Origin of the sequence: Streptomyces sp. NPDC056224, from assembly GCF_042267665.1 — a bacterium.
Lineage (GTDB): Bacteria > Actinomycetota > Actinomycetes > Streptomycetales > Streptomycetaceae > Streptomyces.
The window spans coordinates 1-51,728 of the sequence record NZ_JBHJTK010000047.1 but is presented as its reverse complement, the minus strand read 5'-3'; the positions used below and the strand labels follow the sequence as shown (position 1 = coordinate 51,728).

The window sequence follows — 51,728 nt, the reverse complement described above, 5'->3', positions numbered from 1 at the left end:
ACCAGCCCACGACCGGGCATCAGTAAGTTCCCCACCCATGAACCGACCAACGACGGACCTGCCCAACCGTCACGGCAAACACCGTTGCAGTACTAACGGGCGGGAGTGAAACGCCTTCAAGGACTGCCTGGGCGGTGGATTCGGAGTGGCCCCGCCCTTCACCATGACCTGGCGCCGACTCCGAGGTCGCACGCCGCGCGCTGGCGGACGTCGTGGAGGCTCCGGAGGACGGATTTTCCTACTTCGAGGAGATCGTGCGGCTCCTGGAAGAGTGCGGCGTCACGGTCGTGCTCCAGTGAATCGCAGGCGCCCGAGCGAATACGAGTTCGGGACAGGCTGAGCGGGTTTCAGCGCCTGCTGTTGCCGGGCGCGAGCAGGCTGGTGACCTCGGCGATCGCCTCCGGGGATGGCTTGAAGTAGCGGCGGTCGTTCTCCGTCTTCTTGTGCCGTGACTTCGCCATGAGCATCAGCAGGCTGGCCCCGGCCTCGCCAAGGTGGGTCAGGCCGGAATGCCGGTATTCGTGCGGGTCCCAGCCGGTGCCCGGCCCGTGCACCGCAGTGTGTTCATCAAGCAGCGCACGGGTCTGCCCGTAGGAGAGGCGGGCGAGCCCGGTGTCCGGGCAGACGTCTCGCGGGCTGACCACCTTGCCGGGGCCTGGACGGCGGTGGGTGACGAACACGGGGCCGCGGGTGCGGCCCTTGAGCAGCCGGGGCAGCAGCCGGGCGGTGCCGGCGTCCCAGTACACCATTTCCAGCGCGTAGTCCTCCCGAGCGCCGCCACGGCGGAGGACCTTCGGCTGGGCGCCCTTCGCTTTCACCGGACAGGAGGCGGGACCGGAAAGCGAACAGGAACAGCGCATCGGCGACCACGCCCGCCGGGCCAGCCGCGTACTCGGCCTGAGCGCAACCGGCGACCAGAACGGGGCGAACCTCCTCCAGTAGCTGCTCTCTCACCCTCGCTCACGCCCGCCACTGATGCGGGTGGAGAGGAACTCGATGTCGCGGTAGGCGAGGATCCTGCGTGGTCTCCGGACTTTGAGGGCGCCGCGCCTTGTTCCGCGACGGCGCCGAAGCCGTATCCGATTCCGCAGATGCGCCCATCGGGTGGATCGGCCGGGTGGCCTGTCTGAGCCCATCGCCTGGCGGGGGACATATGGGGCGCGGAGCCACGGAACACAGCCGAGTGCATCCGTCCGCCCTGTCGACGCGAAACAGGCGGCAGACGCCACTTCACGACACGGAGGAACGAATGCAAGAAGTGTCGGCTGCGCGACATCTCACCCTCTCCGATACCTCGCCCGCAAGGCTCGCCGGCGCCCTGGCCGCAACAGTCGACGAAGACGTCGTCGCAGCTGTAAACCGCGAGTTGAAGATCCGCTGCGACGAGCTCATTGCGTTCGGCCATACCCTGGACCCCGTCTTCGCCACCGACATTGCCGAACGGCTGGCCGCCTACACGCTCAGCGGCGGCTCACGGATCCGCCCGCGGTTCCTTTGGTGGGCCCTGCGGGCATGTGGCGGATCGGACTACGAAACACCTGCGGCCCTGCGCATTGCGGCCGCTCTCGAACTCATCCAGAGCTGCGCCCTGATCCACGACGACGTCATGGACCACTCATCGGTGCGCCGAGGACGGCCCTCCTTCCACGCACAGCTCGCTCTGCAATACCCGGCCCCCACCCGCGAGGCTGTCACTGAGTCCTTCGCCCACTCCGCCTCCGTTCTGGCGGGCGACCTGGCTCTGTCCTGGGCGGATGACCTGGTCGCCACCACTGACCTCGAACCCGCGAAACGCGCCAGCGTTCGGCATCTCTGGCGTGCCATGAGAACCGAGATGGTCGCCGGCCAGTACCTCGATCTGCACGGCCAGGCCACCTCATCCCGCTCCGCGGCCCAGGCCATCCGCACCGTCTGCCTCAAGACCGCCCGCTACACAGTGGAACGGCCTCTGGCCCTCGGCGCGGTGCTGGCCGGAGCCGACGAGAGCACCTCCCGTGCCCTGGGTGCGGCGGGCCGGTGCGCTGGAATCGCCTTCCAGCTACGGGACGACCTTCTCGGCGTGTTCGGCGATCCCGTGGCGACCGGCAAGCCCTCCGGGGACGACATCCGCTCAGGCAAGTCGACCTACCTGATCGCGCTGGCCCACACCCGCGCCCAGGCAACCAAGGACACGTCCGTCACTGACCTTCTGGACTCCTGCCGGGGGGACTCCGAACTCTCCGAGCAGGCTCTGGCAGCCGTCCGTGACGCCTTGGTCTCCACCGGCGCTCCGGAGCGGGTCGAACGACGCATCGCGCGCCTGAGCCGCGCCGCCGAACACCACCTGCGCGCAGCACATCTGAGCGGGCCCGCCGCTGAGCACCTGACCGCGCTGCTGCGTCAGATTGCCGCACCGCGCGAGCAGCAAGCCACCAGCACAGCTGACCGCGGGAGCCTTTGATGAAGACGATCACCGGGCGCACCGACCACGTCGTCGTCATCGGCGCCGGCCTCGCGGGGCTGTCCGCAGCTCTCCATCTTCTCGGCTCCCATCGACGCGTGACCATCGTCGAACGTGACCTGCTCCCGGGCGGCCGAGCCGGACTCATCGAAGCCGATGGCTACCGTTTCGACAGCGGCCCGACCGTGCTCACCATGCCGCATCTACTCGAAGAGGCCTTCTCCGCCGCAGGCCAGTCGATGTCCGACCGGCTGACCCTGCACCCGCTGCACCCCGCCTACCGCGCCAGCTTCGCGGACGGCACCAGCCTCGACGTCCATACCGGGGCCAAGGCGATGGAAGCCGAGATCGAACGCTTCGCCGGAGGGCGGGAGGTCGCGGGATACCGCCTGCTGCGCCAGTGGCTGCACGACATCTACCAGGCGCAGATGAACCGGTTCATCGACAGCAACTTCGACTCGCCACTGTCCCTCCTGCACCCGGACCTGGCCCGGCTCGCCGCCCTGGGCGGTTTCGGCCGCCTCCAGTCGAAGATCGGCCGTTTCCTCACCGACGAGCGACTCCAGCGCGTCTTCTCCTTCCAAGCCCTCTACGCCGGCATCCCACCCGCCCGCGCCCTGGCCGCTTACGCCGTCATCGCCTACATGGACACCATCGCCGGCGTGTACTTCCCCCAGGGCGGCATGCACGCCGTACCCACTGCCATGTCCGCGGCCGCCGCGGACGCTGGCGCCAGCCTCCATTACGGTCAGACCGTCACCGCCCTGGAACGCACCGGCGAGCGGATCAGCGCCGTCATCACCGACCAGCAGCGCATCCCCTGCGACGCCGTTGTCCTCACCCCAGACCTACCCGCCGCCTACCGGCTGCTCGGCACCCGCCCGCGCCGCCCCCTCGCCCTGCGCCATTCCCCGTCGGCGGTGGTTCTGCACGCCGGGACGGACCGGACCTGGCCCGAACTGGCCCACCACACGATCTCCTTCGGCGCCGCCTGGAGGCAGACCTTCCAGGAACTCACCCGCACCGGGAACTTGATGAGCGATCCCTCCCTTCTCATCACCCGACCCACCGCGACCGACCCGAGCCTGGCTCCGCCCGGACGACACATCCACTACGTGCTCGCGCCCTGCCCCAACACCACCATCGGCCCCTCGGCCACCTCCTGGAAGGACCTGGGGCCCCGCTATCGCGACAGCCTGCTGCGCGAGCTGGAGCAGCGCGGCCTGACCGGTTTCGAGGACGCCATCAGCACCGAGGCCCTCATCACCCCCGCCGACTGGACGGCCCAGGGCCATGCCGCCGGCACACCCTTCTCCGTCGCCCACACGTTCCCGCAAACCGGGCCCTTCCGGCCCCGCAACCTCCCCAACGGCACCGCCAACGCCGTCCTCGCCGGCTGCGGCACCACCCCCGGCGTCGGCGTGCCCACCGTCCTGATCTCCGGCCGCCTCGCCGCCGCCCGCATCACCGGCCTCGCCCGGCCACGCCCCAAAAACTCATCCGCCCCGTCCACGATGCCCCAAGGCCACAGCGCATGACACGACGCGAACTCGACGCCGCCCGCATCACCGACCCCACCCAACGCGCCGCCTTCACCCAGTGCCGCCGCCTCAACGCCCGCCACGGCAAGACCTACTTCCTTGCCACCCGGCTCCTGCCACCCTCCCGCCGCCCCGCCGTCCATGCCCTCTACGGCTTCGCACGCCTCGCGGACGACATCGTCGACGACCTCCGCGCCCCCACCTCAACCGAACACCGGGCGCAGCAGCTCCAGAGACTTTCACAAGACGTACGCACGGCCATGGATGGCGGCCCCGGCCGCCATCCCGTCGTCAACGCGGTCGCCCACACAGCGCACCGCTACCACATCCCCCACCACTACTTCGATGACTTCCTCGCCTCCATGCGCGCCGACCTCACCGTCACCGACTACTCCACTTTTGATGCCCTGCGGAGCTACATGCACGGCTCCGCCGCCGTCATCGGCCTCCAGATGCTCCCGGTCCTCGGCCACGTCACCCCCCGCGAAGAAGCCGCCCCCCACGCAGCGGCCCTCGGCGAGGCGTTCCAACTGACCAACTTCGTCCGCGATGTCGGCGAGGACCTCGACCGCGACCGCGTCTACCTGCCCGCCGACCTCCTCGCCGCCTATGGCGTGGACCGCGACCTGCTGCAATGGAGCAGGCGCACCGGCCGACGCGACCCCCGCATCACCCGCGCCCTCCAGGCCGCCACCGAGCTCACCAGGACCGTCTACACGAAGGCGGCGCCCGGCATCGAGATGCTCGACCCCGTCTCCCGGCCTTGCGTGCGTACCGCCTGCGTGCTGTACGGGGAGATCCTCGACGCCGTCGCGCGCGACGGCTACGCCAGCGTCCATCACCGTTCCTCCGTCCGCCCGCTCCGCCGGGCGGCCGTTGCCGCCGCGGGACTCGCCGCGATCAGCAAAGCCCGTCTGACCGCCCCTGCGAACCGGCCCGACCTCGCCGGCCAAGCGTGCGAGGAGCCTCGATGAGCCCCCGTCCCTCCCACCGTCTGCCGATCAGCCTGCGCCGCGGCCCCCTGCCCTGGCATCGGCAGCAGCCGACGTGGCGCGCCGCCTCTCCCCAGATCATCGCGGCCGCCCTCAAACGGGCGCAGGCCCGCCCGGCAGGAAACTGGTACGTCCTGGGTCCCAGCACGGCCGTACTCTGCGAGGCCGGCTATGGCGCGACCATTGAAGGCACCGAGATCGTGGCGTGGCGGGACGGCGCCGGGACCCTGATCGCGGGGCCGGGTGCCTGTCCGCACCTGGGTGCCGCGCTGGCCGACGCTCCGATCCGCTGCGGCACGCTGGTCTGTCCCTGGCACGGACTGGCCCTCAACGGTGCCCCGTTCGCCGGCTGGCAGCCATTCCCGGCCCATGACGACGGCATTCTGGCCTGGGTCCGGCTCGACGACCACGGCGGCGATGACCCGCTGGAGACCCCCCTCATCCTGCCCCGACCGCCCTCCGGAACCTCGCTGGCCGCCGTCTACACCGGCACGGGGGTGTGCGAGCCCCAGGACATCATCGCCAACCGTCTCGATCCCTGGCACGGCTCATGGTTCCACCCCTACTCCTTCGCCGACCTCACCGTCCTCGACGACGGGGCCACCACCGACGTCATGACCGTGAAGGTCTCCTTCAAACTGGGCGGCCGTCTCGTCGTACCCGTGACTGCGGAGTTCACCGCCCCGGGCCCCCGCACCGTGGTCATGCGCATCACCGAAGGTGAGGGGGTCGGATCCGTCGTCGAAACCCATGCCACCCCGTTGGGCGCCGCCCGCGACGGCCGCCCCCGCACCCGCGTCACCGAAGCCGTCATCGCCACATCCCACAGGCCCGGCTTCACCGTCGCCCGCACCGCGGCCCCACTACTACGCCCTCTGATCCGGCGCGCGGCCGGACGTCTATGGAAGGACGACCTCGCCTACGCCGAACGCCGCTGGCAGCTGCGCAGCACCGGCCGCTACGCCGGCTGACCCCGCAGGGCTTGCGGGGCGCGGGCCTCCGCGCCTCGGATCACCGGCGTCTCAGGCCTGCCAGCGCCCGGCCGGCAGCCAGACGGCCCTTGAGGGGGACCGTCCACAGCGCCTCGCCGCGAACGCCCCACCCTTCCAGCAGGGCGTTCGCGGCGAGGAAACCACTGGTCGCAGCGCGCTCCATCAGGGCGACCGGCAACCCCGTGCGCACCAGATCCCCGGCCACCACCACCCGGGAATCAGTGGTACGCACAGTAGGCCGGTCCTGGTAGCCGCCCACGGTGAACAAGGGGCAGTCCGCGCGCCACTCGTGGCGGGCGTCGATGATCTTTGCGTCAACGGTTTCCGGATAGACCTCTCTCAGCCGGTTCACCAGCCCCTCCTCGACCCTCTCTCGTGACCCGGCAGGATCCACGGCGTAGGCGTGCAGTTCCACCACCGAGCCGCCGCTCGCCAGCGCCCAACGGTGTGCTTCGCCCTCCCACCGGTCCAGGACGCTCACGTTGTCCAGGCCGTCGTAGCCGCTGGTGCCCAGGAACCCGGGCCGCTCCCCGGCCACCGGCCGCGACAGCCACAGACGCGACACCAGGAACGGCGGAGCCGTCCGCAGAGCGCCGATCCGCGCCCGCCACGCGGCGCTCACCAGATCGGTCGAGGCAGCGGCCACCGCCTGCAGCCCGCCCGTGTCCAGGGCCAGCACCACCGCGTCGTACCCCTCGCCGCCCGCCTGCGCGACGACCGTCACCCCCTCCAGGCCGGCCGGTCGGACCTGGTTCACTGTCGTACCCGTGCGGATCTCCACGCCGAGCCCGTCCAGATGACGGGCCAGCGGGTCCCACAACGAGTGAGGGAACGGCTCGCGCGGCACGTCGAACAGCAGCCCCTCACTGGACCCCAGGAAGTAGATGTGGAACATCAACACCAGCTCGGCCGCCGACAGCTCCGCCGGGTCGGCGAAAAAGCTCCGCGAGAACACCTCGAATGCCAGATGATGCGCGGCCTCGGGGAAACGGATGGCCGCCAGGAACTCGGTGGCGCTCGTACCGTCCAACGCCTCGTACACCTGCGGCACCGCAACGTCCAGAAGCGGCAGGGCTGCCCGCGCATCCATCCGTCCCAGGTCGCGCCACGTGAAGGACGGACTCTGTGTGATGAACCCAAGAGCGCTCAGCGGCGGCGTACGCGGCACGCGCGCGAAGCTGTCCTGCCCTCCGTTCCGGTGGCGCAGCGGGTAGTCCGCGAGTCCGATCATGCCGTGCAGGCCCGGATCGGTCCGGCACAGCAGCGCCCGCAGGTTGTAGTACTGGCGGAAGAACGCGTGGAAGCCGCGGCTCATCGTGGCCTGTGAACCGTCGGCCAGCCGCGTCTGCCACCCAGCCAGCCTCCCCCCGAGCTGCGCGTCCCGCTCGTACAAGGTGACCCGCACCCCGCGTTCGGCCAGAACGATGGCCGCCGACAGCCCGGCGATCCCCCCGCCCACCACGGCCACCTGCCGCTCGCCCTGCTCCAGACGTGCCCGCCCACCCGGGGCCTCGACCCGGTGGGCCCGCCGGTCCCGCCCCGGATACGGTTGCCCCCTCACGCGGCGACCCCGACGAATGTGTGCGTGATCCCCGTCTGCCAACCCGGCAGCGGTAGCACCCGCACCCGGGAGAACCCGGCTTCCCGCATCCGTCCCGCGAACTCCGCCGCTGTGTCGAACCCCAGCACGCTGTGCCACAAGTGCTCATACAGCCGCGCGTCCCCGGTCGCCCTGCCCAGCGGGATGATCACCGACCGGCACACCGCCGTCCACAACATCCGCTCCATGCGCTTGCCGCTGAGCGCGTACTCGTGCACGGCGATCCGGGCACCGGGCGCCATCACGGCGCGCACCGACTTCAGTGTTCGGTCGGTGTCGGTCACGTTGCGAAACAGGTAGGCGGCGAAGACCGCGTCGAAGGGCCCCTCGACGCCGGCAGCACCGAGCCGGTCCGCCGACGCCTCGACCAAGCGGACACCGGGAGGCCACGGCTTCTCCGCCGCCCTCGCGAGCATGCCCGCAGAAGCGTCCACCGCCGTGATGTGGGCCAGCGGCGCCGCCGACAACAGGGCAGCGGTCGACGCACCGGTACCGCACCCCAGATCCAGGACACGGGCACCGCGCCCGGCGTCCGGCAGGCCCAGCCGCCGGGCAGAGCGGCGCAGGTGCCCGTGATAGCCGGGGCTCGCCGAGACCATCCAGTCGTAGCGGGCCGCGGCGTGGTCGAACGCCTCGGACAGGGAATCGTCGCGCAGCAGGGACATGAGAGCCTTTCAACGATGCACCGGCCAAGAGGCAGGCGCGGACCGGGGCAACAGGGGAAGATCCAGCAGCGAGCGCAGCATGGGAACCACAGGCGTACGCAAGCCCACGCCGACGTCTTCCCACAAGGAAGTGGCTCCGTCGAGGAACCGCAGCATTCGTTCCGCCGGCACGGACGAGAAGAGCTGTGTGAAGAACTGAGCGCCGTCAACCCGGCCGGTGTCCAGGGCCCGCAGCAGTACCGCGTCCATCGTCCGCGCCCGCCCTGCGTGCGGGGCCGGCACGCGGGCCGGAGAGCGTCCTGCCCGGACGGCCCGGGCCAGGTACAGGCTGTGCCGCTGGATCGCGGCGAAGGTGTAACCGGTGGACGGGCGGGTCGCCCCGCCCGCGGCACCGATCGGGAAGACCCGGCGCGCATGGCGACGGGGCAGGCGCCCGTCGCTCATGGGAATCACCCCCTGTTCCTGCTCGCCCACCACGTACTCGCCCAGCGCCAGGACGCTGCCGCAGTAGCGACTCAGGGCACGGTGGTAGGCCGCTTCGTCCAGGGTGGCGGGGGAGAACTCCGTGTACTCCACCAGAGCCTCATGGCAGCTGGTGGGAAGGACGTACCCGAAAGCCAGGCCGCGCGCAGGCTGGGGAAGGCGGAAATCCATCAGGATGGCCGCACTCGGATCGAAGACCGGCTTCGAAGTACGGACGAACCAGCCCCGAAAATGCTGCAGCAGCGTGGTCCTGGCGGCCGGCAGCCGAGGGGGCGGCCGCGAGTCGAAGACCAGACCCGACCGAAGGCCCGATACAACCCCTGCCACATCACGGCCCCACACCACAGCTTCGTCACCGATGTCCGTGACCCGCTCGACCGTGAGCTGCCGCACCGCGACCCCGGATCTGCGCAGCCGCTCGGACATGGCCTCCTCGAACCGGCCCGACCTGAGCATCTTGTACCGCAGAGCCCCCAATGACCGGTCGACAACCGTCCCGTCAGGCCCGTACACGCGCAGCCGGTCCCAACTCGTTTCGAGCAGATGGTCGTACGGCCCCCTGCCCGCCTCCCAGAAGCACCAGGTCCGGTCCGGGGAACGCAGGGGCCCCGGCGGGGCCTCCACCACTAGGACGCGCGGCCGAAGCCCTGAGCCGGAGGGAGGCCCGGCCAGGTGAGCCGCCAGGGACAGCCCCGCTGCTCCTGCTCCGACGATGGTGATATCAGCGTTCCAGCTCAATGCGGGCCTTCCGGCGGGTGCGGCGACGTTCCGTCTTCCGACCCGGGCGCCTGGACGGATGCAGAAACCAGTGTGGCCCCGCCTCCCCCGGGAAGCGGAAGCGCACACGCCGCAGAGCCCGTGCGGGCTGCCGAACGGGGTGTGCCCGGCGGGCGTGGGACAGCGGCGATGCGGTCAGCAGATCGTGCCGTACCGGCTGGTCTGTCGGTACGGCACGGCCTCAAGCCTCAGGTCCTCGTGAGGGTGCAGGTGTAGGGGGAGTTGCCTGACGGGCCTTGACCCAAGGCCGGGTAGTTAACGTATTTGTACTGGCGGCAAGGGTTTTGGGCTGGCGAAGGTGGCGGGTGCGGTCTTGGTGATGGGTCCTTGCGCTGCCCATCTGTCGAGTTGCCGGCACATAGTGCTCACGGTGATGTCGCCGAGATGGCGGGCCAGGTCGCGGGTGCGCCAGTGACGGTCTGGGTCTGCCTGAAGGAGCGCGAGGACGCGCTGTTTGCGGCGGCCGGCCAGTGGGGTGTACCGGTCGTCGTGAGAGACCGTCGGTAGGTCCGGCTCGGGTTCAAGGACGGTGATGTCGAGGCCGGTCACGGTGCGGCTGGCATCCGGACGGCCGTCCTCGAGACGTCCGTTGCAGCGGGACGTCGGCGACTTGACCTTGCGGGTACTGACCCGTTGGCGTCTGGGCGGGGGGAGGTCGGCCAGCAGTCGGCGCCCGATGTGACCGACCTGGCCGACGGCTGTGGCCGTCACGTCGGCGGCCTGTATGACCTGGTCACGGCCACGCTGGACGACTTCCGCCAGGCAGGCATCGAGGTGGCCGGCCAGGCACCGGCGCCGAGGTAGCCCAGCGGGCAGGACAACGCCCTCACCCTGTGGCGGTCCACACTCGCGGAACAGGTTCTGCGAGAGCTCGTTGGCCTGGCGGGTGCACGCCTCTGCCCGGGGTGCCTCGATCCTTTGGGGCGGCGGCGCGCCCGGGGCTGGCGCCGTCCCGGATCGGCCCGTGCCGTCCCTGGTAGGGAGCCGCCTTCACACCGCGCGCTGGTCGTCTATGCCAAGGCCCGACAGACATATGGGTCAGATCAGATCACGGTGCCCGTTTCATGGGCCAGCGCTTGCAGGAGGCGGTCCTGGAAGGCTTGCTCGTGGACCGCTGGATGCGGTTGCTGCTGTTGGCGGTGATACCAGTATCCGCCGGTCGTCATGGCCTGGGGATCGTCGCTCGTCGCCAGCCACTCCTGCGTCTGGTGGCCGAGCTCGAGATCGTCCGGCGCGTTTGGGCCCCCCATTCTCGTCGGCACCCAGCCCGGATCCACCGCGTTGCTCAGGACCCCGGGGCGCAGGCGGGCCACGGCGGCCGCGAGCGTCGTGACGAACAGCTTGCTGTCCGCGTACGAGCCCGCGTGCCCGCCCCGCCAGTCGATGCCGGCAAGCGAGGGGTGGGGATGTCCGCTGAAATGTGAGCCGCTGCTGAGGTACACCAGGCGGCGGGGTTCGCGCAGCAGGGCTGTGAGCAGGTATGGCGCGATGATGTTGACTGGCATGACCGCCGGGCCGCTCCACACGCCGGCGTTGTGAATAACCGCGTCGAGCGGCTTCGCGTCGTTCAGCTCTGCGGCGATGCGCCGCACGGCGTTGCGGTCCGTGAAGTCGCCCACCACGATGCCTGCTCCCCGGTCCAGTAGTGGGCCGAGGTTGGGCGCGCGCTCCGGGTTGCGGGCGTGCACCACCACCTGGTGTCCCGCGGACAGCAGTGAGTGCGCTGCGGCCCGTCCCAGGCCGTCGGTGGAACCCGTCACCAGAATCCGGCTGGTCGTGTGATTCACGAGGTCTCCTCATCGAGGCAGGAGGTGTCACTACGAGCGACGTGGGGCAGATGGGTCGTCCGCATCCTGGCACGAGCCGGACAGCCGCGCGTCGCACGGAGCACGGAGTCGTCTCCGTTCAGCCCGAGAGGGCGTGTGTCTTCAGGCGACGGACAGGGTTTGCCGCGCGATCGCCCAGACGATCAGTACGAGGGCAAGCAGTACAGCGCCGCCGGCAATTACCAGCGGAGGCCGAGTGGATCAGGTGCGGGTGCCGAGGGCGAGCATGAGGGAGAGGGCCATGGTGGTGGCGGGGCCTGGCGGCGGTGGCTTGGTTGAGGCGTCGGGTTCGGTGGCTGGGAGCGCGACGGCGATACAGGCGGGCCGGCCGGGCAGTAGCGGGGGCTGGCTGCGGAGAGGACCTCGGCTGCCTGCGCGGCTGGGCCGTTTTCTTAGGGATCACCTCGACGGCCGAGGGGGCAGTCGCTGCGGGGATGATCATTTTGGTCCAGGCGCGGCCGACTGGGCAGTGTCTGATGGCTCTTGCCCGGATGGTGGAACTGACGAATGCTCAGTGGGATCGCTAGCCCCCCTGCTGCCGGAGACCGGCGCCCCAGGCGGTCGGTGGGCGTCGGGACGGGCTGGCACTGCCAGACAGCCCGGGTCCGGCAAGCGAGACGGGAAGGTGCACGCGAGGAATCAGTGCTTTCTGGACCGAGACCCGGCCATGACCGGCAGGCCGGCGACGGCGCTACGTAAGTCGGCGCGCGACATCCGCACGCGGATGCTCGGTGAGGGGCGGCGGCCGTTGAGCAGGGAGAGCGCTGGTCGGCCGAGGTGGGAGAGGTGAGAGTGCTCCTCGTCCCTCGGGAAGACGATTCCCTCGCCTGAGCCTGTCCGGATGCGCCGGTCGTGCGCGAGCAGGCTACGCCCAGCCCCAACCCCAGCCCCAGCCCCCGCCCCCGCTCTTGCCCCCGCTGCTCCCGGCGCTGTCGCGCCGCCAGCCCGGGACATGCTGGCCTCGCGCATGGGCGGGTCCGGCGACCCGTGGGGTGCGCCTCCGGCGGGACGGGTGCCCGCCCCCGCCCCGGCTCCGGGCACCGCGCCCACCCCCGCCTCGCCTGTGGCGGCGCCGGTGCGGGAGGCCGTCGACCCGTGGGCGCCACCCGCGAGTACGGACGCGAAGCGTTCCTGGGGTCCGCTGACCGAGGGGCGGCTTACCTTCCGCAGGTGGTCGTAGCGATCCGACCTTCCAGCAGTGCCGGACGGACCCGGTTGAGGCAGAGCCAGACCGTTCCCTCTCGCCGCGGGAGGCTGCGCGGGCCGCCGTCGTGCAGGACGCGGGTCCAGCGTTCGGCCTCTGACCGGATGCCGGGAGCGAGTCCCTCCAGCCGCTCGGCGAGCCATCGCTCGAAGGAGGGCTCGCTGTCGTCCTCGAAGATCCCCATCTTCGCGATTCCGGCCGGCTGGGACTGGGAGATCGACCATCAGCAGCCCGGCTACTGCGCCAACGGGCACCTCATGCCCCTGACCGGCACCGCCACCGTCTCTGAAGACCTGCCCAACGCACCCCGCGGGCTGCTCGTCCTCGGATCCTGACCCCGAACCGCCGGCGCCCAAGGCAGGCATACACGTCACCCCGTTGCGGGTCTCCTGGTGACGGTCGGGATACGGGCCGCCACGGCGCCCGGCGTGGGGTCGGTGGGCTGCTTATGGACCACAGGAACGTTCCAGCGCAGAGAAGTTTCGCCGACGTGCGGGCGGGCGGCGGGTGGGTGTCGGATTCTCCGATCTACGACGCCCTCGAGCGGCAGTGGCGCCAGGAAGGCCGGGAGGTTCCCGGCGGCGAAGGAACCGCGCCAAAAGGAAGGCACCGGTCGGCAGGCGCAGACCGGTTCCACCGCGGCTGACCGGACCGGCGGTGTGCCGTCGGTATGGCCGAAAGATCTGAACCAATACCGGGAATCAGGCCGCGACGAGCTCCTGCTCGCGGTCCGGCGTTTTGACCTTGGGCTTCTTGTTCGGCAGTGAGAGCCGGAAGACCTTGCGCCACGCGGAGAACACCTGCTTGGGGAGCGGCCCGGTGACGTACTCCAGCTCGTACTTCTCGAACAACGCGCGCACCTTCACCGCGACCTCGGCGTACCGGTTGCTGGGCAGGTCCGGGAACAGGTGGTGCTCGATCTGGTGCGACAGGTTGCCGGTCATGAAGTGCATGGCCCTGCTGCCGCTGATGTTCGCCGAGCCCATCATCTGGCGCAGATACCACTGGCCGCGCGTCTCGCCCCTGATCGACCGGCGCTCGAAGACCTGCACGCCCTCGGGGAAGTGCCCGCACATGATCACCGAGTGGGTCCAGAGGTTGCGGACCAGATTCGCGGTGAACGTGGCGGCGAGCGTGGGCAGGAACGAGGGGCCCGACAGCAGCGGGTGGATCACGTAGTCCTTGAGCACCTGCTTGCGGATCTTGCGGCCCACGGCCTTGGCCCGCGCGCGGAACTCCGGGTTCTTGCGGCGGCGCTTGTTCAGGTTCTTGCCGAGCTCCAGGTCGTACGCCGCGATGCCGTACTCGAAGAAGCAGGCGTTGATGAAGTTCCACAGCGGCTGGCCGAGGTGGAACGGGTGCCACTTCTGGTCCTCGTCGACGCGCATGATGCCGTAGCCGAGGTCGTTGTCCTTGCCGATCACGTTGGTGTACGTGTGGTGCAGCTCGTTGTGCGAGTGCTTCCACTGATCGGCCGGCGAGACGTGATCCCACTCCCAGGTGGTGGAGTGGATCTTCGGGTCCCGCATCCAGTCCCACTGGCCGTGCAGGATGTTGTGGCCGATCTCCATGTTGTCCATGATCTTCGCCACGGACAGACCGGCGGTGCCGATCACCCACGCGGGCGGGAAGATCGAGAACAGCAGCACGCCCCTGCTGACCAGCTCGAGCTTGCGCTGCGCCGAGATCACCTTACGGATGTAGGCGGCGTCCTTCTCGCCGCGGCCGGCGATCACCTCGTCGCGGATCGCGTCCAGCTCGCGGCCGAGCTCCTCGATCTGCTCCGCGGTGAGGTGGGCGGTGGGGTCGATGGCGGTCAAGGTGCTCCTACCGTTCGATGTCACAAGGGCCCGCCGCGGCGGACACGCAGGTCTGGATGAGGACGCCCGGTTCGGCCTCGGTGATCTCGCCGGTGCGCAGGTCGCGGACGGCGCCCGCCTTGAGCGGCGTGACGCAGCCGAAGCAGATGCCCATGCGGCACCCGGAGGGCATGAGCACGCCGGCCTCCTCGCCGACGTCCAGCAACGGCGTGGCGCCGTCCGCGTCGACGGTCTTGCCGGTGGCGCTGAACGTGACCTCGCCGCCGTCACCGGCGACGACGATGCGGGGGCGGAAGCGTTCGGTGTGCAGGCGCTCGGGGACGCCGTACTCGCTCCAGTGCTTTTCGGCGGCGTCGAGCAGGCCCGCGGGCCCGCAGGCCCAGGTCTCGCGCTCGGCCCAGTCGGGCACGAGTTCGTCGAGACGGGCGATGTCGAGCATGCCGTCGGTGTCGGTGTGCACCTCGGTGAGCCGCAGCTTCTTGTCCGCGACCAGGCGGTGCAGCTCGTCGCGGAAGATCACGTCCTGCGGCTGTGGCGCGCAGTGGACCATGACGACGTCGTTGAACTCGGTGTCGCGCAGCATGCCCATCACGGGTGTGATGCCACTGCCGGCCGTCAGGTAGAGCACCTTGGCGGGCTTGGCCTGCGGCAGCACGAAGTCACCGGCCGGCTGGTCGAGCTGGACCAGCGTGCCCGGTTTCGCCCTGCGGACCAGGTGGTTGCTGACCTTGCCGTCCGGGATCGCCTTCACGGTGATCGTGACGCGGCCGTCCTGGCGGTTTGTCGGCGAGGTGATGGAGTAGGCACGCCACAGGCGCACCCCGTCGACGTCGACCCCGATCCGCACGTACTGACCGGCTGTGTGGCCGCGCCAGCCCCGTCCCGGCCTGATCACGATAGTCGCGGTGTTACCCGTCTCGGGGTGCACGGCCTCGATGCGCCCACGCAGGTCAGCGCCCGCACGCAGCGGGCTGACCAGGTCGAGGTAGTCCGACGGCAGCAGCGGCGTCGTGACCATCTCCAGCAGTTTCCACGCCCTGCTGCGGAGGGCTGCACTCGTCATGACTCCAGCTTGCTGCGCCTCAAGGGGTAAAGTCCTGACCGCAGGACGTAAATTTGATCGGCTGAATTGTTCGCAGGGAATAAAACCGTGAGCCATGCAATCCGGAGGGCCAGCGAACTGGCCCTGGATGAGACGACGGTCACCGCACTTCGGGCCGCGCTGAAGACCACCGCCGACGAGGTCGTCCAGGCGATCATCGACGAGGTCCCTCCCTACGCCAACGCCCTTTCGGGCCGCATGGGCGCCACCATCCGCCGAGCCGTCCGTACCGCCCTGGGGCACTACCTGGACCTCGCGAGCGGGAACGCCACAGGCGGCGACGCTGGTGACGCAGCCTACGAGCTGGGCCGCGGCGAGGTGCGCGACGGCCGTTCGATGGACGCCCTGCTCAGCGCCTACCGCGTCGGCGCCCGCGTGGCCTGGCGATGCCTGGCAGCGGGTGCCGTACCCGTAGGTCTGGCCGCCGCCGAGGTCGCCAAGTTCGCCGAGCTGACCTTCGCCTACATCGACGAGCTCTCTGCCGCGAGCGCCGCGGGCCACGCCGACGAACTGGCCGCCCGGGGCAGGGCCCACGAGCGCCACCTGGAACACCTGGCCCGCGACCTCCTCGCCGGCTCGAGCCCGGACGTGCTGCTGGCCTCTGTTCAACGGGCCGGGTGGCAGCCTCCGGTTTCGCTGACCGCGGTCCTGCTGCCCGCCGCCCAGGCCCGGCCTGCCTACCGCGCGCTCGACCCGAGCACCCTCGTCCTCGACGATCTGCCGGACGCCACCGGTGCGCTGCTCGTCCCCGATGCCGACCGATCACATCTCTTGCGGCAGCTGACCGACCGCACCGCCGTGGTCGGCCCGGCCCGGCCATGGACTCGTGCGTCCGCCTCGTACGCACGAGCCGTACGCGCGCGCTCCCTCTCCTCCGACATTCGCGACACCGAGGACCACCTGCCCGAGCTGGTGCTGAGCGCCGACGCGGACGCGTTCGCAGACCTGCGTGCCCGAGCCCTCGCACCGTTGCGGACCTTGCCTGTCGCGACGGCACGGCGGCTGGAGGAGACGTTGCGAGCGTGGCTGCTGCACCAGGGCAGGCGGGACGAGGCGGCGGCGGCGTTGTTCGTCCATCCCCAGACAGTCCGGTACCGGATGTCGCAGCTGCGGGAGCTGTTTCCGGATCTCGCATCGCCACACCGGGTCCTTGAACTGACGCTGGCGGTCGGTCTTCGGGTCAGCTGACGCGTACTTCGACCGTCCACGACCGCGTCCGCGAGCAGTCCAGGAATCGTGCCTCGTTCTCGGTGCCATCAGCTAGCTCATGCGGCCCCGGGGGAGAGCTGTATTGGCCAGCTGAGACCGGGGGTTGATGTGAAGAGCAGACAAGGCCTCGGGAAGCCCGTCGGGGGCGCTGTTCTGGCACGAGCTGACCTACGGGCGCGCGGCGGGCTGCAACTGGGTGACCGGCGGGGCGGTCAGGCCGGGTCACCAGGGGCGGGGGGCCGGGCCGCTCGCGCCGGGGACCACCGCCCGGCCTGGTCGACGCCGGCTGGATCCTCGCCACCCCCATCACGCACCTGACCCTGCTGCGCGCCCACCTACGCACCCCGCACCGCTTCAGAGACCTCCTCACCCTGCGCCGACGCACCGGGGTCCGCCTGGTTCTGGTCTGCCACCACCGGGACATGCGGTCGTTCCTGGAACGCGAGCTGCGGCAGGTGGACCACAGCATCGCCGAGGCTTCCGCTCTGCTGCCCGAGGCCGAACCGACCACCCCGCAATGCCAGGTGTCCCAGGCGGCGCCGCCGTTGGCGAAACGCTGGATCAGCCTGCCCGCCCTGACCACCCTCAAGGCTTTCGACGACGCGACCGGCCCATGCCGCTGCGCCGCCCCGCTGGCGGTGGACCGGGACTTCTTCCCGCCGGTGATGACCCCGGTAACCGAGACGGAGGTCGCCTGGCGGCTGCACCGTGCGACGGCGCACCCGTACCTGGCAGCTCAGCTCGCCACAGCTGTGTTCACCGCGGCTTCTACCACCCAGCTCGCCACCGCACACGTCCGCGATCTGGCCCGGACGGCACGACGATCACGCTGCACGACCACGGGCTGCGCCGGGGCTGCATGACGCACCCCGTTCCCGACTGGGCCCGCCCTCTGCCGAGGGCGGCTGCTCTCCTCTGGCGGATCGGGTCCAACACCAGCGGACCGCTGTTCCGCGATCAGCTGGGAAGTGAGGGGCTGCCGTCCTTGACGGCCTTCGCCGAGGACTGCAGGCTGCGCCCGACCCAGCCGCCGCGCCCCAAGCTGCGCCGGAGCCGACGGGGGACGGCGCCGAGTCCGATGGAGCCTGCGGCGACCATCTGGCCTGTGTGTACCGCTCATTACGGGCTTGCGTGGGTTAGGGATGAACCCGATCTGATGCAGGGCTGTCCGCACCCGCCTCCGCACACGCGAAAGACCATCGACAGGCGGAAGGGATGGTTGCCGCCGGACTACGGCCTGCGTGGCTTTAGACGCGAGAACGGGCTCTGGTCCACTTTCCGTGGAGGCTCACGGATAGTGATGTCAGTGGTGTGTGCTGGGATGGCTGGACTCTGCTGTTGATCTGCTGGGAGACCGTTGTGACGTCTTCGTATCCGTCCCTGACTCGTGCCTTGGCCGAGGCTTTGGTCGATGTCCTGTGGTTCATCGACGGCAGCGAAGACGAGCAGATGGATCAGGACGACGCGGTCAAGGTGATGGAGGGCGTCGCGCACGTGGTCAGCACGCTGTCGAGTGATCAGCAGCAGGAGCTGATCGCCCTGCTCGGGGAGATGGCAGCTGCCGAGACCAACCCCGCTCGCCGTGAGTTCCTGGAGGAGTTCCCGGAGGGCTTCGGGCTCATCGACGAGCTGTCCTGAAGGATTTCACCTTGCCCTGCAGGGCAGGCACCGAACCGAGCCGCGGCGGTTGATCCTCCACCCAGACTCATCACGATGAACTCGACGATGTTGGATAGCGGCATGGGGGCCTTGACGCCGGATCCTGAACACGGGTTATGCGGCTGATGCCAGCGTAGTTGGTGGTGTTTCGAGTGTGCTTCGTAGGTGATGGGGCTGCGGTGTCCGAGGCGGGAGTGTCGGCGTCGGGTGTTGTAGCGGTTGAGCCATTGGAAGGCGTCGAGTCGGGCCTGGCGCTCGTTGGGCCAGCGCTTGCGGCCCTGGAGCGTCTCTCGTTTGAAGGTTGCGTTGAAGGACTCCGCGAGTGCGTTGTCCGCGCTGGACCCGACCGCGCTCATACTTTGTCGGACCCCTGCTGACCTGCTGACCTGCAGGCTTCGGCGAAGGCCCTGCTGGTGTACTGGGCTCCGTGATCGGTGTGCATGATCGATCCGGCGAGACTGCCGCGGGTGCGGACCGCTGCGGCCAGGGCGTCGGTGACGAGGTCCACGCGCATGTGGTCGGCGATCGCCCAGCCGGCCAGACGGCGCGAGGCGAGGTCGATGACGGTCGCGAGATAGCAGAACTTCCCGCCGTCGATGGGCAGGTAGGTGATGTCGCCGACGTACTTCGTGTTCGGGGTTTCGGCGGTGAAGTCGCGGCCGATCAGGTCCGGTGCCTTGGCCGCGGCCGGGTCGGGGACGGTGGTGCGGTGCCGGCGGCGCAGACGGACCCCTTCGATTCCGGACGCCCGCATGATCCTGGCGACACGCTTGTGGTTGACCGGATCACCGCTGTCCTCACGGAGCTCGGCGGTGATCCGCGGGGCCCCGTAGGTGCCGTCGGATTCCCGGTGCACGGCCCGTATCCGGACGGCGAGGCGGGCGTCGGCTGCTTGCCGGCCTGCGCGGTCCGCAGCCGTCCGGCGCCAGTAGTAGAAGCTGGAGCGGGCGATGCCGAGGATCCTGCACAGCCGCTTCACGCCGTGACGGCGCTGGTGGTCGGCGACGAACTGGAAGCGGTTCACCAGCGCGTCTCCCCGGCGAAATACTTGGCCGCTTTCCGCAGGATCTCGCGTTCTTCCTCCAGCTCGCGGACCTTCTTCGGGAGTGCGGCGTTCTCCGCCTCCAGTGGCACGGGCGGTTCGGCCGGCCCCTCGGCACGGCGTCCCCGGGGCCGACTCGCTCCGGCCGCCCGGACCCAGTTCCGCAGCGTCTCCGGGTTGACCCCCAGATCGGCGGCGACCGACCTGATCGTCGATCCCGGCCGCGACTCGTACAGCGCGACCGCGTCCGCTTTGAACTCCGGCGGGTAGTGCTTCATGACCACGAGATGTCCGTTCTCAGATCCTCAGGATCCAGTGTCTCGTGTGTTCAGGATCCGGGGTCAAGGCCCCCTGTCGGAGTACCCCCGAATATGCTCACACCGGTACAGATGAACGTGCTCAGTTCAGGTTGGTCGTGGAGACGAGGAAGGATCTGACCGCACGGTTGAAGAGTGCCGTGCTCTCGACGTTGACCATGTGGGCTGCCGAGGAGAACCGTTGGTGCCTGGCACCGGGAACGGCTCGGGCGATTGCCTGAGCGTTTGACGAAATGTCGCTGCTGTCGAGTTCTCCGTCGAGAACCAGGGTGGGCACGCGGATGGAGGCCAGCCGGTCCGCTGCACCGACTTCTCTCGGTGTCCCCGCCCCCAGCCCGCGGGCGTGCCGCACGACATTGGCGGAAGCCGACGCACGCATCCGCTCACGCAGTGTGCGGCCGACTTCGGACGGTTCACGGTACGGCCCGTCCACCCACATCCGGAGAAAGTGCTCCACGAACCGCTGCGCTCCACCGTCCGGGTCGCCCATCGCGGCCATCTGCTGCGCGGTGTGGTGCGCGACGTAACGGTCGCTGAAGGGCCGCCCGCTCACCCCGGGCGAGGCGAGTACCAACGCCGACACGGACTCGGGATGAGCTATTGCCGTATCGATGGCGGTCCGCGCGCCGAGGGAAAGCCCTACGAGCGCGGCGCACGGGACGTCGAGGTGGGTAAGCAGAGCGTGGAGATCGTCGTGATTGGCGTAGTCGCCCGCCACGGTGGAAGAACGCCCGTGGCCGCGCGCGTCATAGCGGATGACGCGGTACCCCTGGCCCGCGAGCAGCGAGAACTGCTCGTCCCACATGTTCAAGTCGAGCATGCCGCCGTGGAGCAGTACGACAGGGGGCCCTTCGCCGGCCGACTCGTAAAAGAGCTCGCCCGCCTCGACGGGTACGGCGCCAGTTGTGACCGTGTGCGTCCGCGCATGCGTCATCGTGGGTCGTCTCCTCGATCCGTGGGGTGTGGCAGGGCATCCTGTGCGAGGTCCTTGAACTCCTCGCCGAGGCGCCGCATTACGTGCAGAGCCGTGGTGACGTCACCGGCGGTGAGATCGGACAGCCGGCGCCGCAGTTCGGCTTCCTCGGCTTCCTGGATGCCCTTGATGGTGGCGTCCCCTTCCGGGGTGAGCAGGATCAGGCGGGAGCGCCGGTGCTCGGGGTTCGGGGCGCTCTCGGCCAGCCCCAGGGCTGTCACATCGTTGACCAGACGCTGGATCGGCTGCCGGTCCAGGCCCAGCAGGCGGGCCAGTTGAGGAACTGTTCGGGGGCCGCCCCTGCGCAGTTCGTCCATCACCGCATGCGCACCGGCTGTCATCCCCGTGCCTGTCAGCTCCCGCTCCACGGCACGCACGACCGTGCGGTGCAGCGGCCACAAGCTGCGGATCACTTCGTACAGCAGAGGCCCCAACGGCGCCTCGTCCATCGCGCACTCATCGACACTCACGATGTCATCATGACACCTTTAATGTCTTCATGGTCAGAGATTCAGAGCGGCAGCCCTTGAGCACGTTCACTCGTACACGACTGAGCAGATTGAGTCGTACGCCGACAGCAGGAGGCCTACTTCAAGGACGGAGGCCGCCGGGCGGGGGATCTGCTGGTGGAGTTCACGGACATCGACTACATCGAGATCTCCTACTGAGACCGATGCGCGAGATCGCCTCGCGCGCCACAGCGTTGTGCCGAAGCGCGATAGGTGTCACCACGGCGCGATAGCTGGCACCAGCCGGTCATTGCCGTGATGATGCCGCCTGCAAGGGGGCCTTCCAACGTCGTCTTAGCCCTGGGCTAGCCTCTCGTCGATCGGCTGCCGCAGGCGGGCACCACCCAGGGCTGCGGGGGCTCCCGCCAGTAGGAGACCAGTTGAAGACCATCAGCGACTTCGCCCCCGTGCTCGGGTTGCCCGTTCGAAGGGACGAAGGGCACCTGATCGAAGAAATCGCCTCTGCCTGGTCGGTCACCCTGCCCGCGGACTTCGTTGAGATCGCGGGCGCTTACGGCGACGCGGTCATCTCGGACTACATCTACTTCTGCGGGGCCCGGACGCTGCGCGAGTACGCCGACGGCATGGGTCGGCAGCTGGAGGCATCCCGGACGGTTCCCCACACGGTCCTGCCGACCCCGGGTGGGGCTTTGGTTTGGGGGAACACGATCGAAGGCGACCAACTGTTCCTAGTTCCCCGTGAAGGCGGGTCCTGGACCGTCTCAGCGTTTCGCCGCGGTTGGGCGGACTGGCATGACACCGACCTCGGCTTCAGTGACTGGCTCCACCTCGCGCTGTCCGGCGGGACGGCCACTGACTGGCTGCCCGAGTGGAAGCCGCTCCCACACCCGATCGACCTTGACCAATAGGCTCCGGCCAGTCCGCCTGGGCTCCACACGGCCTCAGTCGTCGTCTGCTGCCCGAACCTGACCTTCACCGGACAACAGGTGACAGAACGGCTGAGCACTGCTCGCAGGTGACAAGCAGCGCGCGTAGGTGGTGACAACCACCTGGCTTCACCGCGCAGCTCCACCCAGCTCGATCGGCGCGCCCGGTGACAGGTATCGAGCTTCGGCACAACGTCCTTGCTGCCTCCGTGCGCGGGACCCGCCCGACCTCCGACAAGCCACCGTCTTCCGGCCCGAGGCGGCAGAGGGGGAGTCACCCGATTTTCGGTGACTCCCCCTGCTCGGCGTTCAGGTATTGCTTGAGTTGTGCGGTGAGGTCGGCGGTGGGCTGGGTGCCGTCGAGGACGATGCCGGCGCTGTCGCGGGTGGGGGCGACGTGGAGGTGGTGGGAGCGGTGGCTGTTGGCGTAGCCGAGGAGTCCGGGGGCGGGGTCTTTGCCTTCCTGGATCTTGCGGAGGGTTTTGCGGACGATCCGGATGTCTGCGGGGGTGTCGACGTACACGGTCCACGTCGCCAGGGATGCGAGCTCGGGCAGGGCGAGCGCGAAGATGCCCTCCACGATCACGATTGGGGCGTCAGCGTGTTCGGCCAGGGCTGCTTTGATGCGGGCTGGGTCGAGGGCGAGCGGGTCGCTGAAGTCGACCACGCGGCCTGGCCCGTCGAGGCGGGGGACGCTTGGGGCCAGGGCCGGATCGCTGTGGTAGCAGAGGTCCAGGTGGACCAGGGCCGCGCCGGGCACGGCCTCGGCCAGGGCGCGGGCGAGGGCGGTCTTGCCGGATCCGGCACCTCCGCCGATGAGCAGGACCTGTGGCGAGTGGTGCTGGTTCACGTGCGCCGTGCCTCAATCCAGGGTCGGGTTGAGGTCGCGAGTGTAGTGGGTGGGCGGAGCTAGCTGGTCCGGTTGAAGTGGTGTGCCGCCGCGGTGGCGAGGACCGCTCCGGGGATGGCCCCGACCCCGCCGGCGGGGTTGTCACTGGTGAGGGATGGGGTCGGGGCGGGCTGCAGGATGTGGTGCCCCCGCCCCGGGGCGGAAGCACAGTGGTCTCGCCACCATCGCCCGGGGCGCCCGGTTCACTCCTCGGCGGTGTCCGGGCTCCAGACAGCTGACCCGCCGCCGCGCCACTCGATCAGGCGGGCATCGTCCAGCTGGACGTCGTCCGGGTCCAGGCCGGCCTGTCGCAGGAACTCCAGAAGATCGCCGGGGCCCAGGGCGCGGCCGAGGATCTCGCCGTTGCAGCGGACGCGGCGCCCGCCCTGGGCGTCCGGCGGGTAGACGATCACGTGCGGGCTCACCTCTCCACCGTGCCGGTGCCCGGTCACTCCAGCACCCCGAGGGCGACGTCGGGCCGGCAGAACGGGCAGGCCTCCACTCCCTGGGCGAGGAGCCGGCGTGCTTCGGTGCGGTCGAGTGCCTTGCCCTGGCCGTCGGGGCAGGACCCGGCGTGCACGCGGAACGGCTGCTGTCCGTACCCGGTGCGGTGCACCTCCAGCTTCCAGTCCGGCACGGGCGCCGGTGGGCGGCGGGCCGTGACTGCGGCTTCCTCCTGTTCCAGGCGTCCGATGGCCTCGCGGACCTAGGAAAGCTGCCAGTCCAGCCAGCTTTCGACCGCTCGGTACTGGGCCAGCCGCACTCCCACATTTTCGCTCACAAGTTCGATTATAGGAATGGATGGTTCCGCCGCCAAAGAGTGGCGCGGCGCAGTCATGACGGGGACGGGCGGACCGTAGGATCCCGCGGTGGCAATCGAACTGAACGACGAACTCATCCGGCTTCGGCGCATGGCCGACGCGGCCCGGGCCCGTGCGACGGCCGGCCCCTACAGTGCGGAGGCGTGGCGGCCGTGGCTGGAGGCTGCGGCGGCGGTGCACGACGCGGTCACCGAGCACGCGAAAGCCACGGGGCAGAACCGCTACGAAGTCGAGAAGGCGCTCGTGACGGCGGCCAAGAGCGCAGAGGCGCCGCCTGAGGACTGACCCGGCCTGGCGGTTCCACGGGGCTGGCGGGGCGGTCTTCTGGGCCGTCCGGCGGCCTCCACCAGACCGCGGTGCCCTTGCGGGGGTCAGGCTGTTCCCGGGGGCGGTACGAGCTGTGAAGGAGGGCCCGGGGTGGTGCTCAGGCCGCCGGTGGAGCCGATGCTGGCGCAGGCCGCGGAGTCGGTGCCAGGGCCCGGCGTGCTGGGCCCTCTGGCCTTTGAGCAGAAGTTCGACGGGCACAGGGTGCTGCTCTTCACCCCCGCCGGGCCGGGCGGCCGGGTGCTGCTCCAGACCCGGCGCGGGTCGCTGATCCAGGACCGGTTCCCCGACCTGGTGGCGGCCGCCGAGCAGCTGCCTGACGGCCTGGTCCTGGACGGCGAGCTGCTGGTCTGGGATGCCGAGGCGGGCCGGCTGTCGTTTGAGGCGCTGCAGCGCCGGGCCGCCGCCCGCCGCGGCGCCCCCGCCCTGGCCGCCCGGTGGCCGGCCTACTACGTCGCGTTCGACGTCCTGCAACAAGACGGGCAGGAGCAGCTGAACCGCCCCTACGCCGAACGCCGCGCCCGGCTTGAGGACCTGTTCACCGATCAACGGCTGACGGCCCCGTGGACGCTCTGCCCCATGACCACGGACCTGGCCAAGGCCCGGGAGTGGCTGGAGTCCTGGACCGACGTGTCCGGCGTCGAGGGCATCGTGGTCAAAGCCATGAACCAGCCCTACCGCCCAAGCTACGGAGGCTGGTACAAAATCCGCCGCCGCGACACCACCGAAGCCATCATCGGCGCCATCACCGGCACCCTGACCCACCCGCAACTCCTCATCCTCGGCCGCCACGACACCCACGGCCGCCTGCGTGCGGTCGGCCGTACAGTCCCGCTACGCCCGGAGCAGTCCCGGCAGGTCGGCGAGCACCTGGCCGCCGCCGACGGCGGGCACCCCTGGGAGGGCGTGCGCTTCGCCGCAACGTGGGGCAGCCGCGACGCCCTGGACGCCATCCTGGTCCGCCCCGACCTGGTGGCGGAAATCAGCGCCGACCGCGCCATCGACCGCGGCGGAGTCTTCCGCCACCCACTCCGATTCAAGCGGCTGCGCCTGGACGTGACCACGGAAGATGTCCCGCGGTTCGGTCAGGGACCCACTGCGGCAGCCGGCTGACTCTCGCCTCCGGCCCATGCCACGCCCGAGGGGGGCTCCCCCTCCACCGGCCGACCCGGCCGCTGTCAGACCGGCCCCTGCCGTCGAGGGTGAGGGCCCGGGACGGTCGGGCCGCACCCGGAAGGAGGGCCGGCCATGGGCAACATCAACATGAACAGGCAGCACCCGGGCAGCCTCCTGGCCGACAGCAGCCCTACCGCCTACGGCGCCCCGTACCGGCACGCTTTCAGCCGGCTCGCCGCCTCCCACCGCGGCCAGCCTGCTGCTGAGATCCTCCCCGCAGCCGCGTCGGGCCGCCGACGACGCCCCTCTGGTTTCACCCCCGCCGACCTGCGTGAACAAGCCGAGGCCATCAGCACCGGCCAGTCGTACACCCTGCGGCTGACCCTGGACTGACACCGGCCCGGATCCGCCACGGCATTGTCAGTGCTGGCTGAGAAGCTGACATCAAACGGCAGGCTCCGCGCTCTCGCGGCAGCCGCTCTACAGCGTGACGGAGGTCCGGCGATGGCCATGGTGAGCTTCAAGGTGAGATGGGTCCTCGACGGCCAGGAGAAGACCTCGGCCGTGCACGACGACCGTCCCGCCGCCGAGCGGCGACAGCGGGAACTCGTGCAGTCCGGAGCCACGGCTGTAGAGATCTTCGAGACCACACACCGGCGGTAGACGACACCGTGGTGATCACACCCCCGCGGGGCGCGGTCTGCTTCCACGTGTCGATGATCTTCACCCCCGGGGGACCGAAGGTCGAGGGGACCTGGGAAGCCGAGGAGTCTGCGGTCAAGGGGTTCCGCGGCTTCACATGCACGGCTCGGACGACGTGACCATCACCTTGTGGGCCGAGACCGACGGCATCCGGCGCCGCTTGCGTACCTGGACGAAGGACCACGGCGAGGTACTCCACGCCGGACAGTGATCTGCCCGACGGACCTGCTGCGATCGAGCTCTCGGTGAAGCCGTCCCGGATGCGACCCCGGTGGCCGCGGATGCAGTGACGGGCCGAGCAGTCGTCGGCTGGCCCGCGTACCCGCCATCCCTCCACACCCGCCACCCCTCCACATCCGCCCGGTTACGGCTGGGCACGACGACGGCGCAGGAGCCTGGGTGCGGCTCGGGGGGTCTGCGGTCATGTCTGAATCGATCGCGCACCCGCAGCTGGCGTCCGGCATACGAGATGCGACCAGTGGCCAGGTCGGGGTGAGGACGTGGGTCCAGGCTTCGTCGCCACGGGCGGCATGCCCCCGCTGGGTGACTGTGCCTGCGTTGGGCGGGAGGGGGCGGGACGCGATTGAGGCGTCCCGCCCATCGGGCTGTCCGGGGTGGGCGCTACACTCCGCCTGCCCGGAACTCCTGCGCAGGTCACAGGGCTCGGGCCCATCTGAACTGGGGGGTTCATGAGTTTGCTGCGATCGGCAGAAGAGAGCGGAGCAGACGGGGGCGGGGCCGCGCGATCGCCGCCTCGGGCACCTTGCTGCTCGCGCTGCTGGCATCCCTGGCCGGCCCCACGACAGGCACCGCTCAGGCGGCCACGCCGCCGCCTGCCACGTCGGCCACGGCCCAGCCGAAAACTGCCGGTCCACGGGTAACGCCGGAGCCCGACCCGAAGGCCGAGCACGACGCAGCCGTACGCGCGCTCCAGAAGAGCGACCCGTCGGAGGCCTGCCCGACAGCCCTGGCTCCGCACACAGTCGGCACCTGCACGGTCGACCCGTCCAAAACGGCGTCCTTCTCGCTCACCCTGCCGCAGCAGAAAGATCTTCTCCTGCTCCAGGTCATCACGACCCAGCAGTCCGCCACCAAACTGATCGCGCCCGGCGGCGGCGCCGTCGCGTGCGATTACCCCAACCCCGGATACGGAACGCTGCGGTGCCCGATCGGTCAAGCCGGGACGTACACGGTGCAGGTCACCGACAAGAGCAACACGGCGAACGGCATCTCCGTGTCGTACGCGCCGCTGCTCTCGTCCACCGCGTGCAAGGCCATCGGCGCCGGGGACCACAGGCTCGGCGCACCGACCGTGCTGCACAGCTCGCTGCCGACGGGCTCGGCGGGTGACTGTTACACCCTGGACCTGGCCGCCGGTGACGTCCTGCGTGCCTACAGCTCCCGCCACGAGGTCCTGCACGGCGTGTACGACGCCTCGGGCAAGGAGATCTGCACGTCTAGGTGGCGCGGCGGGGCGTACCCCCTGGACTGCAAGCTCATGGGCACCGCACCGTTCCGGATCTCGGCACTGCAGTCCTCGGGCAACGCGGTCGCCTACGACTACACGGTGGCCAGGCTCTCCAATCCGGAGGGCTGCGCGCTGGTCGATCCCCAGGCCTTCGGAGCCGCCCCGGATCTGAGCCTGACCGAACCCTGCCGCATCCTGCGGGTCACGCAGGCAGCCGAGTTCACGTTCGGACCCGTTTCTTCCTCCGGAACGCTGCCTTCTCCGGCGGTGCTCGCCTCCGAGTCCGGTGAGGCTCTGCCCGAGTGCTCTGATCAGACGTGCGACCTGACCCCCGGTGATTACACCTGGTCGGCCGATCCCCGGAGTCAAGCGCTCGATCCCTTCGGCATGGCCTTCTACTCCGCGAAGGAGACCCGGGGGTGCACCCCGACCCACGACAACGGTCTGGTGGCCGGTCCGGCCGCCGGCACCTTCGGAGGGCCGGGGCAGGTGCTCTGCCTGACCCTGCCCACCGCCACCGGCAAGGGCGTTTACGTACTGAACCGGCCACCGGCCGGCGGCAGCTACGCCAGGGTGAAGGTGTACGACGCGTTCGGAACCCTGCAATGCGACGCCGGCGCCATCTGCAAGCTGACCGGCACCGCTCCCTTCCGCGCGGTGCTGACGAGTCAGGCGTTCGCGAGCTTCGCATTGATATTCCACCGGACCGGTGAGAGCGCGGGTTGCACGCCGTGGCCCCAGTCCACATTCGGCAACGGCACCTGGGGTGCCGAGGTGTCGGTGGCCTACCACAGGGCGCACGCCTGCCTGAGCGTGCCGGGCAATACCCACTCCACCGCCGAGCTGCTGGACTACTCCGACACCCGCAACGACGTGACGGCGACGGTCAAACTGGTCGACGCGGCGGGCAACGTGAAGTGCGAGACCACTCCTTCCACCAGAGCCAACGTATGCTCTCTGCCCTCGGGTGTGCCGTACACGGCGCTGCTCGAGAGCTGGGCCGCCGCCTGGGGTGGAACGGAGACGTACAAACTGGTGCGGCGTGACGTGTCCGCAACCGCGCAGTGCACGGCCGTGCCATCGACGAAGACGGGCGGCCCGTCCCTCCCCTTCGATCTGACGTCGCCTCTGGATACCCGCTGCGTGCGGGTGACCGGCGCCACCACGGACAAGTTCTGGATCGCGGCACGGACACCGGACGTACCGTACGTCGACGCCGCCCCGCTGACCGTCGTCGACGGCGACGGCCGCGCCCTGTGCCTGGAGGTTCGCGGCTCGTGCCGTGCCAGCGGCTCGACCTCGTACACAGCGGTCATTGGACCCGACAAGTCCTACGGCGCCCCCATCGCCGCGAAGCTGGACACCTGGCGCGTGGGCACCTCTACGGGTTGGGCCCCTGAATGCACCGCCAACCGTGTTTCGGTCAACGATTTCCCTACGCGTAGCGGAACTCTTTCCGAAACCTCCACCGCCTACTGCGCCGTGATCGACATGAGGCCGGGCCAGAGGATCGCCGTCTCCGGCACCACCAGCACCACGGAATTCGACAAGCCAGGCCTGGACCTGAGCGGCATGGAATGGACCTCCGCGACTGCCGGCTACGGGTGCACCGCCTCGCACGAGCAGTTCGCCTTCAGCTGTATGACGAGCCCCGCCGCGACGCCCGGCCAAGCGGTCTTGTTGCTGAGCCCCAAGCGCGCACGGACCCCCGTCGACTTCTCCCTGCAGGGAATCTGTGAGGAGGGCTGCCTTCCGCCACCGGTGCCGAACCCGACCGGCATCAGCCCCTCGACGAGCCTGACCGGTACTCGTACCGACGCCGTCGTCAGCGGTACCGGGCTCACCTTCGGCACCAAACTCAAGCTGATCCGCAGCGGCTCACCGGAGCGGGCTCTGGAGCCGATGACCGCGAACACCGACGGAAAGCAGCTGAACGTCATCGTCGACACGATTGGGCTGGTACCCGGGCAGTACGACTTGCTGCTCGAGGGCGTCGAGTACACCAGCGGGGTGCCGTCCCCGGGTTACCTTCCCAAGGCGTACACGGTCACGGCCCCCGCGCCAGTCCAGAAGGGGAGCCGGTTCGTGCCGGCCGGGCCGTCGCGTTCCCTTGACACGCGGGACGGCACCGGCGCGCAGAAGCAGCGCGTCGGGCCGGGAGGGGTCGTCACCCTTCAGGTCGCCGGGGTGAAGGGCATTCCAGCCACTGGGGTGAGCGCGGTCGTGATGAACGTGACCGCCGTGTATCCCACCGAGGCCGGGCACGTCACCGTCTACCCGAACGGGCAGCCGGCGCCCCAGTCGTCGAACCTCAACTTCACGGCCGGGCAGATTGTGCCGAACCTGGTGACCGTTCCCGTGGTCAACGGAAAGGTCGACCTGCGTAACAACTCCGGCTCCGTGGACCTCATCGCCGACGTCACCGGCTACTACACCGACAAGGCCGGGGTCGGCTCCGCGCTGAACTCGATCACACCGTCGCGTTTCCTTGACACGCGGGACGGCACCGGCGCGCAGAAGCAGCGCGTCGGGCCCGGTGGGGTCGTCACCCTTCAGGTCTCCGGGGTGAAGGGCATTCCGGCCACTGGGGTGAGCGCGGTCGTGATGAACGTGACCGCCGTGTATCCCACCGAGGCCGGGCACGTCACCGTCTACCCCAACGGGCAAGCGGCGCCGGGCGTATCGAACCTCAATTTCACGGCCGGGCAGATCGTGCCGAACCTGGTGACCGTTCCCGTGGTCAACGGAAAGGTCGACTTGCGCAACAACTCCGGCTCCGTCGATCTGATCGCCGACGTCACCGGCTACTACGCGGCGACCGGCTCGGCCTTCTCCGCGGCTGGGCCGGTCCGGCTGCTCGACACCCGTGACGGCACCGGCGCCCGGGCGGGCGCCGTGGGGCCAGGCGGCCTGGTCAGCCTCCAGGTGGCCGGAGTTTCCGGAGTGCCCGCGCAGGGTGTGACCGCCGTCGTCCTGAACGTCACGATCACCAACCCCACCGAGGCCAGCCACCTGATCGTCCACCCGCACGGGGTCGCGCGTCCCAACGTCTCGAACCTCAACTACACGGCCGGGCAGACCGTTGCCAACCTCGTGGTGGTCCCGGTGGTGGACGGACGGGTGACGTTCTTCAACAACGCCGGCTCCGTTGACGTGATCGCCGACCTGAACGGCTATTTCACGGTCTGACGTCCCGAGGTCACGTGTGAGGGTCCTGTCCGAGATCGGGCGGGACCCTCGATGTTTCCCGGCTGGCCAGAAGCGACTTCCGGAAGCCCGCACGAACCGGCACGTTCCTGGCTCCGTTCTCGAAAGCAGCTCGTAAATGCGAGAACCCAGTGCACTTGTGGATCGCTTTGCGCAGGGTGCTCACCTGCGCTACTGCCTCGATGCCGCCGCCGCACCTCCTGAGGAACCCGCGTGAACCCCGCTTGAAAGGGAGCTCCACCGGGATCGTAAGGGCCGACGTCGACCAGGTCCTCGGCCGCGTTGGCCATCACCGGCTTCAGGTACCGGGCGGCCGGCACGGGTCAGGGGTAGTGGGGCCGGGGAGGTGGGGCGCGGGCGGCCGACCTTGTCGGCGGGGCCGCGTGAGGGATGCCCGGGGTGGTGCCTCGTGTGGCACCACCCCGTCGTGTGGCGTGTTGTCTGGTGGGTCAGTCGGTGCCGTAGTAGCCGAATTCGTCGATGATCAGGTCGATGTTTTCCCAGCCCTGGTTCCAGAAGGCGACCATGCCGCTGTCGGCCGGGGCTGCCTGGGCGAGATTCGCGGCTGTTTTGCCTGCCGTCCAGTTCATGTTGGAGGAGATGGGACGTGCGGGTGGGGTCGCGGTGCCGTTCTCGTATTGTTCGCGGGTGTTCGGGTCCGGGGCCACGGACAGGAATCCGGTGCCGGTCGTGTTGGTGACGGTGGTGTTCAGGACGTACGCCTCAACGTTGGGGGCGTCCAGCAGGTGCATGTAGTCACGGGCTGCGAGCTGCTTGCCGGTGTTGCGGGTGTCGACCATCCGGGTGGGGATCGGGTGGTTCGGTACGTAAGCAGCCTGGCTGTTGGGGGTGTAGTAGCCGTTGACGTCGATGACGACGTCAGTGGGCTGCCAGGAACCGTTGCGGACCATGATCCGGCCGTCGGGTCCGACCGGCACGATGACGGAGTTGGCGACGGTCTGGCCGGCGGTGAAGTTCAGGTTGGACGCGGTCGGCGCCGCCTGCCCGCTGGGGTAGACGGTCAGGTGGCCGGCTTCGCGCGGGTTGGTGACCGTCACGTTGAGCGAGACGGCGGTGGCGCCCTTCGGAACGCCGCCTGCCCCGGCGATCTGCACGCCGAACGAACCGTGCCCGATGACCTGGCCCTTGGCAGTGCCTTGACCTTCGCGGGTGTCGACGAACCGGGTCGGCGAGAGCGAGGTGTAGCCGCTGGACGCGGACGCGGCGAAGTAGCCGGTGATGTCGGCGATCAAGTCGACCGACTCCCAGCCGCGGTTGTCCAGGTTCACACGCCCGTCCGAGCCAACCGGCACGATCACGAGGTTCGGCACGGTCTCACCGGGACCGTAGTTGATGCTCGACGTGCTCGGCATGGGACGACCGCTGCCTGAGGCGATGATGTGCCCGCTGGCGGTTGTATTGGTGACGGTGACGTTGAGGACCACGGCGGTGACACCATCAGGGACTGTGCCGCTGCCCGTGATCTTGACGCTGGTCGAGCCGTATGCGGGGACCTTGCCCATTGCTTGGCCTGTGCCGTTGCGGGTGTCCAGAAGACGCAAGGGGGCGTGCGGGGTGAAGTCGGAGCCCAGCGTCGTCACGGTGACCTTGTTGACGGCCTGTGTGTTCGTGGTGGGGTCGGTCACGGTGACCGTGACCGTGTACTGGCCGACCTCGGTGTACGGGTGCTTGCTCACCAGCGGTTCGGAGGCGTCGGCGGTGACCGTGTCGGTGGTGCCGTCGCCCCAGGCAATGGCGACGCTGAGCGGGCCTTCAGCGCCGCTGAAGGTGGAATGCACAAGCATCGTGTGGGCGGAGGTGCCCCAGCTGTCCAGTCTGACCGAAAGCGCTTGACTGTCGCCAGCGGACGCCGCCTGGCTCTGGCCGGTCGGCACTGCGGTGCGGACCGTTCGGTCCGCGGAGCTGCTGAAGACTTCTGCGCCGGATGCCTCGGCTGTGCTCGGGTCCACGTCGGGGGCGGCTGCCCTGTGAGGATCGGGCATGACCGGCTGGGCCTGAGCCATGCCGGGTATGAGTCCAACACCGGCTGCGAGGGCAGCCGCGGCGATTACGAGTCGGCGCTTGGGCACGGGTCCCCTATGTCTCTGGTTGTGAGTTGAACGGGTTTGACAGTCTGCCCGGACCGCTCGGCCTCTGCCATGGCCGGGTAGTCCCTGACTTGGGGGCGTCGGCCTGCGGGCGTTGGGTTTGCAGCCGCGGCGTTTGGTCTGTGAGTGGTGGCAGAGGGTGGGGCCCGCCAGCCCCGTGTGAGGGGCTGGCGGGCCCGTGTGTTGCTGGTGGAGTGGTTATGGGGTGGGAATGTCAGGCACCGGAACCGGCAGCGGCAGTGGAGCCGTGCCGAGGCTGGGGATGGTCCAGGTCTGGGCCGGGGAGCGGTTGCAGTCGAAGAGCCAGAGCTGGTGGCCGGGGGTGGTGTCGTAGTTGCCGAGGTCTATGCAGCGGCCGGAGACGGGGTTGTAGATCGCACCGTCGGCGCGGGGGAGGAACCGCTGGCTGGGGGCGCTCGCGTCACATGTGCGCAGTTCGATCAGCGTGGTGTTCGCGGTGCCCGCCATGGCCGCGTTGAGGCACTTGCCGTGGGTCTGGATGGTGCCGTCGTTGCGGATCTGGAACTGCTGGGCGTTGGTGCCGTTGCAGCCGGCGATCTGGATCTTGTTGCCGTCGGTGTCGCCGTCGTAGTCGTTGTCGACGCAATTGGTTGCGGCGCCGGCCAGGTGGATGGGGCTGGACGCGTTGGGGGCGGTGATGGAGGCGGCGTACGGGTAGACGGCGAGGTTGCTGACGCCGCCGAAGAAGCCATTGTCGGGCAGGTTGGTGGTCAGGTAAGCGGCCTGGCCGTCCCTCTTGTATCGGCCCATGACGAGCGGGCCGGTGGGGGCTTGGCTGCTGGTGGCGGTGTGGTGGCCGGTGCTGGCAAGGATGCCGTTGACGTAGAGGCGCATCAGGCCGGTGGTGGCGTCGTAGACGGCGGAGACACGGGTCCACACGCCGGGCGTGAAGCGGGCCGCGCTGTTGACCGCGAGGTCGGTCCAGTCGTACATCAGGCCGTCGACGTCACCCCGGGCGATACCGAAGCGCCACGCCTGGCCGTTGGGGTCGGAATAGAGGAAGAAGGCGCTGCTGCGGGTGCCGTCCTGGCTGGCGATGACGCCGCCGTTGGTGGTGTCGGCTTTGGCCCAGGTGCTGATGGTGAAGCTGCCGCGGGTGTCGACGGCGGTGGTGGTGCTGGTGATGCTCGAGGCCTTGCCCTTGAAGGCCGCGTGGGTGGTGTCGCGACCGCCGATGGACTCCTTGGCGAACGTGATGCCTGCGGGGGTGGCGGGGTTGTTGCCGGCGGGCGCCGTGACGGTGTCGAATCCGACCTCGTCCCGGGCCTTGGTGCCGGCCAGGCCGGTGAGACCCCACTGGGCGGAGGCCCGGTTCAGGCCGGCCAGGGTGACGGGGGAGACGTCGACGCCAGTGACGGTGGGGTGGGGGAGTTCGGTGCTGGGTGCGGTACCTGTGCCGTAGAACGAGACGAGTTGTTGGTTGGTGTCGACGGCCCACAGGTCCGGGATGCTGTCACCGGTGATGTCACCGTTGGAGCCGATCCGGGGGTAGGTCTTCGGGTCGATCTTGCCCGCGATCAGTCCTGCGGCCGGGTCGGTGAACCCGGTCAGGTCGGTGGCGCTCTTGACGGTGAAGGCGTGCAGGGTGCCGCCGTCGGTCTTGGAGCGGGCCCACAGGGTGGGGAACGCGGTGCCCTGGGCTCGTCCGGGTGCGATCAGCTCGTAGCCGTCCCATTTGGTGTCGTTCCCGGAGAGCAGGATCGCCTGGGGTGCGAGCTGGTTGTTGGTGCCGGCGGTGGCGAGCCACAGACGCCCGTTCTCGACGAACAGCAGGGAGGTCTGGGGCAGAGAGTCGCCGGCCTCGCCCGTGACAGAGCCGAATGCCGCGATCTGCGTCACCTTGGCCCAGTCGGTGCCGTAGCCGTAGGTGGTGCAGGTGATGGCCGCCTTGGCGGAGTTGAGGCAGCTGGTGGGCTTGGTGATGGCGGTGGATGCCTGACCGTCGAACCAGCCGCCATTGCCGTCATTGGAGTAGACGTACAGATTTGTGCTGCCGGACTGGTGGGCGAAGAGGTCGTCGACGGTTTTGCGGCTGAGGCTGCCGCGGTGGCTGATCTGGATTCCGTTCCAGTTCCCGGTGTTGCCCACCGCTGTGACCATCTTGGCGCGGGGCGCGCTGTACGGGTCTTCGCCACCGCCGATCTTGCGGAGGTCCCCGGCGGTGTCGGGCAGCAGGATGTCGGGTTTGTGATCTCCGGTGATGTCACCGAAGACGGCCTTGCCGGCGTCGGGGTTGGAGGGGGCGTAGTAGCTGTAGACGAAGGGCTGGGACATGTTGCCCGCGTTGTCCTGGGTCTGCAGGTACACATAGTTGGTACCCCAGCGCGGCGGCTTGATGCTGATAGTGGCCTTGCCGCCGGTCAGCTTGGTGATGCCGGGCGCGGTGTCGGTGCACTTCCAGCCGGTGGCGGCGGCCTTGACCGGGTCGGTGGTCCAGCGGGCGCAGGCCAGACCAGAGCTACGGCCGCCGCTTACCGGACCGGGGTCGGCGCCGGTCAGAGTGAAGGTTCCGTCCTGTCCGGCGTACTTGGGGTGGGCTCCGATGGTGCCAGAGGCGGGGAAGTCGGTGGATGTAACGGTGGCAGTCGGCGGGGTGCGGTCGACGCGGAAGAAGCACATCTCGGTGGGGCTGCTGGTGAGAGTGCCGTCCGTTGCGCGGGCCGCCCAGCCGTACTGGTGGCCGTCGGTCAGCGCGCCGATGTTCACGGTGACGGCGCCGTAGCTGCTGTTCCAGCCGGCGTCGGCGTACTGGGTCGTGCCGCCGTTGTCGTCGTCCCAGTACTGGAAGCCCGTGTAGAGCTGCTGTCCGGTCGCCGAGTAGGTGGAGGTGGTCAGGGTGATGTTGTTGTTGGCGCCGACCCAGCCCGGGTTGTCCCAGGCGTTGGCGGTGCCGGGAGTACGGCAGTCGGCGTAGGAGGCGGTGTCGGCGAATCCGGGAGTCGGGCTGGTACGGGGCCACCAGACCGTGGGGGTGATGTCGTACTCGACGACGATGTGCGGGGTGTTGCTGAACCGCTGCCGGTAGTACTTGTTGTACTCGTCATCGGGGGCGAGGCCGAGGGTGATGGTGGACCACTGGCCCCCGACGGCGCTCTTCACCAGGTTTTTGACATCGAACTGGATGTCGCCCGACCCGGACATGTTGGTGGTGCCGATCTTGCCGCAGCCGCCCATGCGCGAGTTCTTGTCGCAGGGCTGCTGGTTCCAGCTGGTCGGGTTGCTGATGTAGCCGGTGGAGTACAGGCCCATCGGGGTGACGGTGCTCGGGCTGGCGGAGGAGACGACGGTCGCGTAGAACGTCGCGTTGATGACCTCGCTGTTGTGGAGCCGGGAGTCAACGCCGATCTGGAAGTAGGCCCGGGAGCGGCCTTCCCTGTCACACGGCGGGTTCCCCACGATGTAGCCGCAGTACCCGGCGGCGGGCTTGTCCTGCCCGTACTGGGTTCCGTTGTACTCGTTGGTGTCGGGGTACGCCTCCTGGACCTGGGCCCAGGCCTGGTTGGCGTTGTCGAGGGTCGGGTTCCAGCCCGGGTCGATGTACCAGGGACCGGTGCCCTGCCCGAGCAGGGTGGCGTCGGGGACGAGCTGAATGCCCTGGGCATCGACACTCGTGCCGATCTTCTGCACCCCGGCGCCGGTGCCGGGGCCGTCGCTGCTCGACGGCGTGGAGGTGTCCTCCACGTCCGCCGAAGCTGACTGCAGCGCCATGGTGCCCGCCGACTTGGAGAGCGTGGACGGAGCAGCGGGAGCGGTGCCGGCCGAGTCCCACATCAGCGGGGTGGGGGCGGAGAAGCGCGGCTTGCCCTGGCCGTCAGTGGCTTTCAGGTTGCCGGCGCCGTCCGCGCTCACGGTGAGCCCGTCGGCCTCGACGGCGAGCTGGAGCTTCTTGACGGCGGGGTTGGCGGCGGCCTCGGCGGTGCGGACGATCAGTACCTGTCGCCAGCCGCCGAGCGTGTTGGCGCTGAGCTCGAGGTCCACGCCCGGCAGGACAGAGGCGTACAGGGCGCTGTCGCCGTTGAGTACGGGCTTGGGCAGTGGGAAGGGAGCCTTGAGCGCCAGCTTCTTGCCGTCGGCGGTGGTCATGGTGGCCATGGGGCCGGTGCCGCCGCCGGAGAGGCTGAGCTTGGACGGCACGGCTGCCGGAGTCACGGTGCCGTCTGCGTTGGCCCGCAGCGTGGCATCGACCGGCTGCCAGGTTCCGGCGGCTGTCTTGACCCGCTGCGGTACAGGCGCGGTGTCCGTGGTGAGCGTGCCCGTCGGAGTGGCGAAGGTCTGCGAACTCGCCGTCGTCAGGTGCTCGATGACGACTGGTTTGCCGCTGCTTTTGGCCTGGGCCTTCGCGGCGTCGATCGCAGCCGCCTCCGCGGAGGGAGGACGGGGCGTCGGGGCGGGCCATGCACTGTTGGCCGGGCCGTGGCCGCGGGCATCCTCGGCGAACGCCGGCGGCCCGGCGAGCAGACCGGTGCCCAGAGCGAGAACGACGGCACCCGCGACGGGAAGCGTGAGCGCGCCGGGGGTCCTCCGTCTGCGGAGGACCCCCGGGCTGGAAAGGCGTGAACGGATTGCTGGCCTCATGGCGGAGGTCCTCGCTGTGAGCTGTGAGTGAAGAGAAGTCAGGCGCACGCTTCCTTGTCATCTGCAAATGTGTCAACAAACCGCAAGATCGAGATGTCCTCTTCATGGCATGAAATGCCAGCTTGTCCAGACAGTGACATTGACCACGTGAGAAAACTCTAAAAATCTCTTACGCGCGGGAACTTTCGCTACGTAGAGTGCGTCTGATCCGGGCTCAGCAGGTTCGGTCCTTTTCATGTCCGGTTTCCTGTGGGGGGATCCAGTTGTCTCGTCGGAGTGGCTTCGCCGTGCGCTCAAAGCGCGGCAGAGCTCGGGTCGCGGCGGTGGCCGCACTCGCTGTTCTCGTCTCTGGCCCGGGTCTACCCGTGGCCCAAGCGACTGACAAGCCGCCAAAGGTCTGGGTTCCGCCGAAGACCGCGCTGCCCAACTCGAAGGCGGTGAAGGGGTCCAACGCCAAGCCCGAGGCGCAGGAGCCGCCTGCGGCCAAGGCGTGGAAGCCTGTCAAGAAGTCAAAAACTCCCGCCGGTTCCACGACGGTTGAGGTCGGCGCCCGGCCCGCGCCGCAACCCGCCAACGGCTCCGGACCCGTCCAGGCCGGCAGCTTGCCGATTTGGGTTGCGCCAGCAAAGAATGCAAAATCGTCGGCTGCTCTGTCTGAACTCGCCACCTCACCTTCCGCTACCGGCACGGGCAGCCTCAAGGTCGAGGTGAAGGACGCGGCGAAGACCCGCGCAGCCGGCGTGAACGGCGCCCTGATCGCTCTCACCGAACCCGCGGGCGTCACCGCCTCCGGCAAGGTCGAGGTCGGCCTCGACATCGCAGCCTGGGCGAAGAACACCAGCGCCAACTGGGCAAGCCGCGCCCGACTGGTCCAGCTCCCCGCGTGCGCGCTCACCACACCCGGTGCCGCAGGCTGCACAACCCGCACACCAGTGGCCTCACACACCGACGCCTCCGGGCACCTGGTCGCCGAGGTACAGGTACACAAGACCCCCAGCCCTTCCGTTTCACTGCTCAAGTCGCAGCCCGACGCCAAGTCCGCTCCCGCCGCAGCCCCGCAGATACTGGCCGCAGATGGCATAGCCCTGGGCGTTGAACCGGGTCCGTCCAGCAGTCTCGGTGACTACTCCGCGACCCCGCTGCTGCCGTCGGCTTCCTGGCAGGCCGGGGCGAACGCGGCGAACTTCACCTACGGCTACACGGCCGAGGTTCCTTCGGCCATCGCCGGGGCGGCGCCGAGCGTGGTGCTCGGCTACGACTCCGCCTCGATCGACGGCCGTACCGCCTCGACGAACGCCCAGTCCGGTCTGATCGGTGAGGGCTGGGACTGGCACCCGGGCTCGATCTCCCGCTCGTACAAGGGCTGCAAGGACGCGGGCATCGCGGAGTCGGGTGACGAGTGCTGGGCCGGCGACATCCTCTCCCTCTCGTTGTCCGGCCACGCCGGACAGATCGTCCGCGACGACACCACCTGCGTGTACCGCCTCCAGGGCGATGACGGTACGAAGATCGAGCGCCTGACCGGCCAGCGCAATCCGGCCTGGAAGGGCGAGGGCTTCAAGGTCACCACGACCGACGGCACCCAGTACTACTTCGGCTCCAACCGCCTGCCCGGCGGCGACGGCACCGACCCCGAAGCCAAGTCCGTCTCCACCGTCCCGGTCTACTTCAACAGCGGCCAGGACAAGTGCCTCGGCGCGGACACCCCCGCCAACGGCACCTGGCAGCAGCTCGGCTGGCAGTGGAACCTCGACTACGTCGTCGACCCGCACCAGAACCTGATCTCCTACCGCTACGAGCAGGAGAACAACTACTACGGGCGAGGCGGCGGCCAGAACAACGGCACCGGCACCTCCACCCTCTACCAGCGCGCCTCCTACCCGACCTGGATCGGCTACGGCCAGCGCCTGCCCGACCAGGTCACCGCGAAGGGCACCGCCAACACCGCCGCCCAGATCTGGCTGCGCACCGCCGACCGCTGCTTCGAGACCGGCGCCGCCTGCGACCCGGCCCAGCGCAAGACCAACCCCACGGCCTGGGGCGACACCCCCGTCGACCAGGAGTGCGCCGCCACCGGCCAGTGCCTGAACCTGTCGCCCACCTACTTCTCCACCAAACGCCTCACGAAGATCGACACCGAGGTCCTCGGCACAGGCGGATACCGCAACATCGACTCCTACGCCCTCACCCAGCACTTCGCGGACCCCGGCGACGGCAGCTCGCCGACCCTGTGGCTCGACTCCATCAAGCGCACCGCCACGAACGCCAGGACCCCGCTGTCCGTGCCGGCCGTCACTTTCGGAGAGCCCAAGCAGATACCCAACCGCGTCGACGGCGTGGTCAAGCGCCCCGACGGCACTGAGGCCGGCGCTTCCCGCTTCAACCGGCCGCGCATCCAGACGATCACCACCGAGACCGGTGGCCAGATCAACGTCGTCTACAAGGCCCCGGAGTGCTCCCGCGTCGCAGGCACGATGCCGGCGGCCGCGGACAGCAACACGATGGCCTGCATGCCGGTCAAGTGGTACCTGCCAGGCCAGTCCTACCCGGACCCGGTCGACGACTGGTTCCACAAGGTCGTCGTCCAGTCCGTCACCCAGCAGGACAAGGTCGGCGGCCAGGTCAGCCAAGTCACGGACTACGCGTACGGCGGCGGCATCGCCTGGCACCGCAACGACTCCGAGTTCACCGACCCCAAGACCCGCACCTGGGACCAGTTCCGCGGCTACGCCACCGTCACCACCCGCACCGGCAGCGGCAACAGCGCCGAAGCACCGCGCACCAAGTCCGTCGCGACCTTCCTGCGCGGCATGGACGGAGACGTCCTCGCCAACGGCACCAAGCGCAGCGTGAACGTCCCCGACGCCCAGGGCGGCACCATCAAGGACGAAGAAGTCCTCTCCGGCTTCGTCCGCCAGACCCAGACCTACGACCGCGACGGCGGCACCGTCATCGCCGACGAGGTCTCCACCCCCCTGCTCAAGCCGAACGCGACCGCGACCCGCACCCAGTCCGGCGGCATGCCGCCCATCACCGCCCGCGTGATGAACACCGGCACGGTCACCAGCCGCGCCAAGCTCGCCGACGGCACCTGGCGCACCAGCCAGCGCACCTCCACCTACGACGACACCCTCTTCTCCCGCCCCCTCCAGGTCGACGACAAGAGCGACCTCTCCCGCCCCGACCAGCGCCTGTGCACCACCTTCGAGTACGCCACCGGCCCCGGAAGCGCGCTCACCCAGCTCGCCTCCCGCACCTTTGTCCTCAAGGGCACCGGCGGCTGCGCACAGACCCCGAACGCGGCGAACACGGTCGGCGACACCCGCGCCTACTTCGACAGCAAGCCCCTCGGCCAGGCCGGCACGACCGCCGACCAGACCGGCACCGAGGTCCTGGAGAAGTACGACACCGCGGGCAACCCCGTCTACCGCCTCAACGTCATCTCCACCTACGACGTCTACGGCCGCATCGCCACCACCACCAACAAGGTCCGCAAGGACGCCGCCCATCCTGACGGCGCGGTCACCAAGACCGAGTACCGGGCCCTGCCCAACGCCCTGCCGTACGAGGTCACCCACACCAACCCGCTCGGCTGGAAGACGGTCACCACCCTCGACACCGGCCGCGCGATGCCGATGAAGACGACCGACGAGAACGGGCACGTCGCCGAGCGCGGCTACGACGCCCTCGGCCGGGTCACCACCATCTGGCAGCCCGGCCAGGACCGGACCGTCGACCCGCCGGTCCGCAAGTTCTCGTACAGCATGAACGGCACCAACGCGCCGACCACCGTTCTGAGCCAGACACTCATGAACGACAACTCGTACATCTCCAGCTACACCATCTACGACGGCCTCGGCCGAATCCGCCAGACCCAGGCCCACACCCCCTCCGGCGCCTACGGCCGGATGATCACCGACGCGCTCTTCGACTCGCACGGCTGGCAGGTCAAGACCAGCGCGCCGTACTACAACGACCAGGCCGCCCCCGGCGGCGCCCTGTTCCTGCCCAACGGCGGCGTCACCCCCGACAATCACATCCCGGCGCAGACCGTCTCGGTCTTCGACGGCCTCGGCCGCACCACCGCCTCCGTCTTCCAGTCCTTCGGCATCGAGCAGTGGCGCTCGAAGACTGAGTACCCGGGGGCCGACGAGGTCCGCACCATCCCGCCGGCCGGCGGCTACGCCACGGCCAGCATCACCAACGGCACCACCTCCGTCCTGCGCCAGTACAAGAGCAACACCCCGACCGGCACCGACTACGACGAGACCACGTACGAGTCCAACACCCAGGGCCAGGAGCTGCGCCGAAAGGACTCCGCCGGCAACGAGTGGACCTTCGCCTATGACCTCCTCGGCCGCACGGTGAAGACCACCGACCCGGACTCGGGCATCGCCACCACGGTCTACGACGACAGCAAGAACCTCGTCACCGTCACCGACGCCCGCAACAAGAGCGCCACCACCGTCAGCGACCTCCTCGGCCGTACCACCGCCACCTACGAGGGCACGGCCGTCGACCCGGCCAAGCAGGTCGGCGCCTTCACCTACGACACCAAGGCCGGGGCCCTCGGCAAGCCGGCCACCACCACCCGCTTCACCGGCGGCACCTCCGGTAGCGCCTACGTCTCCGAGATCACCGGCTACGACAGCGGCTACCGCCCTCTCGGAACCAAGGTCACCATCCCGGCCACCGAGAAGCAGCTCGCCGGCACCTACGAAACCAAGAACACCTACGACAAGTACGGGCAGCTGAAGACGACCGAGCTGCCGGCCATCACGGCGGCCGGGCTCGCCGCGGAGACGCTCACCTACGGCAGCAACATCGCCGGCAGCTTCACCTCCCTCGACAGCACCATCGGCTCGCAGATCACCCCGTACGTCGTGGACATGCGCTACGACCCGTACGGCCGGGCCATCCGCACCACCATCGGCGACACCGGCAAGCAGATCGTCTCCACGGTCGACTACGACCTGGCCACCGGCCGACCCGTCCGCTCCACCCTGGACAAGCAGACCGCGACCAGGGCCAGCGTCGACGTCGTCGACTACACCTACAACCGCGTCGGCCAGCTGACCTCCATCAGCAACACGCAAGACGGCGCCGCCCGCGACCTGCAGTGCTTCACCACCGACTACCTCGGCCGCATGACCCAGGCCTGGACCGACACCGGCACCACCACGACAGCGCCGCAGCCGAGCGTCCGCGCTATCGGCGGCTGCGCCAACAGCACCGGTCCCGCGGTCGACGGCACGGGCAAGCCGAGCGTGGGCGGACCGGCCCCGTACTGGCAGCAGTACGAGTACGACAAGATCGGCAACCGCACCAAGCTGGTCAAGAAGGACGTCACCGGCAACACGGCCAAGGACACGACGGTCACCCAGACCTTCGGCACCGCCCCGAACACGGGCACCGGAACGGGCGGCCCGCACGCCCTGATGAAGTCCACCGAAACCAGCGCCACCGGCACCAAGGTGACCTCGTACACCTACGACGCCACCGGCAACACCGCCTCCCTCACCAGCACCCCGGGCACCAAGACTCTGACCTGGAACGACCAGGGCAAGCTCGACAAGATCACCGGAACCGGCGAGAGCGCCGGCACCAGCTACGTCTACGACACGGGTGGCAACCAGCTCATCCGCCGCGACCCCGGCAAGACCACGCTCAACCTCGGCCTCGACCAGATCACCCTGGACACCGCCACCAGCAAGGTCTCCAACGTTCGCACCTACGGCGCCCCCGGCGGCCTGTCCATCACACGCACCACCACCGCCGGCACCTCAACCCTCACCTACCAGTCCTCGGACCACCACGGCACCAACGGCGTCCAGTTCAACGCCACCGACCTCGCCCAGACCCGCCGCCCCGCCGACCCCTTCGGCAACGAACGCGGCATCCAGCCCGCCCCCGGCACCTGGGCCGGCGACAAGGGCTTCGTCGGCGGCACCAAGGAACAAGCCACCGGCTTCACCCTCCTCGGCGCCCGCGAATACGACCCCACCACCGGCCGCTTCATCAGCCCCGACCCCATCATCGACGCAGGCGACCCCCAGCAGTGGAACGCCTACGCCTACTCCAACAACGACCCGTTCAACAATTCGGACCCCAGCGGCGAGCTGTACATCCCCAGGGCACCCAACTCGTTCATCACCGAACCGAAGACGACCCCGTCGCAGGGCGCGCAGAACGAGCTGAATGAGGCGAACAACCAGCTCAATCAGTCGAAGAAGAAGCGCGAGGAACTGAAGCACGCAGTCGTCGACCTGATCGGTGACCTGATCGGCTACAACGACGCCCGAGACTGCTTCACCAAGGGCGACGTCATGGCCTGCATCAACACGGCCCTCAACGCCGTGCCCTGGGGCAAGCTCCTGAAGGCAGTCAAGGTCGGCATCAAGGCCTTCAAGATCTACAAGGAACTCAACAAGACCTACGACGCCATCAACGCCGGCGAACGCAGAGCCGCCAAGGCCATGGAAGCCTTCACCAAGGCCAAAAAGGCCGAGGACGAAGCAGCCGACGCAGCAGCCAAGGCAGCAAAATCAGGCGAAACCAAAGCTGAATCAGCCAGCGACAGCGCCGGTACAGAAACCAAAGCAGCCAAGGCAGAAGACGACGTCGAGTCCCAAGGCAGCGGATCCGACGCCAAGAGCGATTCGAGCCCGTCCTCCTGCAAGGCCTCGGTCAAGACGAACAGCTTCCCCACAGGCACCAAGGTCCAGATGGCGGATGGCAGCACCAAGGCCATCCAGGACATCAAGGTCGGCGACACCGTGATGGCAACGGACCCGCAGACCGGCGAAACCCGCCCGAAGCAGGTCACCGCCACCATCACGACCCCCGACGACAAGGAATTCACCGACCTCACGCTCACCGACGACGCGAGCCCCCGCGGCCCGCCCGTCGCAATCACCTCCACCTCTCACCACCCCTACTGGAGCGAGACCCGACGCCAGTGGTCCGACGCCGGCGACCTCGTCCCCGGCGAACAGCTCCGTAAGCCCGACGGCACCACCCTCACGGTCCAGGCCACCCGTAACTACCCCTACGCCGTCACCACGCACAACCTCACCGTCGACGACTTCCACACGTACTATGTGGTCGCAGGCGGGACCTCAGCACTCGTTCACAACTGCTCCACTGCGGATGAACGGGCGCATGCCAGAGCATCGGAGAATGCTGCATATTCCAGCAGGCCGGACGTTGCTACCGGCGGGTACCTCTGGGTTCAGGGGCACGGAGAGTTTGACCTGGCTTCCGATCGGCTCCATCCGTTGATCAGAGCCAACATGGGCGAGATTCCTGCTGCGGCGAGCCCCGGCGGCGGTAAGTTCTTTGGCTCGCATGTCGAGGTTCAGGCGGCCACTATCATGAGGATTCTGGCCAAACAGTCGGGATCCGGGGGTTTGACTGGCCGACTGATGGTTTCAAAGCCTGGCGGGCCATGCGGTTTCTGCACGCCAAACGTGGCAGGAATGTTGCCGGGGAGCTCATCGCTAGCGGTTCGATCTCAGCGCGGGCAAGTTTTCAGTGAGGTACCCTTCTGATGCATTCGCCAGGGCGCGGCCCAGTTGCCGCGCCTTGGCTGCTTTCCTGCAGGCCACTAAGCTGGCCTTATAGACATGAACGGCGATAAGTTGAATCCATGTGCGATCATCGATCTCACCGACTGGGCTGAGCTCGATAATGCCGACGGGTCGGCCTTCCCGGTTACTCCGACCAAGCTGCGCGACTTGGCGTCGGGTGACTTTTCCGCGGTAACGAGTTCACTCAACCACCTGTATGACGCTCTCCTCAACGACGGAGTCGTCTACTCTGCGACCGCGCCGGCTTTCAGGTATGTCGCCGCACTTTTGGGCGACCGCGAAAGTCGAGCCGCACTCACTCCTTCATGGGATGGGGAAAAATTCCCACTTCGAGGCAAGCTCCTTTCATGGCTGGCCGACGTGGCCTTCGATGTCAGCATTGAGCAGGAGCAGCGCATTCGAGAGTGGGGGGAATATTCGCTGACCGAGCCATTTCCCGCTTTCCTGAACATCAGGAGTATTTACCCGGAAGCTTTTCCGGGCGTCGCCTCCTACTTTGATGACTCTGATCCGAGAGTGGTTGAGGCGGCTCTTGTTGCGGCCGTTCGATTTCTGGAGTTCCCGGCATTGGCGATGCACCGCAGGAGGTTGACCCCTTTGGTGGAGAACGTTCTAGCGCAAAGCTCCAGCGAACGGCATAGAAGTTTGGCCTCCGAGGCGTTGGCGTCTTGGGAGCAAGGGCGCATGTTGATGGAACGCCCTACCGATCCACTCCCCTCCGACGGGCGCGGGAAGGATCACAATGCGCACGACAAACGGGGATCAGTTGACGAGCCGCCGTTTTAGTGGGCGTGCCCGGACTCGGCCGGCTCAGCCCACGAAGTCCCGTACCCCTTGGGACACCGCGTCGTCGCCGAGGAAGTCGTTGTGTTCCAGGTGCGATGCGCCGGTTTGGTGTCAGTGGGGGATTGGCAGTGACGGTCCGTCAGTCAGGTGCGTGCTGGCGAGGACTTCACCGCTCGTCTGCTGGGCTGGGTGGAGTGGTGGAACACATGCCACCTGCCCCAGCCGCTGGACGGGAAGTCGCCTCTGCAGGCCTGGGAGGCGGATCCGACTCCGGTGCGGGAGGTCAGCCCGGAGGAGCTGTGGACGTTCACCCTGGAAGACGACGGCCGTGTGCGGGTGGTCTCTACCCGCGGGGTCCGGTTCCGTAGACGGGACTATGTGGGGCCGTGGATGACGGGCTTGGCCGGTACGGGGGTCAGGGTGCGGTTCATGCCGCACCACGATCACCGGATCGAGGTCTTCGACGCCACGAACGGCCGCTACCTGGGCCCCGCGACCGTCGCGGATGAGGCGAGCCCGGAACAGATCACCGCGGTCCGCACCGCGCGTGCCGCGCGCAGCCGGCGTCTGCGCAGGGACCTGTCGGCGGCGCAGCGTGAGCGCTATGCCGCCGCGACGCGGCCGGGGAAGCCGGAGCGGCTGGGGGCGGTGTCCGCGGTGGAGGCCGGTGCGGAGCTCGCGGAGGCTGACCGGGGGGACATGGCGAGCCTGGCACTGCCGGACTTGATCCCGCCGGCTGCCGCCCCGCCGGGCTGGCGTACTCCGCCGTCGCTCGCCGCCCGCACTCGCCGCGGCCCTCAGGACGGTGGGCCGGCAGCGCAGCCGGGCGGCGACGGGCAGGGGCAGGACGGAGGTCTGCGGTGGCAGCGCCCACGTATCAGTACGTCGATCTGCCCGACGCCTCCATCGTGACCACGAGGGCCCTGCTCACTGCGCGGGAGAACATCGCGGACACGGTTGCCGCGCGGGCGATGATGTGCATCCACGGCAACGCCGGCTTCGGCAAGACCTTGGCGGTCAACACCTGCCTGCACGAGCTGGAAGACACCTGCGGCGAGGAAGTTTGCCGGGTCACCTTCCGGGCCCGCCCGACCGCCCGCGCGGTGCGCTACGAGCTGTTCGAAACGCTCCGCCTGCCCGGGGAGCCGCCGCGCCATCCCAGCGAGTTCGACCGCCTGCTGAAGACCGCCCTGGCCGAGCGGCCCCGCACGTTCCTCGTGGATGAGGCGCAGTGGCTCAACGGGGAGGCGTTCGAGTACTTCCGCTACCTGTGGGACGAGCCCGCCACCCAGATCGCGATCGTCTTCGTCGGCGGCGCCGGCGCCCACACCGTGCTGCGCCGCGAGCCGATGCTGTCCTCCCGGATCTTCATCTGGCAGCAGTTCACCCGCCTCACCCCCGAAGAGGTCCTCGACGTCATCCCGCTCTTCCACCCCGTCTGGGAGGACGCCGACCCCGCTGACATCACCTTCGCCGACGAACAGGCCGCTCACGGCAACTTCCGCGCCTGGGCCCAGCTCACCGCCCACATGCGCACCGCTCTGGAGCGCACCGGCCGCCTGCGCCCGGACCGGGACCTGCTGCGCTGGGCCTTTAGTCGCCTCGCGTGACCACACCTGCCACGCCCCGCCTGGCCGTCGTCCTGGACTGCGGGGACGACGCCGCCTTCACCCACGCAGCCTTGGCTGCCCATGCTCCAAGGGACGGCCGCGTCACCCTGCACCCCACTCCGGGAGCGACCAGCGAGACCGCACTGGCCGCGGACCTACTCCTTGCGCTGGGCAAGGAGCCTCACGTCCCGGGCCGCTTCCCGCACGGCAGGCCGCCGTTGTGGGAAGCGGCCGCGGCATGGGCGACGGCGCGGGCCGTCACCCGCCTGACCGTCCTGCGTGCGCACCTTCTCGACGACCGCCGCCTGCAGCGCCTCCTCGGCCTGTGGCGGCAGACCGGCATCCACCTCACTCTCGTCGTTCACCGGCCCCGTCTGACTGCCGCTGCGGGCCGTACCCTCGCCGCTACCGACCACACGACCGTCGACACGCTGGCCGAAGCCAGAGCCCTCTTCTACGGCAGCGACGCCCCGCCACCCGGCACACAGGCTTCCGCGGCGCCTGCGCCCTGGCGCTGGATCACCCTCGATGCCCTGGATCGTTTCGTCTCCTACGACAGTCCCCGGCCTTGTACCACCGCCTGCACTCCGCGGCCGATCGTCTACCGGCAGCGCCCGGCACCCATCCCCCCGACCCAGGCCCAGGCCGTCCAGCTCACCGACCGCTTGCACAAGGCGACGTCGCACCCAGCCCGAGCCGCCGCCCTCGCGGCAGCCGTCGCCGCCGGTGCCTCGTTCCAGCAGCTGGCTACCGCCCGCCCGGACGGCTTCGACCCCGCCGCCGGCACCCTCACCCTGCACGATCAAGCCCGCTACACCGACGGCTGCGCCATCTACCCCGTGCCCGCCTGGGCACGCGGCTTCCTCCACGCCGCCGCCCAGTTCGCCCACCTGACCGACGCCGCCTGCCTCCTGGCCGCTCCGGCCGACCGCCCTGCCCTGCTGCGCCTGGCCGAGAGCATCAAGATCCGTCCGCCTCAGCCCCCTCCTGCCTGGAGGAAAGAGCGACGGGGGCCGGTCGTCTGGGACTGGCGGGAGCAACGCGAGGCACTGGGCTAGAAGGCCCTGTGCCCTCCTGCTTCGCCGCTCGCCGACGGCACACCCACTACGCGAGTCCGAACTCGATGAAGTCGACCTCCCTGAGCCTCACCTGGAGGGCATCTGCCCGCCTGCCCGCTGCCCGGAAGTACACGTGTCCCAGCGCCCGGCCCAGGATCATCAGGTACTGCCGGTCCGGGGCACCTGCCTCCCAGGCGGAGAACAGTTCCCGGGCTACCTCGCCGGGCACCAGCGCCGTCAGAAGCCGGTGCCGCGGGTCATCCGAACCGCCAGCCCCTGCCGAGAACCCGAACCGCGCCCGGGTGTGCACCACCAGCCCCTGCCGCTCCGCGGAGGCCCTGCGCCGCGCACGCACCAGTGGCTGCCACCGAGCCCGTAGCCGTGTGTCGATCAGTGCCGCGTGCCGGGCAGAGGGCTTGGCCCGTGCCGCTGCCCTGCGAGCGGTCCACCGCTGGATCGTCCGCAGGGACACGCCCAACTCCCGCGCCACCGTCTGCTTGGAGCCCTTCGCCCACCTGAGCAGCGCAGCCAGCTGCTGCTCGGTGGTCTCCGGTACCGGCCGCGTGTACAGCAGCCTTTCGAGCCCCGCCCCGATCACCATGACCCTCCACCAGCCGAGCAGCCGTCATGACTGGTTTCTCATGCATCGTGGTGCTGGGCGGATGGAATGCCGATCCTTCTGTCATGAGGTGCCGAGATGAGGTAGAGGTACTGGCCAGGCCAGCGCGCACCCGACCGGGGCGACGGCCCGTGATTATCTGGCCTGGCCTTCGCGTCATCGGAGCGGAAGGGTGGCCAGACCCGTTCCCTTCCAGCCTCGTATGACGGTGAGGGCCTTGGTACGCGGTCCTTCCAGTGCACCCGGTCGGTGATGGACGGGTCACTCGCAGGCGGCGAGGAGTTCGTCGACGGCAGTGCGGATGTCTTCGTCCTGGGTGAAGCCGCGCCAGGCGCCGCTGCTGCGTAGGCGCGGGTCGTGGTGGGGTAGGGCGTGCAGGAGTTGGGCGGCGGGCCGCGCGGCGGGTCCGATCTGTGCCAGGTGGCGCACTGCTGGGAGCATGACGGGAAGGTAGTTGCCCTTGGCCAGGCCCTGGATGGCGGTCATCAGCGCGGGGACGGCGGTCTCGGTGTCGCCGGTCGTGGCCCACAGGGCATGGGCTGCCTCGACGCGGGACCAGGGGTCGGTGTCGGTGGTCATCGCCCGGATTCGGTCCGCGAAGCGGGCAGCGTATGGGCCGAGGTCGGCGAGCTTGCGCAGGGCAGGACGCGGGATGCTTCCCTGGGCCGCGGCCAGTTCGAGTGCCTCCAGGAGCGGTCCTGGCTCACCACTGACTTTCCAGTGGGCCCATGCCGCGAGCTCCGTGTGCGTCCCGCCTGCGTCCGCCCGAGCCAGCAACAGTTCCCGGGCCCCGTTGCCCGCCGGTCCGATGGCGGCGATGGCGAGTGCCGCGCCGTCCCAGTTCTGGTCGTCCTCCATGAGGCTGAGAAGCTGCGGAACCGCTGCCTTCGCGGCAGGACCCCAGCCCGCAAGCACCTGGCAGAAACGGTTGATCACCTGCTGGTCCGTGGTCGTACCGAGCTGGTCGCAGACAGCTGGCAGTAGCCGCTCTACGTGGTCCGCAAGGCCTCGCAGTACCTCGGGGAGGGATGGGAGGACCGCATGGTGCCAGCCGGCGGTGGCGGGGTAGCTGGCGGAGTTCGACGCGAACCCGGACCGCGCGCCGGCCACCAGCTCGATCACGCCCGGCAGGCAGCGCGGATCGTTCATCCTGGCCAGCGCCCACAAGGCAGCCTCGCTGACGGTCTCCTGCTTTCGGGTCGTCCTCGCGGCGTTGTCGCCGATCAGCGCGGCTACCTCGTCGGCGTGGGCAGCGGACGCGGGACCAAGGCAGGCCAGCAGCTCGGCTGCCCGGAATCGGGCCTCGCCAGCAGGGTCGTTCAGGCGGGCGGCGACGCGGGGGAGAAGAGCAGAGGCAGGGGAGCGCCACTGGGCCAGCAGCCCTGCTGCCTGGGCCAGGGCGCCGGTTCTCTGCTCTTCGGCGGGATGGTTATTCAGTAGGCCAAGAGCGAAGCCGGTGGACGGCCCGGGGAACAGGGCTGCGGTCCGGTGCTGGACACCCTGTACTCCGGAGTCCATCGCCGTAGTGTGGCGCCACAACTCGACACTGGGGTCCCGGACCGCCTGCAGCAACAGCTCCAGCCGCTGTTCGGGAAGGTCCGGCTTGCTTGGGGCGAGTGCGTGCACTGCGGCCAGGCGCACCTGTGCCTCCGGGGCATTGAGCAGCCCCTGAAGGAGGTCGAAGACTTCGGCGGCGTGCAGGCCCGCGGGCTGTCGCAACACAGCCTGCCCGAGTGCGAGGATCACATCGAGCTGGGTCGCTGGATCATCCTCGGCCTGCCAGCGCTGCAGCAGCGAAGGCAGGGTCAGCTCACCAGAGCTGCCGCAGACACCGACCACGTCAGCGGCGTCCCGCCGAATCCAGGGCTCAGGGTCCCCCAGTAGGACCAGAACCTCAGGCAGGGCCCGCTCCCATGCTGGCCGCCAAGCGGGATCGAGGAACCTCTCGATGACCTGCTCCGCCTCCGAGGCCAGCCTTGCCACCAACTCCATCACCGTGCGACGACATGTCACCTCAGGAGTCGCGGCAAGACGCAGGAGGAAGGGCAGCGCAGCTGATGCGGCAGAGCAGAGCCAACCACCTTGATGAAACAACAAGTTGAGCAGGTCGCACGCTGCCTCCTCGGCATCGTCCGGGTCCGGCCCCGCGCACCGACGCAGCAAGCCGGGCACGTCCTCGGCCGACCCGTAGTTGTGCTTCAGCGCCGCCCAGTCGACAGCATCCAATCCCACCCACATGCACGCGACCCTACCGCCACGCCAGGTGTGGTGCCCCGCCCCGTTTCCCGAGTTCATCCGTTTCACAAATTGAGTCATCGACCGGTCTTCCTTTCAAAGGCTGGACCAGAGACATGTGGGACTGTATCCCCGCCGAGGAGTGGCACACCTTCTGGCCCACCTCGCCCCAGAACAGTGAGAGCCGCCCCATGGCGCGCCGGCCCGACCCATAGCCTTCCCCCAGCACCAGGAGACAGAAGGCCCGCTCCTCGTTGTTGCGGGCCACCCGCGAAGCGGGCTGGCCCTGGAGGCGAAGCCGGAAAGGCCCAATCAGAGTTTTTAATTAGTCCAGAAAGAGGGAGACTTTTTAAGCCTAAAAGTTCTAATCGTTCATACTGTTCCAAGTTTAGCTGTTTTTTAGCTTTATTAAGCATATTATTAAAACGAGATAATCTTTTGGCTTGATCTAGAGATACAGGATAAAGCTTAGGCACTTCAGAAATCCTTAAACCGCCTTCGATTTCATGTAATATTCGCTTACTAAGGTTATCTTTTCCTGTTATGGTCTGAGTCATATATT

The 51,728-nt window shown here is 68.9% G+C and carries 35 protein-coding genes and 3 pseudogenes; 20 read left to right on the top strand and 18 right to left on the bottom strand.

Features of this window, described 5'->3' with window-relative positions:
• Positions 1-347: 347 nt before the first annotated feature.
• Positions 348-824 (bottom strand): annotated as a pseudogene (locus ACFCZ1_RS33165) (site-specific integrase); the annotation flags it as partial.
• A 425-nt stretch (positions 825-1,249) separates the two neighbouring features.
• On the opposite strand from ACFCZ1_RS33165, the gene ACFCZ1_RS33160 reads away from it, so the two are divergent.
• Genes ACFCZ1_RS33160 through ACFCZ1_RS33145 form a run of 4 tightly spaced genes read left to right on the top strand, consistent with a single transcriptional unit; the run spans position 1,250 to position 5,944 of the window.
• Complete coding sequence (locus tag ACFCZ1_RS33160; RefSeq protein WP_376681983.1) at positions 1,250-2,440, top strand: polyprenyl synthetase family protein; 1,191 nt, start codon at positions 1,250-1,252, stop codon at positions 2,438-2,440.
• The gene (gene crtI / locus ACFCZ1_RS33155; RefSeq protein ID WP_376681982.1) at positions 2,440-3,978 is read left to right on the top strand and encodes a phytoene desaturase family protein; all 1,539 of its coding nucleotides are present in this window, start codon (positions 2,440-2,442) and stop codon (positions 3,976-3,978) included. The genes ACFCZ1_RS33160 and crtI overlap by 1 nt, the downstream gene beginning before the upstream one ends.
• Positions 3,975-4,955: a phytoene/squalene synthase family protein gene (locus tag ACFCZ1_RS33150; protein ID WP_376681981.1), complete on the top strand. Its 981-nt coding sequence runs from the start codon at positions 3,975-3,977 to the stop codon at positions 4,953-4,955. Before crtI ends, ACFCZ1_RS33150 begins: the two co-directional genes overlap by 4 nt.
• On the top strand, positions 4,952-5,944 hold the full coding sequence (locus tag ACFCZ1_RS33145) for a DUF5914 domain-containing protein (protein WP_376681980.1): 993 nt from the start codon (positions 4,952-4,954) through the stop codon (positions 5,942-5,944). The genes ACFCZ1_RS33150 and ACFCZ1_RS33145 overlap by 4 nt, the downstream gene beginning before the upstream one ends.
• A 40-nt stretch (positions 5,945-5,984) precedes the next feature.
• On the opposite strand, the gene ACFCZ1_RS33140 is transcribed toward ACFCZ1_RS33145, so the two are convergent.
• From ACFCZ1_RS33140 to ACFCZ1_RS33130, 3 genes are read right to left on the bottom strand one after another with little or no spacing between them, the layout of a single operon-like run.
• Complete coding sequence (locus tag ACFCZ1_RS33140; RefSeq protein WP_376681984.1) at positions 5,985-7,544, bottom strand: FAD-dependent oxidoreductase; 1,560 nt, start codon at positions 7,542-7,544, stop codon at positions 5,985-5,987.
• On the bottom strand, positions 7,523-8,230 hold the full coding sequence (locus ACFCZ1_RS33135; protein WP_376681979.1) for a class I SAM-dependent methyltransferase: 708 nt from the start codon (positions 8,228-8,230) through the stop codon (positions 7,523-7,525). The genes ACFCZ1_RS33140 and ACFCZ1_RS33135 overlap by 22 nt, the downstream gene beginning before the upstream one ends.
• A gap of 9 nt (positions 8,231-8,239) precedes the next feature.
• Complete coding sequence (locus ACFCZ1_RS33130; RefSeq protein WP_376681978.1) at positions 8,240-9,559, bottom strand: lycopene cyclase family protein; 1,320 nt, start codon at positions 9,557-9,559, stop codon at positions 8,240-8,242.
• A gap of 564 nt (positions 9,560-10,123) precedes the next feature.
• Here ACFCZ1_RS33130 and ACFCZ1_RS33125 point away from each other — a divergent pair.
• Entirely contained in the window at positions 10,124-10,294 is a 171-nt protein-coding gene (locus ACFCZ1_RS33125) for a hypothetical protein (protein ID WP_376681977.1), read from the top strand.
• A 239-nt stretch (positions 10,295-10,533) separates the two neighbouring features.
• On the opposite strand, the gene ACFCZ1_RS33120 is transcribed toward ACFCZ1_RS33125, so the two are convergent.
• Positions 10,534-11,277, bottom strand: coding sequence for an SDR family NAD(P)-dependent oxidoreductase (locus tag ACFCZ1_RS33120; RefSeq protein ID WP_376681976.1), 744 nt, complete (start codon positions 11,275-11,277; stop codon positions 10,534-10,536).
• 1,347 nt (positions 11,278-12,624) lie between these two features.
• On the opposite strand from ACFCZ1_RS33120, the gene ACFCZ1_RS33115 reads away from it, so the two are divergent.
• Positions 12,625-12,855, top strand: coding sequence for a hypothetical protein (locus ACFCZ1_RS33115; protein ID WP_376681975.1), 231 nt, complete (start codon positions 12,625-12,627; stop codon positions 12,853-12,855).
• 366 nt (positions 12,856-13,221) lie between these two features.
• Here the strand turns inward: ACFCZ1_RS33115 and ACFCZ1_RS33110 are convergent, their stop codons facing one another.
• Positions 13,222-14,340, bottom strand: a complete 1,119-nt coding sequence (locus tag ACFCZ1_RS33110; protein WP_376681974.1) for a fatty acid desaturase family protein — start codon at positions 14,338-14,340, stop codon at positions 13,222-13,224.
• A gap of 7 nt (positions 14,341-14,347) precedes the next feature.
• On the bottom strand, positions 14,348-15,403 hold the full coding sequence (locus tag ACFCZ1_RS33105) for a ferredoxin reductase (RefSeq protein ID WP_376681973.1): 1,056 nt from the start codon (positions 15,401-15,403) through the stop codon (positions 14,348-14,350).
• Between the two features lie 87 nt (positions 15,404-15,490).
• Between ACFCZ1_RS33105 and ACFCZ1_RS33100 the strand changes: the two genes are divergently transcribed.
• From ACFCZ1_RS33100 to ACFCZ1_RS33090, 3 genes are all read left to right on the top strand, one after another.
• Positions 15,491-16,630: a PucR family transcriptional regulator gene (locus tag ACFCZ1_RS33100; RefSeq protein WP_376681972.1), complete on the top strand. Its 1,140-nt coding sequence runs from the start codon at positions 15,491-15,493 to the stop codon at positions 16,628-16,630.
• 443 nt (positions 16,631-17,073) lie between these two features.
• Positions 17,074-17,514: a hypothetical protein gene (locus tag ACFCZ1_RS33095; protein WP_376681971.1), complete on the top strand. Its 441-nt coding sequence runs from the start codon at positions 17,074-17,076 to the stop codon at positions 17,512-17,514.
• 529 nt (positions 17,515-18,043) lie between these two features.
• Positions 18,044-18,289, top strand: a complete 246-nt coding sequence (locus ACFCZ1_RS33090) for a hypothetical protein (protein WP_376681970.1) — start codon at positions 18,044-18,046, stop codon at positions 18,287-18,289.
• Between the two features lie 170 nt (positions 18,290-18,459).
• Here the strand turns inward: ACFCZ1_RS33090 and ACFCZ1_RS33085 are convergent.
• From ACFCZ1_RS33085 to ACFCZ1_RS33075, 3 genes and pseudogenes are all read right to left on the bottom strand, one after another.
• Positions 18,460-19,636: pseudogene (locus tag ACFCZ1_RS33085) on the bottom strand (IS3 family transposase); the annotation flags it as partial.
• Positions 19,637-19,751: 115 nt separating this feature from the next.
• Positions 19,752-20,603, bottom strand: coding sequence for an alpha/beta fold hydrolase (locus ACFCZ1_RS33080; protein WP_376681969.1), 852 nt, complete (start codon positions 20,601-20,603; stop codon positions 19,752-19,754).
• Positions 20,600-21,091: a MarR family winged helix-turn-helix transcriptional regulator gene (locus ACFCZ1_RS33075; protein ID WP_376681968.1), complete on the bottom strand. Its 492-nt coding sequence runs from the start codon at positions 21,089-21,091 to the stop codon at positions 20,600-20,602. Before ACFCZ1_RS33075 ends, ACFCZ1_RS33080 begins: the two co-directional genes overlap by 4 nt.
• A gap of 440 nt (positions 21,092-21,531) precedes the next feature.
• Here ACFCZ1_RS33075 and ACFCZ1_RS33070 point away from each other — a divergent pair, with 440 nt between their 5' ends.
• On the top strand, positions 21,532-22,020 hold the full coding sequence (locus ACFCZ1_RS33070) for a hypothetical protein (protein WP_376681967.1): 489 nt from the start codon (positions 21,532-21,534) through the stop codon (positions 22,018-22,020).
• A gap of 292 nt (positions 22,021-22,312) precedes the next feature.
• On the opposite strand, the gene ACFCZ1_RS33065 is transcribed toward ACFCZ1_RS33070, so the two are convergent.
• From ACFCZ1_RS33065 to ACFCZ1_RS33055, 3 genes are all read right to left on the bottom strand, one after another.
• Positions 22,313-22,888: a uridine kinase gene (locus ACFCZ1_RS33065; RefSeq protein ID WP_376681966.1), complete on the bottom strand. Its 576-nt coding sequence runs from the start codon at positions 22,886-22,888 to the stop codon at positions 22,313-22,315.
• Between the two features lie 242 nt (positions 22,889-23,130).
• A complete protein-coding gene (locus ACFCZ1_RS33060) occupies positions 23,131-23,352 on the bottom strand; it encodes a hypothetical protein (RefSeq protein WP_376681965.1) in 222 nt (73 codons plus the stop codon).
• Positions 23,353-23,375: 23 nt separating this feature from the next.
• Positions 23,376-23,564 (bottom strand): DUF6233 domain-containing protein, encoded by a 189-nt coding sequence (locus ACFCZ1_RS33055; RefSeq protein WP_376681964.1) that lies wholly within the window; start codon positions 23,562-23,564, stop codon positions 23,376-23,378.
• A gap of 232 nt (positions 23,565-23,796) precedes the next feature.
• Here ACFCZ1_RS33055 and ACFCZ1_RS33050 point away from each other — a divergent pair, with 232 nt between their 5' ends.
• From ACFCZ1_RS33050 to ACFCZ1_RS33030, 5 genes are all read left to right on the top strand, one after another.
• On the top strand, positions 23,797-24,033 hold the full coding sequence (locus ACFCZ1_RS33050; protein WP_376681963.1) for a hypothetical protein: 237 nt from the start codon (positions 23,797-23,799) through the stop codon (positions 24,031-24,033).
• A 132-nt stretch (positions 24,034-24,165) separates the two neighbouring features.
• Positions 24,166-25,185: an ATP-dependent DNA ligase gene (locus ACFCZ1_RS33045; protein WP_376681962.1), complete on the top strand. Its 1,020-nt coding sequence runs from the start codon at positions 24,166-24,168 to the stop codon at positions 25,183-25,185.
• A gap of 135 nt (positions 25,186-25,320) precedes the next feature.
• Positions 25,321-25,581 carry a hypothetical protein gene (locus ACFCZ1_RS33040; protein WP_376681961.1) on the top strand — a complete coding sequence of 87 codons (261 nt, stop codon included), beginning with the start codon at positions 25,321-25,323 and terminating at the stop codon, positions 25,579-25,581.
• 111 nt (positions 25,582-25,692) lie between these two features.
• Positions 25,693-25,851 carry a hypothetical protein gene (locus ACFCZ1_RS33035; protein WP_376681960.1) on the top strand — a complete coding sequence of 53 codons (159 nt, stop codon included), beginning with the start codon at positions 25,693-25,695 and terminating at the stop codon, positions 25,849-25,851.
• 802 nt (positions 25,852-26,653) lie between these two features.
• Complete coding sequence (locus tag ACFCZ1_RS33030; RefSeq protein ID WP_376681959.1) at positions 26,654-30,547, top strand: hypothetical protein; 3,894 nt, start codon at positions 26,654-26,656, stop codon at positions 30,545-30,547.
• Positions 30,548-31,014: 467 nt separating this feature from the next.
• Here ACFCZ1_RS33030 and ACFCZ1_RS33025 read toward each other — a convergent pair whose 3' ends face one another.
• Entirely contained in the window at positions 31,015-32,370 is a 1,356-nt protein-coding gene (locus ACFCZ1_RS33025; RefSeq protein WP_376681958.1) for a hypothetical protein, read from the bottom strand.
• A gap of 501 nt (positions 32,371-32,871) precedes the next feature.
• A complete protein-coding gene (locus ACFCZ1_RS33020; protein ID WP_376681957.1) occupies positions 32,872-37,269 on the bottom strand; it encodes a ricin-type beta-trefoil lectin domain protein in 4,398 nt (1,465 codons plus the stop codon).
• Positions 37,270-37,976: 707 nt separating this feature from the next.
• Here ACFCZ1_RS33020 and ACFCZ1_RS33015 point away from each other — a divergent pair.
• The 5 genes from ACFCZ1_RS33015 (at position 37,977) to ACFCZ1_RS32995 (ending at position 48,312) form a co-directional block, all read left to right on the top strand.
• Positions 37,977-44,819 (top strand): polymorphic toxin-type HINT domain-containing protein, encoded by a 6,843-nt coding sequence (locus ACFCZ1_RS33015; protein ID WP_376681956.1) that lies wholly within the window; start codon positions 37,977-37,979, stop codon positions 44,817-44,819.
• Between the two features lie 75 nt (positions 44,820-44,894).
• Positions 44,895-45,644, top strand: coding sequence for a hypothetical protein (locus ACFCZ1_RS33010; protein ID WP_376681955.1), 750 nt, complete (start codon positions 44,895-44,897; stop codon positions 45,642-45,644).
• 147 nt (positions 45,645-45,791) lie between these two features.
• Positions 45,792-46,556, top strand: a complete 765-nt coding sequence (locus ACFCZ1_RS33005; RefSeq protein ID WP_376681954.1) for a Mu transposase C-terminal domain-containing protein — start codon at positions 45,792-45,794, stop codon at positions 46,554-46,556.
• Positions 46,505-47,254: an AAA family ATPase gene (locus tag ACFCZ1_RS33000; RefSeq protein WP_376681953.1), complete on the top strand. Its 750-nt coding sequence runs from the start codon at positions 46,505-46,507 to the stop codon at positions 47,252-47,254. Before ACFCZ1_RS33005 ends, ACFCZ1_RS33000 begins: the two co-directional genes overlap by 52 nt.
• Positions 47,251-48,312, top strand: a complete 1,062-nt coding sequence (locus ACFCZ1_RS32995; RefSeq protein ID WP_376681952.1) for a hypothetical protein — start codon at positions 47,251-47,253, stop codon at positions 48,310-48,312. Before ACFCZ1_RS33000 ends, ACFCZ1_RS32995 begins: the two co-directional genes overlap by 4 nt.
• A gap of 46 nt (positions 48,313-48,358) precedes the next feature.
• Here the strand turns inward: ACFCZ1_RS32995 and tpg are convergent, their stop codons facing one another.
• From tpg to ACFCZ1_RS32980, 3 genes and pseudogenes are all read right to left on the bottom strand, one after another.
• Entirely contained in the window at positions 48,359-48,913 is a 555-nt protein-coding gene (gene tpg, locus ACFCZ1_RS32990) for a telomere-protecting terminal protein Tpg (RefSeq protein WP_376681951.1), read from the bottom strand.
• A gap of 279 nt (positions 48,914-49,192) precedes the next feature.
• Positions 49,193-51,169: a hypothetical protein gene (locus ACFCZ1_RS32985; protein WP_376681950.1), complete on the bottom strand. Its 1,977-nt coding sequence runs from the start codon at positions 51,167-51,169 to the stop codon at positions 49,193-49,195.
• Between the two features lie 74 nt (positions 51,170-51,243).
• Positions 51,244-51,728: pseudogene (locus tag ACFCZ1_RS32980) on the bottom strand (hypothetical protein); the annotation flags it as partial.

Coding starts and splice junctions, on each gene's coding strand:
- ACFCZ1_RS33160 (WP_376681983.1), top strand. CDS start 1,250: ATGCAAGAAGTGTCGGCTGCGCGACATCTCACCCTCTCCGATACCTCG.
- crtI (WP_376681982.1), top strand. CDS start 2,440: ATGAAGACGATCACCGGGCGCACCGACCACGTCGTCGTCATCGGCGCC.
- ACFCZ1_RS33150 (WP_376681981.1), top strand. CDS start 3,975: ATGACACGACGCGAACTCGACGCCGCCCGCATCACCGACCCCACCCAA.
- ACFCZ1_RS33145 (WP_376681980.1), top strand. CDS start 4,952: ATGAGCCCCCGTCCCTCCCACCGTCTGCCGATCAGCCTGCGCCGCGGC.
- ACFCZ1_RS33135 (WP_376681979.1), bottom strand. CDS start 8,230: ATGTCCCTGCTGCGCGACGATTCCCTGTCCGAGGCGTTCGACCACGCC.
- ACFCZ1_RS33115 (WP_376681975.1), top strand. CDS start 12,625: ATGCCGGGAGCGAGTCCCTCCAGCCGCTCGGCGAGCCATCGCTCGAAG.
- ACFCZ1_RS33105 (WP_376681973.1), bottom strand. CDS start 15,403: ATGACGAGTGCAGCCCTCCGCAGCAGGGCGTGGAAACTGCTGGAGATG.
- ACFCZ1_RS33095 (WP_376681971.1), top strand. CDS start 17,074: ATGCGGTCGTTCCTGGAACGCGAGCTGCGGCAGGTGGACCACAGCATC.
- ACFCZ1_RS33080 (WP_376681969.1), bottom strand. CDS start 20,603: ATGACGCATGCGCGGACGCACACGGTCACAACTGGCGCCGTACCCGTC.
- ACFCZ1_RS33075 (WP_376681968.1), bottom strand. CDS start 21,091: ATGGACGAGGCGCCGTTGGGGCCTCTGCTGTACGAAGTGATCCGCAGC.
- ACFCZ1_RS33040 (WP_376681961.1), top strand. CDS start 25,321: ATGGGCAACATCAACATGAACAGGCAGCACCCGGGCAGCCTCCTGGCC.
- ACFCZ1_RS33035 (WP_376681960.1), top strand. CDS start 25,693: ATGGCCATGGTGAGCTTCAAGGTGAGATGGGTCCTCGACGGCCAGGAG.
- ACFCZ1_RS33025 (WP_376681958.1), bottom strand. CDS start 32,370: ATGCTTGTGCATTCCACCTTCAGCGGCGCTGAAGGCCCGCTCAGCGTC.
- ACFCZ1_RS33020 (WP_376681957.1), bottom strand. CDS start 37,269: ATGAGGCCAGCAATCCGTTCACGCCTTTCCAGCCCGGGGGTCCTCCGC.
- ACFCZ1_RS33010 (WP_376681955.1), top strand. CDS start 44,895: ATGAACGGCGATAAGTTGAATCCATGTGCGATCATCGATCTCACCGAC.
- tpg (WP_376681951.1), bottom strand. CDS start 48,913: ATGGTGATCGGGGCGGGGCTCGAAAGGCTGCTGTACACGCGGCCGGTA.
- ACFCZ1_RS32985 (WP_376681950.1), bottom strand. CDS start 51,169: ATGTGGGTGGGATTGGATGCTGTCGACTGGGCGGCGCTGAAGCACAAC.